Raw genomic sequence first — 55,855 nt, 5'->3', positions numbered from 1 at the left:
CCTTCCGCGCCTTGACGTTGCGCATGGGTGCGTCGCCCTAGGGGTGCGGGTCCAGGCTCGGAAGCGGAAGCACCCGCATAGGGTGCCGTTCCGTTGTGCCCACCCGTTCCGCCCTAGCGGAACGTATGCCCACAACGAAACGGCGGCGCGGAACGAGCGCCCACAACGAAACACCGGCGCGGCACGAGCGCGCGCAGCGAAGCGGCGGCACCGGCTCGACGCGCGGCCGCCCGCTCAAGGGCTACGCGAAGACGACCGTGCGCCGGCCGTTCAGCAGGATGCGACGCTCCGCGTGCCACTTGACCGCGCGCGCCAGCGCCTGGCACTCCACGTCACGCCCGACCGCGACCAGCTGGTCCGGCGTCACCTCGTGGCCGACGCGCTCGACCTCCTGCTCGATGATCGGCCCCTCGTCGAGGTCCGCCGTCACGTAGTGCGCCGTCGCCCCGATGAGCTTCACGCCGCGCGCGTGCGCCTGGTGGTACGGCTTGGCGCCCTTGAAGCTCGGCAGGAAGGAGTGGTGGATGTTGATGATCCGCCCGGAGAGCCGCTTGCAGAGGTCGTCGGAGAGGACCTGCATGTAGCGGGCGAGGACGACCAGCTCGACGTTCTCCTCCTCGACGAGCGCCAGCAGCTCCGCCTCCGCCTCCGGCTTGGTCTCCTTCGTCACCGGGATGTGCCGGAAGGGCAGGTCGTAGGAGGCGACCAGCTCGGCGAAGTCCGTGTGGTTGGAGACGACGGCGACGATCTCGACCGGCAGCGCCCCGATGGACGACCGGAAGAGCAGGTCGTTCAGGCAATGGCCGAATTTCGAGACCATCAGCACGACCCGCATGCGCTCCTCGGCGAGGTGGATCTGCCAGTCCATCTGGAAGGAGTCGCCCACCGCCGCGAAGCTCGCCCGCAGCTTCTCCACGGTCACCGGCGCCTCGGCCGAGAAGTGGACCCGCATGAAGAAGAGACCCGTGTCCCGGTCTCCGAACTGCTGACTGTCCTCGATGTTGCATCCGGTGATGAAGAGGTAGCTCGACACGGCGTGCACGATGCCCTGCTTGTCCGGGCACGAGATGGTGAGGACGTACTGGTCGGTCATCCGGACAGCGTGCCACACCCCGCCGCCCGGTCCGTACCGCCGTCCGTCCACCGGACCCGCCCCGCGCCCGGGCTCACGCGCGCGTGAGGATCCTCAGCACGTCGAGCGAGCGCGGCGGCACGTCCGGGTCGTCCCCGTCGGCGATCGCGAGCCGCACGTGCGCCTCACGGGCCGCCTGGACCGCCTCGGGCCAGCCCGGGTGCTCCTGGTACGCGGAGAAGGGTGCGTCGGGCCCGACCTGGTGCAGGATCCTCAGGACCCGCAGGACGGCGGCGTCGACGAGCTGGGCCTCGCCCGAGTCCCGGAAGATCGCGCCGACGTAGCGTTCGGCGGACCAGTTGTCGAGCCAGGTGTCCTCGACGAGCCGGTAGACGGCGTCGGTGACGTCCCCGTACCCCTCCTGGCCGGCGAGCCAGACGGACCGGTGGAACCCCGGGTCGGAAAGCATGTGCAGCGCCGAGCGCGCGTTCGCGCGCCAGCGCCACCACGGCATGTCGTTGAGCGGCATGCCGCCCATGGTGGAGGAGCGACGGCCGCGACGGGAAGAGTTAACCGGACCGGGGACGGAACCGGGGGCGGAACTGGACATCGCTCGATCGTACGGTTCCCCACCGACAAGCGGATTCCACCCCTCCCCTTAGGGCCCCCGACCCCCGCAATTCACCTTCATGTCACCCACCGTTGAACGGTGCACACTCCCGCGTTACCCCGGGAGCGGAATGGTGCATGCCCATGACCGGTAGGCGACTGACCTCACTTCTCGCGTCCGTCACCGCTGCGGCGGCCGGCGCGTCGCTCCTCACCGGGTGTGGCGTGCTCCCTGGTGCCACGGGGGGCTCCAGGGAGCCCGTCACGGTGATGACCTGGGCCCCCGACCAGACCCGCGCGACCAACATGCCCGGAATGCCCGCCATGGCCCAGACGTTCGCGCGCTGGGTCAACTCCCAGGGCGGCATCGACGGGCACGAACTGCGCGTCCTCACCTGCAACGAACAGAACACCCCGGCCGGCGCCGCCGCGTGCGCCCGCCGTGCGGTCCGCGAGGGCGCGGTCGCCGTCGTGGGCTCGTACAGCCAGAACGGCCGCGCCTTCATGGCCCCCCTCGAAGCGGCCGGCATCCCGTACATCGGCGGCTACGGCCTCACCGAGGACGAGTTCTCCAGCCACCTCTCGTACCCCGTCAACGGCGGGCTCGCCTCGCTCATCGCCGGCCACGGCATGCAGCTCGCCGAGGACTGCCGCCGGGTCTCCCTGGTGCGCCCGGACACCCTCGCCGGCGACCGGCTGCCCCGGCTCCTCGACGCCGGACTGAAGAAGCAGAGCAAGCGCGGCGCCTTCGACATCCCGGCCGTCGAGGACGCCACCGAGTACACCGCCCAGGCCACCCGCGCCCGGGAGAAGGCCGGTACGGAGGACGGCTGCGTCGCCGCCGTCCTCGGCGAGCGGACCCAGACCTTCTTCGACTCCTTCCGCCGCCTGCCCGAGCCCGTGGACGGGTCCGGGCCGAACGACGGCGAGAGCAAGAGCGAGGGCAAGGGCGAGGGCAACGGCGAGAGCGAGGGCTCCGTCCGGATCTCGTCCGTCCTCGGCAGCGTCGGCCAGCCCGTCATCGACCGCACCGGCGGCGCCCGCAGCCCCTTCGAGGGCGCCTACGTCACCGGCTGGTACCCGGACGCGGACGACAAGAGCTGGGAGCCGATGCGGAAGGTCATCCGGGAGCACGCCTTCGCCGACAACCGGGTCGACCCGTCCGACACGGGCGTGCAGACCACCTGGATCGCCTACACCGTCCTCAAGGAGGTCGTCGAGTCCCTCGACAAGGACGTCGTCACCGCCCGGCGCATCGCCGAGGCCCTCGACCGGGGCGCCCAGGTGGACACCGGCGGCCTCACCCCGAAACTGCGCTGGATGTACGAGGACCTGCTCGGCGCCCCGGACTTCCCCCGGATCGTCAACCACGAGGTGACGTTCCAGGTGGTGCGCAAGGGCCGGCTCGTCGCACAGAAGCCCGGCTTCGTCGACGTCGGCCCCACCGTCACCAACCGCGGCTGATCCCGCCCCGGTCCGCCGCCCCGGCTACAGCTGGCTGGCGGACCGCTTCGACAGTCCGAACTTCTCGGCGGTCGGGTTCCACAGCCCGGCCGCCTCCTTCTTGGCCTTGGTCGCCTCGCCGCTCTGGTCGTTCGCCGCCTTGAGCCGGTTGGTGCTCTTGGCCTTGCCGCCCTTGCAGGCGCCCTTGGCCTTCATCTGGTCCGCCCAGCCCGCGTAGTGATCGTCGGCCGCGGCGGACGCCTGCCACGCGCGCGTGAGCGCCGACGCCAGCCTCTGGTGGTCCGGCAGCTTGTCCATGCCGATCGTCCGGAGCTTGGTCACCAGGCTCCGGCGCTGCTCGGCCGCGCCGCGCAGGTCGGCGGCCGCCTTGTCGAGGTTCTTGCACTGCTTGACCGCCTCGACCGAGCTGATCACCGCGTCCCGGCTGTCGTTGCTCGTCGCGAGGAGCTTGTCCAGCTCCTTCGCCTGCGGCTCCGCCGGGTCCGCCTGCTTCTCCGGCGCCTCGGAGGCACCGCCGCTCGGCGCGGGGGCCTGCGAGCTCGGGGCGGCGCTCTGCCCGGCCGTGGGCTGCTTCTCCTCGTCGCCGCCGCTGAGCAGTGCGCCCACACCCAGACCGACGACCGCGCAGCCCACCACCACGGCGGCGATCAGCGCGACCGGCGACTTCCGCCGCGGCGGCTCCGGCTCGTCGTCGTAGTAGTACGCCTCCTGCTGCTGCGGTGGCGCCTGGTAGCCGCCGCCCCCGCCCTGGAAGCCGTACTGCTGCTGCGGCGGCGCCTGGTGGTGCTGCTGGGGGTGCTGCTGGTACGGCGCCGGTGCCGGGGCCTGCTGCTGGTACGCCGGGGGCGCGGGCTGCGCCGGAGCCGAGTCCCGGAAGAGGCTGTCGAACTCCGCGGGCGGCTGCGACGGCCCCGGCCCGCCGGGCACGGGACCACCGGGCAGGTGACCGCCCGGCACGGGCCCCGCGGCCACCGGCGCGATGAACTGGGTGGCGTCCGAGGCCCCCGGGGCGGGGGGCTGCTGCGGCAGCGGCCCGGTCCCCAGGAACTGGGTGTGCCCACCGCCGCCCGGCCCGCCCTGCGGCGGCACGGGCGCGATGTGCTGGGTCGCCTGCATGTCGGCGCCATGGGCCGCGACCGGCGGCGGATAGCCGTACCCCGCCGGCGGACCCACCGGCGGCACACCGCCCGGCACGGGCGCGATGTGCTGCGTCGCCTGCATGTCGGCGCCATGGGCGGCCACCGGCGGCGGGTAGCCGTACCCGGCCGGCGGCATCGTCCCCGGAGCGCCCTGCGGCTGCGGCGGCACCGGGGCTATGTACTGCGTGGCCTGGAGATCACCGGCGGCCGGCGCCTCGGGCGGCAGCGGCTGCGCGGGAGGCAGCGGCTGCCCGCCCGGCTGGGGAGGCCAGGCACCGCCCCACGCCTGCGCGCCCCCCTGCTCCGGACCCTGTCCGTTCTGCGTCACCGGGACTCCTACTGATGGACCTACGGAATCGTCGGGCCACGCTACCGGGTGCGCCCATGCCTCCGCACACACGTGTGAGCCCGGTAACACCCTTCGTACGGAACGCCTCCGGCCCGCGCCCCGTCCGCCCCCCGGGGCTCGTCGTCGCCCTCGCGACACCTGTGCACGCGCTCGCGCCGCACCGGGCGCCGGCCCAAGTGCGCCCGGCACGAGGGCTTTCGCCCGCCGCTCCGGGAGCACGCGCACGGCGTCGCGAGGCAGACGGGACTGTCCCCGCACGCCCTAAGCCGCGTGCACCTCCACGCGGGCCTCGAACTCGCGGACCACCGGCTCGGCCGCGAAGGGCTCCAGGCGGTCCCTCAGGTCCTCCAGGTACTCCGCGCCGCGGGACGACCGCAGGGTGCCGAGGAGTTCGAGCGCGCGCGTGCCCGTACGGCACGCCTCCTCGACCTCCCGCTGCTGCACCCGCGCCGACGCCAGCAGCGCCAGCCCGATCGCCCGCCGCCGTACGCGCCCCTCCGGATGCCCGGCCAGCGACTCCTCCGCCGCCCGGACCGCCGCGTCCGGCCGGAGCAGGTCCCGGTAGCAGTGGGCCAGTTCGTCCGCGAGGTACGCCTGGTCGAAGTGGGCGATCCACACCGGGTCGTCGCCCGCCTCCGGATCGGCCGCCTCCAGCGCGCGTGCGGCCCGGCCCGCCGCCGATTCGAAGGCCCGCACGTCCCCCATCAGCGCGTGCCCGCGCGCCTCCGCCGCCAGGAACATCGCCTCCGCGCGCGGCGGCACCCGCCCCCGGGTCCCCTCCTGCGCGGCGCGCGCCAACTGGGCGATCTCCCGCGGGTTCCCGAGCTCCGCCGCCAGGTGGCTCATCGACGCGGCCAGCACGTAGCCGCCGTAGCCCCGGTCCCCGGCCGCCTGCGTGAGCCGCAGCGCCTGGATGTAGTACCGCTGGGCCAGGCCGGGTTCGCCCGTGTCCACGGCCATGTAGCCGGCCAGCTCGGTCAGCCGGGCGACCGCGCCGAACAGCTCCCGGCCGACCGTCTCCCGGTACGAGCCGGCCAGCATCCCGGAGACCACGCTGTCGAGGTAGTGGACCACCACCGGGCGGACGTGCCCGCTGCCGAAGCGCCGGTCCAGATCGACGAGCGCCGCCGTCATCTCCCGTACCGCCGCCACGTCCGCGCGGCCCACCCGCGCCCCGGCCGCGCGCGCCACCTGCGCGTCCGCGCCGGTGATCAGCCAGTCCCTGCTGGGCTCCACGAGCGCCGAGGCGGCGACCGAGGAGCCGGTCAGGAAGTCGCGGCGGCCCACGTCGCTCCGGTACAGCTCGCAGACCTGCTCGATCGCGCCGAGCACCGTCGGCGCGAACTGGAGGCCGACGCCCGCCGCGAGGTTCCGGCCGTTGGCCATCCCCACCTCGTCGATCGTCACCGTGCGCCCCAGCTTGCGGCCGATGGCCTCGGCGATGACGCCGGGCGCCCGGCCGCGCGGCTGCTGCCCGCGCAGCCACCGCGCCACCGAGGTCTTGTCGTACCGCAGGTCGAGGCCGCGCTCCGCGCCGACCATGTTGACCCTGCGGGCGAGGCCGGCGTTGGAACACGCGGCCTCCTGGATGAGCGCCTGGAGCCGTTCGTTGGGCTGTCGCGGCACGAGTGGCCTGGCTGCCATTGGTGAACCCCCAGACGGGACAGGTACGGACACGAAGTGATCACTGCCCTGCGGATATCCGGTCAATGCCGATGTGAACACGCGAAACCGGACACGTCGGTCGGCGGTCCGCGGGACCCCGTCCCGCCCCCGTCCCGTGTCCGCCCCCGCCCTCTTCCGTACCCTCCCCCGCTCCCCGGTCCCCCGCGCGCCCCCGCGCGTGCACCCATGCGCCCCGCATGCAGGATCGATGCCTCACCCCCGGCGCCGCCGTGCCCGTAACCCCAGGTGACGGGCGCAGTTGTCTTCACCGTGGATGAGACCATCGGAGTCACGACGGAAGCCGCACAGATCCCCCAGCAGCGAGGCGAGCAGCTGCTCGACAGCGCCGTGCGGTATGCGGAAGAGCGGCACTGGGACGTGTTTCCCGGGACCTGGCTGGAAGCCGTCGAGGGCCGGGAGCACTGCTCCTGCGGCACGGCCGACTGCCCCCTGCCGGGCGCGCACGCCGTGAGGCCCGACTGGGCGACGCTGGCGACCGGGAGCGCGGTCGGCGCCCGCCGCATGTGGTCGAAGCAGCCGAAGTCCTCGATCCTCCTCCCCACCGGCCGCACCTTCGACGCGATCGAGGTTCCGGAGGCGGCCGGTTTCCTGGCGCTCGCGCGCATGGAGCGCATGGAGCTGACGCTGGGTCCCGTGACCTGCACCCCGGACCGCCGGATGTTCTTCTTCGTGCTGCCCGGCGCCTCCGCGAAGGTGCCCGACCTGATCCGCAAGCTCGGCTGGGCCCCGGCCTCGCTCGACCTCGCCACGCGCGGGGAGGGCCACTACGTGGCGGCCCCGCCCACCCGGATCGGCGGCCGGGGCGCGGTGCAGTGGGCCCGGCGGCCCACCCCGGCCAACCGCTGGCTGCCGGACGCGGAGGAGCTGGTCAGCGCGCTCGCCTACGCGTGCGGGCGCGAGGCGGCCGAATCGCGCGCACGCCGCCAGTGACCTGGGGTTTCCCCCGGTTCGCCCCTTAGGCTGGCCGAAACGGCGCGAACAGCGCCTCACGGGGACAACCGAAGGGTTGGCGGAACATGCCTGACCAGGCATCTGACGGGACGTTCGAACCGACGGGCGCCGTACCGGAATCATCCGGTGCGGCGCCCGCGGTGCAGGTGGAGGGGGTGTGGAAGCGGTTCGACCAGCAGATCGCGGTGCACGGGATCGATCTGGTGCTGCCGGCGGGGAAGTTCATCGGACTCGTCGGCCCGAACGGCGCCGGCAAGACCACCACCCTCTCCATGATCACCGGCCTGCTGCGGCCGGACTCCGGCCGGATCCGGGTGGCCGGCCACGACGTGTGGGACGACCCCGAGTCGGTGGCGCGGGTGAAGGCGCGGATCGGGATCCTGCCGGAGGGGCTGCGGCTCTTCGAGCGGCTCTCCGGCCGTGAACTCCTGGCGTTCAGCGGGCGGCTGCGGGGGCTGCCCGGCGCGGAGGTCGACAAGCGGGCCACCCAGCTCCTCGACGTGCTGGACCTGGCCGGTTCGCAGCACAAGCTGGTGGTCGACTACTCGACCGGCATGCGGAAGAAGATCGGGCTCGCGGCGGCGCTGCTCCACAACCCGGACGTGCTCTTCCTCGACGAGCCCTTCGAGGGCGTCGACCCGGTGTCGGCGCAGACCATCCGGGGCGTCCTGGAGCGGTACACGAGCTCCGGCGCGACCGTCGTCTTCTCCAGCCATGTGATGGAGCTGGTGGAGTCGCTGTGCGACTGGGTCGCGGTGATGGCCGGCGGCCGGATCAGGGCGCAGGGTCCGCTGGCCGAGGTGAAGGGGGAAGCGGCCACCCTCCAGGAGGCGTTCCTGGAGCTGGTGGGCGCCAACGGGCGGGCCGCCGCGGGCGATTCGCTGGACTGGCTGGGCGGCAAGGGCGAGACGCGATGACGGCGCCGACGACGGCACCGGTGGCGGGGGCGGGGGCCGCCGCGGCCCCCGTGTCGCTCACCCCGGTCTTCGTCCGCCTCAAGCTGGCGCTGATGCGGAACGGGCTGCGGCAGTCGAGCGGGCGCACGGTCGCGTTCGTGGCCTCCCTGGTGATCGTGCTGCTCTTCGCCGCCTTCATGGTGCTCGGTTTCCTGCTGCTGCGGGGGAACGCGGCGGCCGGGGCGGTCTCGGTGCTGACGGTCGCGGTCTTCGCGCTGGGCTGGGCGGTGATGCCGCTGTTCCTGCCGAGCGGGGACGAGACGCTGGACCCCTCGCGGCTCGTGATGTTGCCGCTGCAGCCGGAGCCGCTGGTGCGGGCGCTGCTCGTGTCCTCCCTGGTGGGCACCGGCCCGCTCTTCACGCTCTGTCTGGCGTTCGGGGCGGCCGTCGCCGTGGCGCACGGCGTCGCGGCGACGGTGACCGCGGTGCTCGCGGTACCGCTGGTGCTGCTGGTGTGCGTGGCGCTGTCGCGGGCGATCGCCACGGCGAACGTGCGGCTGCTGACCTCCCGCAAGGGGCGGGACATGGCGCTGCTGTCCGGTCTGGTGATCGCGCTGGGCATCCAGGCGGTCAACTTCGGCCTGCAGGCGCTGGGCCGCGCGAAGGACCTGTCGGTGCTCGACAGCGTCGCCTCGGTGGTGGGCTGGCTTCCGGCGGCCTCCGCGGTGGCTGCGGTGCGGTCGGCGTCCGACGGGGACCTCGTGCTCGCCGCGGCGCGGCTCGCGGTCTCGGTGGCGGCGGTCGGGGTGCTGCTGTGGTGGTGGCGACGGAGCCTGGTACGGCTGATGGTCGAGCCGGACGGTTCGACGATCGGCGCGGCCCCGGACACGGTCAAGGACCCGGCGGCGGGGCGCGGGCTGCTCGTCAGGATGCTGCCCGGAGGCCGTACCGGCGCGGTGATGGAACGGTGCTTCCGCTACATCTGGCGGGACCCCAAGACGAAGGCCTCGTGGGTGACGGTGCTGGCGATCGGCGTGCTCGTGCCGGTCTTCAACGCCTTCCAGGACGCCGGCTCGGTCTACTGGGCCTGCTTCGCCTCGGGCATGCTGGGCATGCAGATGTTCAACCAGTTCGGGCAGGACTCGTCGGCGTTCTGGATGGTGGCGCAGACGATCTCGTCGCCGGCGGACGCGTTCGCGGAGCTGCGTGACCGGGCGTACGTGATGAGCGCGATCACCGTGCCGTACACGGTGGTCGTCGCCGTGGTGACGGCCCTGATCGGCGGCGGCTGGTCACAGCTCCCCGAGGTGTTCGGCCTGGCCTTCGCGCTGCTGGGCGCGATGCTGGCGCTGGGCGTGGTCGTCTCGGTCACGTACCCGTACGGGATCCCCCAGGACTCGCACCGCAACATCGCGCCCGGCCAGGGCGGCATGGCGGTCGCCGCGATCTTCGGCGGCATGTTCGCGGGCCCGCTGCTGTGCGCCCCGCTGGTCGGCCTGCTGATCTGGCTGCGAGTGAGCGACCAGCACGCGCTGCTGTGGCTCCTGCTCCCGCTGGGCGTGACCTACGGCGTCCTGCTGACCTGGGGCGCTCTCAAGATCATGTCGGTGCGGATGGTGAAGCGCCTGCCGGAGATCCTGACGGCGGTCAGCAAGAGCTGACGGGACGCCGACGGGAAGGGGCCGTCCGGCGCGGGGTCGCGCCGGACGGCCCTTTCGCGTCTCCGCCGCCGGATCGGGTCTCGTCCCGGCCGTCTCCGCTCAGCGGAAGGTGTGGGTGACGGTGATCGGGCCGACGATGTGGGCGTTGAAGTCGTCCAGCTCCTCGGCGGGGACCCACAGCTCCAGGATGGTGCGGCCGCCGGCCTGCTGGACGGGGTAGCGGGCGAGGAAGGCGGTGTCGACCTCGAAGCGGGTGACGTGGCCGACGCCGCTGTGCTTCACGTTCCAGTCGCGGGCGATGCGGATCGCGTAGTCCTCGTCGAGCACCGGGTAGAAGATCGGCTGCTCGGGCAGGCGGGGCGGCCAGGCGCGCCAGTCGAGCGCGCGGACCAGGGCGAGCTCCTCGGGGCCGGTGGGGCGCCAGAGGGTCGTCGTCGGTCGCGGGTCGCGTGGGGGCCGGGGGCTGGTCATGGCCGGGACGGTAGCGGGGCGGGGATCGCGGAAGCCAAGGGTTTTCCACAGGAGTTGTCCACAGGGGTGTCGGGGGCGGGGGGTGGCGGTCATGATGCTGAGGAGGGGTTCGGGTGGCGATGGGGGAGGTTCGCGTGGGGTTCTTCGGGCGGCGCAGGCGGAAGGGCACGGAGGGGGCGGAGGGCGCGGAGGGCGGTTCCGCGGGGCGGGGCTCGGTCGGCGAGGACGTCGGCGCGGGCTCGGGCTCGGGCTCGGGACTGACCGAGGCGGAGCGGGAGCGGCTGACGCGGCTGACGCAGGAGGCGTACGAGCAGGGGGTCGGGCATCAGGTGCTGCCGAGCCGGGCGGGGGCGGCGCTGGAGGCCTTCGACCGGTCGGCGAGGTATCTGGACGAGCTGTGCCGGGCGGCGCCCGACGACCCGCGCCTGTGGCACATGCGGGGCGCTCTGCTGTACTCGCGGGCCTCGACGCGGCTGGCGCTGGGGCAGGCCGAGGAGGCGGTGGCGGACCTCGGGGCGTGCGTGGACGCGTACGGGCGGAGCGGTGTGCCGAACGCTGAGCTGCTGGCGGCGGACGCGCTGATACGCCGGGCGCGGGCGTACGGGGAGGCGGGGCGTCCGCTGGCCGCGCTGACGGACGTGGACCGGGCGATCGGTGCCTATGTGGCGGCGGGCGCCTACGAGTCGCCGCATCCGCTGCTGCCGGACTTCGCGCGGGTCCTGGCGCTGGCGTCGGTGGTGCAGCTGAAGGTCGGGGACGTGGACCAGGCGCTGGCGTGCGCCCGGCAGTCGCTGGCCCGGTACAAGGACCTGACCGGGCAGCGGGGCGGACTCGGCCGGGAGGAGGCCGGGTACATGGCGGACGCGGCCGGCGACACCGCCTCGCGGCTGGAGGCGGCCCGGGGCAACTGGGACACGGCGCTCGGGGTGGATCTGGTGGTGCGGGAGGCGGCCGAGGCGGGTGTCGGCGGGCTCGGGCGGGCACTGGCCCGGGAAGGGCTGCATCTGCGGCTGGCCGGCCGGGTGCGGCAGGCCGCGCCGCTGCTGGCCCGGGCGGACGAGCTGGAGCCGGGGGCGGTGGACCGGGAGGAGGAGGTGGCCGCGCTGCCGCTGCCGCCGTCGCTGGCGGACGCGCTCCTGACGGGCGAGGGGCTGCTGCGGGAGCGGCGGGACGGTCCGGTGTCGCACGGCGAACTGGCTCGACTGCGGGAGGAGTTGACGGCTCACGAGTCGTACTCGTCGTCGGTGCGGGTACGGATGGGCGCGACGTTCGCACCGAAGGCGGCCGTGCTGGTGCGGGCGGCGGATCTGCTGCTGCGGGAGGGACAGGTCGCCGAGGCGTGGCGGATCGCGCTGGAGACCCACCTCATATGCGACTCGATCGTCCGCCGCGCGGGGGACGAGGCGCGGCGCCTGCTGCCGGAGCTCGCCGGGCCATGGGGCGACGCCCTGGAGGTGGCCTCCCGGGCGGCGGTGGCGGCGGGCCGGGACTCGTTCGCGGCGGACGTGTCGGCGGCCGCGACGGCACTGCGCGCCAGACTCGCGGAGATCCCGGCCGGAGCGGACGACACCACCGCCGACGCGGAGCGCTGAGGGGCGCCGGGCAGCCGGGGCGCCTGACAGCCGGGTAGCCGGGTGGCTGGGACGCCGGGGAGCCTGGCAGCCGGGTAGCTGGGACACCGGGGAGCCGAGGTCCTGAGGTGCCGGGTGCTGTGGCGCCGGAGATCCGAGGTACCGGGACCGGGCCGACCGGTCGGGCAGGACGGTCGAGCGGGCCGGGCGGGCCGGTCGGGCGGGCGGGCCGGGCGGGCGCGCCGGTCGGGCGGGCGCGCCGGTCGACCAGTCGGCCCGGGCGGCTGGCGGGGTGTCCGGGGTGCCCGCCCCGGCGTCCGGCAGGCCGCCGGGGCGGGCTGCCAGGGCCGGGCCGGCGGTCGGGGTGGGCCGGGTCCTGGGGATCCGGGGGGCTCAGGAGGCCAGGGTCGCGGCCTCCGCCTGCCGGTTGTCGTAGTCGGCGCGGGCGCGGGCGATCTCCTGCTGGTGGGCCTCCGTCCAGCCGACGAGGGCCTGGATGGTGGTGTGGAGGGTCGCGCCGAGCGGGGTGAGGGCGTACTCGACGCAGGGCGGGACGACGGGGTAGACGGTTCGGCTGACCAGGCCGTCCCGTTCGAGCTGGCGGAGGGTCACGGTCAGCATGCGCTGACTGACGCCCTCGATGCGGCGGCGGAGTTCGGAGAAGCGGAGCGGCTGCCGGTCGAGGTGGGCGATGGTCAGCAGCGACCACTTGTCCGCGACGCGGTCGAGGATCTGCCGCACCTCGCACCCCTCGCGGGCGTCCCACTGGAGAACGTCGTAGTGCTGCTCGGTTCCCTCGCAGTAACCAGGTGACGTGAAAGTGCCTTCTTCCATGCTTCCCCAGGCTGCCGGATGATTTCGGTGACGACAAGCGGGAACCGGACTCCCTTTCCGTGACCTGCCGTCAGTCGCCGCGTCCGCGCCCGGACTTCAGGGGATTCCAGGCGCGCGGACCGAGACGCGGAGCGTTCCGCGCCACCCTTCCTTCGCCGACAGGAGCTTCGCCATGCCCTCATCACCGACCCTTCCGAGCAGCGGCACCGACCGCATGAGCGGGCGCGCGTGGGGCGTGCTCCTCGTGCTGTGCGGCGCGATCTTCCTGGAGGGCATCGACGTCGCCATGCTGAACGTGGCGCTGCCCTCGATCCGCGAGGACCTGGACCTGTCCACCGGCATGCTCCAGTGGGTGATGAGCGCCTACGTCCTCGGCTACGGCGGCTTCATGCTGCTGGGCGGCCGGGCGGCCGATCTCTTCGGGCGCCGGCGGATGTTCGTCTTCTGGCTCGTGGTCTTCCTGCTCTTCTCCGGACTCGGCGGCTTCGCCACCGAGGGGTGGATGCTGATCGTCGCCCGGTTCGTGACCGGTGTCGCCGCGGCCTTCATGACCCCGGCGGGCCTGTCGATCATCACCACCGGTTTCGAGGAGGGCCCGCAGCGCAACAAGGCCCTGCTCTTCTACTCCGGCACCGCGGCCGGCGGCTTCTCCGTCGGCCTGGTCGTGGGCGGTCTGCTGGCGGCCGTCGACTGGCGCTGGGTGTTCTTCGCGCCCGTCGTCCTCTCCCTGGTCATCCTGATCGCCGCGGTCGCGCTCATCCCGAAGTCCCCGCGCCCGGAGCGGACGGGCCAGGGCGTCGACCTGGCCGGCGCGCTCAGCGTGACCGCCGCCATCCTGCTGCTCGTCTTCGGAGTCGAGCGCGCCTCGCACGTCTCCGCCGCCTGGACCGCCGGCACGATCGGCGCGAGCCTGGCCCTCTTCCTCGTCTTCGTCGCCGTCGAGCGCCGGTCGGCCTCTCCTCTGGTCCGCCTGGGCATCTTCCGCTCGGGCGCCCTCGTCCGCGCCAACCTGGCCGGCATGCTCTTCGCCGCGGGCTTCTTCGGCTTCCAGTTCATCGCGGTGCTCTACCTCCAGGAGCTGCGCGGCTGGTCGACCCTCCAGACGAGCTTCGCGCTGATCGTCATCGGCGTGGACGCGATCCTCTCCCCGACCCTCACCCCCCGCCTGGTGGAGCGGTTCGGCAACGCCCGGGTCATCTTCGGCGGGCTGCTGCTGGCCTCCCTCGCGTACGCGCTCTTCCTGCCGGTCGGTGCGGACTGGACGTACCTGGCGATGTTCCCCAGCCTGATCATCCTGGGCCTGGCCTTCTCGCTCGCGTACGGCCCGCTGACGATCGTCGCGACGGAGGGGATCGCCGAGGAGGAGCAGGGCGTCGCCGGCGGACTGCTCTACACGTCCTTCCAGTTCGGTGCCGCGCTCGGCCTGTCCGCCGTGACCGCCGCCAACATCGCCGCCACCGACCCCGGCTCGCCCACGGGTCTGCTCGACGGCTACCGGGCCGCCCTCGTCGTGCCGCTGGTCGCCGCCCTGGTCGCCACCGTCGTCAGCGCCTTCGGACTGCGGAGCCGGCCGGGCGGGACGGCCGTCGCCTCGGGCACGCCGGAGTCCCCGGTGCCGGCGGAGGCCGCGCGGTAACGACGGGCAGGGAGCGGGAAGTCCCGGACACCACAGAAGGAGAGACGACATGGCCGCCACCCAGGTGAAGACCTTCGCGGAGATCGAGCAGCAGTTCTTCGAGTACGTCCGGACCATCGCCTACGCCACGATGGTCACCGTCGACAGCAGGTCACGCCCCCGGGCCCGCGTCCTGATGCCCGTGTGGGAGCTGGTCGACGGCAGACCCGTCGGCTGGCTCGCCGTCCACCGGACACCGGTCAAGGCCGCGCACCTCGCCCGCAACCCGCACACCACCTACGCCTACTGGAGCCCCCGGCAGAACGCCGTCTTCGTCGACGGCGTCACCACCTGGGCCGAGGACCCCGAGGTGAAGCGGTACGCCTGGGAGCTGTACCGCGAGGGCAGCCCGGAGGGGGTCGGCTACGACCCGGTCCGCTACTGGCCCGGCGGGCCCGAGGACCCCGGGTTCCACGTGCTGCGGATCGATCCCTGGCGGGTGCAGGTGGTGCGCGGGACGGACCTCCGCAGCCACATCTGGACCGACGAACCGGAGCGGAGCGCGGAGCGGGGCGCGGGTCGGGGCGCGGGTCGGGGCACGGCCGGGGCAGGGGCCGGGGATGCGGGACCGTGACGCCGGGCCGGCGGCGCCGTTCGGCGTCAGCGTGCCGGGCCGGCGTCGGAGTCGGGGTCGGGGTCGGGGTCGTCGATCCGGGCGCGGAGCCAGGCCGGGTCGGGGTTGGTGTGGTGGCGGCCCGCCAGGAGGACGGTGGGGACGGTCTCGTTGCCGTCGTTCACGGCGCGTACGGCCGCCGCCGCCTCCGGGTCGCGCCAGATGTTCACCCAGTGGACACGGCGGGCCCGGCGGCCGAGGCGGAAGCGCAGGCGCAGGCAGAAGGCGCAGCCGGGGCGCCAGTAGACGACCGGCCGCCCGTCGGCCTCGGCCCGGCGCAGGGCCTCCGCCGAGGTGACCGACCTCGGGAAGACCAGCGGGGAGGCGACGGCGGCGAGGAGCAGGAAGACCACCAGGAAGCCCAGGCCGGCCACCGGGCTGCCGTCCGCCACCCGGCTCCCGGCGGCGAGCAGCCCCACGAGGGCCAGGAGGATCGACGTCAGCCAGGCGCGTATCACCGGGCCAGGCTAGCCGCCCCGGCGCGGGGGTGACGGGCGCGGACGGCGTCGACACACGTGTCCCTGGACGTCGGACCGCCGAAGCGGAGCCGGTCGTAGGCGGTGAAGTCAGGCTCCAGCGCGTCGAGTTCGTCGACGAGCGCGTGCAGTCGCGCGGCCCAGTCCGCCGAGCCGGCGTCCGGTGCGTTCTCCGCCGCACCGATCGCGCCCGTCAGGTACTCCTTGCGCCGGATCGTCTCCGGTGTGACCGTGCGCAGGCAGACGTACTGACCGCTGAGGTACGCGTCCCACTCCGCCCGCCCGGCGCGCGCGTCCTCCCAGTGCCCGGTGAACCAGGCTTCGAGGCGGTCGATCCCGCCGGCCCGCTCCGCGAGGTCGAACAGGTCGCGCGGCACCATCTCGGCGCCGTCGGAGCGCAGGTACGAGGGGAGCGGCAGCCGCCGGGCCAGCATCAGCCGCCGGACCTCGGCGGCCTCGCGCCCCCGGGCGGCGCACAGGTCGTCCAGCGGTACGAACTGCGCGCTGACGTAGGCGTCGTCGGCGGCGGACATCGGGTGGTCCCCGTTCACCTCGCGGAACCGTTCCGCGACGCGCCGCCTCAGCGCCGTCTCCGGTGGGTTGTCGGGCAGGGTGTGGGGCATCGATGCCTCCCGTTGTCGGGCGTGCGGGCCGGTCCCGCGCGGGGTTCCCGACGCTAGCCGCGGGACGGTTCGGCCCCCGCCGAACCGTCCGGCGCGCCCGGCAGGAGGCTCGTGCGGTCGAGGGCGTCCCAGGCGCGACCGGGGTGTTCGGCGAAGGCTTCGGCGACGCGGGTGCGCCAGTCGCCGCGGACGGGGGGCGCGTCCGGGCGCTGGGCCTGCGGGTTGGCCCGCCTGGCCGCCTCGCTGCGGCAGGGCCCGCAGAGCGTCTCGTCCGCGACCGGCCGGAACGCGTGGGGCTTGCCGCCCGGGCCCTGGCAGTTCACGAGCGGATTCGGCGCCGGGCGCGGGGCCTCCCCGAACGGGGCTTCGCCGAAGGGGCCTTCCCAGAACGGGGCCTGGCCCAACGGGGCTTCCCAGGCCGGGGCTTCCGTCAGCTCCGGCGGCAGCTTCTCGGTCAGCCGGTGCCGGAGGAACCCGACCGCCGAATGGACGCCGGTACGCGGCAGATGCGCCGTCAGTGCGTGCCGCAGGTCCGCCGTCGAGACGCCCCGCCGCAGCCACTCCGCCGCGAGGGCGGCGAGCCCCCGCGCCTCCCGGACGCCGAGCCGCAGGTCGCGGTCGGCGTGGTGGAGCGTCAGGAGGAGACGTTCGGCGTGGACGAGCGGGGCGTCGGGCGGGGACGGCCGCCCGTCGTCGCGGGGGTCCGCCGGGCCTCCCGGCCCCCTCGGCTCGTCCGGGCCCCTCGGCTCGTCCCGGCCCCCGGGGTCCCCGGCTCGTCTGAGTCCCCCGGCTCGTCCGGGCCTCCCGGCCTCCCAGGCTCGTCCGGGTCGTCCGAGGCGTCCGTCGGTGCCGGGGCTTCGGTGGGTGGGTGGGGGTGGTGAACTGCTGCGGGTTGAGTGATGAGGAGTGCGTGCAAGCGTGTATGAGTGCGTCCTTTGTCGGTGGTGTCGGGGGCTGTCCGGGGCGGTTGTCGGTGGGTGCCGGTAGGTTCGGAGTGTTGGCCAGGAGGGGGTGAGCGGTGCGGGAGACCGCGAATCGGCAGCTGCGTGTGATCGACGCACCGTTCGTCGCGCTCGGTCCGTCCGGTGTGGCGATCCGGACGCGCCTCAAGCGGCTCACCCCGGCCGACGAGGGGGTTCTCCGGCAGACCGGTGAGCACCTGGGCCGTCTCGCGTCCCGGGATCTGGCGGTGCGCTGCGCCCAGGGCCTGGGCCACAGTGCCGGGTCGTGGGCGGCCCGGAAGCAGGGCCTGACCGCAGCGTCCTCGTCCCGCTGGGCCGGGAGCATCACGAAGGCCAGCCATGATCAGTGGGCGCTGTCGCGGCGCGGCCAGCTCGCGTACATCCAGGGTCTGGAGGCCGGGGTGCGGATGCTGATGCACCGGCTGTCGCTCCCGGTCGGGGAGAAGGGCACCAAGCGCACCCCGGGCGGATACCGGTCCAGGCACGAGTGGTTCGTGAAGTCCCGGCGCCTGGCCGTGCTGGAGCACCGCCTGGACGTGGCGCGCGCCGAGCGTGAGGCGGGTGTCGTGCACGTCGTCCGGGGTGGCCGGCGGCTGCTGAACACCCGCCACAACCTGGACGCGGCCCAGCTGACCGAGGAGCAGTGGCGGGAACGGTGGGAGGCCGGGCGGTGGTTCCTCGCCGCTGACGGTGAGTCCGGGAAGCGGTACGGCAACGAGACGATCCGTGTCACCCCGGACGGTGAGGTGTCCATCAAGCTGCCCGCCCCGCTCGCGCACCTGGCCAACGCCCCGCGTGGCCGGTACGTCCTGGCCTCTCAGGTGGCGTTCGCGCACCGGGGCGCCGAGTGGGCCGACCGGATCGCAGGCAACCGGGCGGTCGCCTACCGCATCCACTACGACGCCGGACGCGGCCGCTGGTATCTGACCGCGTCATGGCAGAAGCCGGTCGTCCGGACGGTCCCGCTGGAGACGGCCCGCGCAGCCGGGATGGTCGGGGTGGACACGAACGCCGACCACTTCGCCGCCTACCTGCTCGACCGGCACGGCAACCCGGTCGGTGACCCGCGACGCTTCCCCTACGACCTGTCCGGCACCGCCGGACACCGTGACGCCCAGGTCCGCCACGCCATCACCCGCCTGCTGCACTGGACCAAGCGGTCCGGCGTCACGGCGATCGGCCTGGAGAACCTGGACTTCACCGCCGAGAAGACCCGGGAGAAGCACGGCCGCCGCAAGCGGTTCCGTCAGCTGATCTCCGGCATCCCCACCGGAAAGCTCAAAGCCCGTCTGGTGTCGATGGCCGCCGAGCAGGACATGACGATCGTCGCGGTCGACCCGGCCTACACCTCCATGTGGGGCGATCAGCACTGGCGCAAGCCGCTGACCAGCAACAAGCGAAAGATGTCCCGTCACGACGCCGCGAGCGTCGCGATCGGGCGACGCGCCCTCGGACACCCGATCCGGCGACGGACGACACCGCCCCACGACGACCAGAGCGATCGCCGTGGGCATCGGACCGCCCAGGCCGAACCGGAAACCCCAGGACGTGAGGAAACCCGCCCCCGCGTACCCGGACCACGGACACGATCCGTGCATCCGGACGCGGAGCGAACGCGGGCAACCAGGACACCCAAAACCGTTCGGGATGTCCGCAGTGCACAGGAATGGGTCCAAGGCTCACTCCTGCTCACTGACTAGGAACGGTTGTTCTTCTTCTCTCCGTCTTCGCCTTTGGAGGAGCCCCCGGCCCTCCGACCCGTTGGCTCACCGACCGTCGGATCGGGCACAGTCGGTGACCGGTCGCCGTCCCGTACCGCCCTCGCCTCTTCACGCGTGAGGCTGACGTTCGTGACGAGCTGGGTGGTCTTCCAGAGCCCCTGACCGTCCTGCCATCGCCACTCGTGCAGATGTCCGCACGTGGTGAGCGATTCCTTCGCCTTCTGGTAAGTCCTCGGCTTCATGCCCAGGTCAACGGCGTGTTCGCCGAGCGGCTTCGTGGTGGCCGCGCTCTCCGGGAGCCCCTGGAGGTAGACGAGGAGGACTTTCGCGTCGCTGGTCAGTCGCGGATTCCGGACGACACTGTGCGAGACCTTCGTGTACGCCGACAAGGGCGCGATAGCATGCCGAAGCATTTCTGGTGGACCTCATATCCACTAGCGGTGAAGGCCCTCGGATGGTGTTGGCGCACCCCCGGGGGCCGCTCCATTAACGGAGCGTGATGATGGCGTCACCGTAGCGCAGACTCCACCGCTCGGCGCAACAACTCTCCCTCTACGAACGGATCTTCGAGCGTCGGGAGCGACCTCCAGCCCAGCGGCCACGTCGTCCCGCCGAACGCGGGAATCCCGACGTACGACTCGCTCCGGCCCCCGCCGTACAGCGCCCGAGTCGGCGCGGGCCACGAGTGGCCGGCGGCCGTCCCCGGCGCGAGCAGGAAGTAGACGTTCCGCTCCCGCGTCGCCTCCCGCACGATCGGCCCCGCCCGGAACCCCGTGAACGCCATGAGGTCGTACGCGACCTCCTCCCCCAGATACCCGCCGATCCGCACGGCGTCGAAGTGCACACCGGCGAGGCGGAGGGCGTGGCCGGCGTCGGGGACCCAGGTGGGCTTGGCGTCAAGCGACTTGCGCAGATTCATGACGCCAGCTTTGCGAGCGTGGTCTGCTCTCACCAGGGAGAAAGTGATGTTGTGCAGGACTGTGCACTCGGGGAGGCGGGGTGTGAACGAACAGCGCGGACTGGGATCGGGGCCTGCGAGGACGTTCGGGAGGATGCTGCGGTTCTACCGTGAGCGGGCGGGCATTTCGCAGGAGAAGCTGGCAGCGGCGACCGGATACTCCAAGTCCCAGGTGGCGATGATCGAGCGGGGCGAGCGCCGCGCCCTGGAGCACTTCGTCGCCGTCGCGGACGTGGAACTGGGTGCACAAGGTGCACTGCTGGAACTCGCGAAGGAGGTTCCGCCCGGGTCCGCTCCCGGTGGATTCGAGGAGTACATGCGGGAGGAGAAGAGGGCCGTCTCGATCGCCGGCTACGAATGCCGGGTCATCCCGGGACTCCTTCAGACGCCGGAGTACGCGCGAGCCGTGTTCAACTGCGCGACGCCCCCTTGGTCGGACGAGGAGCGCGAGTCCATGCTCGACGGTCGCATGGCGCGGCAGGCCGTGCTCCATCGGCAGCCTCCGCCGCTCGTCAGCTTCGTCGTGGAGATGGCCACGCTCACCCGCCCCATCGGCGGCCGGCGCGTCCTCAAGGACAACCTGATCCGCATGCTCGACCTCGGCCGCCTGCGGCACGTGGAGATCCAGGTGATGCCCGGCGATGTGGAAGCGCACGCGGGCATCAGCGGGCCCTTCGTACTCCTGGAGACGGAGAAGCGAAAGAACCAGCTCGTCTACGTCGAGGCGCAGAGCAACAGATACCTGCTCACCGAGCAGCCTGACTTGGGTGATGCGTTCGCACGCTACGGAATCCTGCGCTCGCAGGCGCTCTCGTCGGATGCGTCAGCGCGATGGATCGAGCAGGTGGTCCGGGAGCTGTGATCACCGCCCTCCCCGCCGTGCACGTCCGTGACTCAAAGGACACCGACCTCCCCTCCCTCTCCGTCTCCCCCACCGCGTGGGACGCCTTCCTGCGCCGCGTGCGGTAAGGCGGCGGCAACGCACAGGGCCTCCGCCCCTCTCCGGGGCGGAGGCCCTTCCGCGTGCGGTGTCGGATCAGAACGCGCCGTTCAGGCCCCACCAGCCGCTGTCGGCCCGGTTCCAGGCCGCGAGGGCGCCGGTGCCGAGGCCACGGTAGGTGCGGAGCTCGTCCGCGTGCTCCGGCTCCAGGCCGGGGCGCCGGGCGATCGCCGCGAGGTCGGGCTTGCCGTCGCCGGTGAAGTCACCGATCGAGAGGAAGGAGCCCATCGCGTTCCAGCCGCCCGTACCGACCAGCTTGCGGGCGCCGAGCGAGCCGGAGGACGTACCGGGGTACAGCCACAGCTTGCCCGTGGACGCCTCGCGGGCGTAGACGTCGACGCGGCCGTCGCCGTTCGTGTCGCCGGGGCCGGTCAGCGCGTTCATGCTGTTCCAGCCGCCGGTGCCGACCAGCTTGCGGGCGCCGAGCGCGCCGGAGGACGTACCGGGGTACAGGTACAGCTTGCCCGTGGACTTCTCCACCGCGAGGAGGTCGGCCCGGCCGTCGCGGGAGAGGTCACCGACGGCGGTGATCCGGGTCATGGCGTTCCAGCCGCCGGTGCCGACCAGCTTCCGGGCGCCGAACACACCCGTGCCCGTGCCCGGGTACAGCCACAGCTTGCCGGTGGACGCCTCGCGGGCGATCACGTCCTCCTTGCCGTCACCGGTGAAGTCGCCGTGGCGGGTCAGAGCGCTCATCGCGTTCCAGCCGCCACCGACCAGCTTGGCGGTGAAGGCACCGGACAGGGACCAGAGGCGGCCGACCTTGTCGCGGACGAGGACGTCCGCCTTGCGGTCGCCGTTCAGGTCGCCGAAGCCGGCCGCCTTCGGGGAGGTCTCCGCGTACCACGTGGGGTGCGCCTCGCCGCCGCACTCGCGCTCCGTGGGAGCGAGCTCCACCGAGCCGGCGTGCGGGTCCACGACGATGTCGTAGCGGTCGTGGAGGTCCTCGTTCGGGTCCAGGGTCCACAGGGTGCCGAGCTCGTAGTTCGGCAGGTCGTAGACGCAGGCGAACTTCGAGGTGCGGTTGACCTGGGACCGGAACGTGTTGTTCCACGCGCCCAGCGTCGGCAGGGACTTGTTCGTCTTGAACATCGGTCCTGTGGCATTGCCCGTCTTCCAGGCGCAGAAGTAGCCCTTCGGGCAGTCGCTCGCCGCCGCCTGCGCGGGGGCGGCCGTCGCCGTGCCCAGGGCCCCCAGGGCCGCCAGGCCCAGCAAGGACGCCAGGCCCCGCTTCATCGCCTTACGCACATGTCCCCCTCTTGTATATGGCCGAGTCACAGGTCAGAAAGCGCCGTTGAGGTCGTTCCAGTCGGCGTACGGAGCAGCGGCACCCGGCTGGAAGCCGGGCGCGGCCTTGCCCAGGTACGCGGTCTCGACGCCGGCGCGGGTGAGCGCGACGAGGTCGTGGTGCCCGTCCGCGCTGTAGTCGCCGACCGCGAGGAAGGAGGCCATGCCGTTCCAGCCGGTGCCGATCTGCTCGCGGGACCCGAGGGCGGACGCCTTGCCCGGGTACAGCCACAGCTTGCCCGTGGACGCCTCGCGGGCGAGGAGGTCGGCCTTGCCGTCCTTGGTCATGTCGCCGAAGCCGATGAGGGCGTTCATGCTGTTCCAGCCGCCGGTGCCGATCAGCTTGCGGGCGCCGAGCGAGCCGGAGGACGTACCGGGGTACAGGTACAGCTTGCCCGTGGACTTCTCGACGGCGAGGAGGTCGGAGCGCTTGTCGCCGGTGAGGTCGCCGAAGGCGGTGATCTGGGTCATGGCGTTCCAGCCGCCCGTCCCGATCAGCTTCCGCGCGCCGAACACGCCCGTGCCCGTGCCCGGGTAGAGCCACAGCTTGCCGGTGGACGCCTCGCGGGCGATCACGTCCTCCTTGCCGTCACCGGTGAAGTCGCCGTGGCGGGTGAGGGCGTTCATCGCGTTCCAGCCGCCGCCGACGAGCTTGCCGGTGCCGTTGCCGGGGAGGGACCAGAGGCGGCCCGACTTGTCGCGGACGAGGACGTCGGGGACACGGTCGGCGTTCAGGTCGCCGAAGCCTGCGGCGGCCGGCGACTTCACCGCGTACCACTCCGGGTAGGCGGCGAGGCCGGTGCACTCGCGCTCGGTGGCGACGAGGCGGAGCGAGCTGACGCTCCTGCTGCCCGGGCCGCCCCACTCGGTGCCGGAGGGGTTCGGGTCGATCTGCCAGACGTCGCCGTCGTAGCCGTGGTTCGGGTCGTCGTGGATGCAGGCGAACTTGGTGGTGCGGTTGGAGACCGACCGGAACTTGTTGTCCCAGCTGCCGAGGGTGGGGGCGTCGGCCTTGGTCTTGAACATCTCGCCGGTGGCGTTGTCCGTCTTCCAGGCGCAGAAGTAGCCCGCCGGGCAGTCGGCGGGGGCCGCCTGTGCGGGGCCGGCGCCGGCGCCGAGGACGGTGGCGACGGCGAGTCCGAGCGTCGCGGCCGTGGTGGCCAGGCGTCGACGCGAGGTGATGCGCATGCGGTTCCTTCGTGTGGTGCGGGGCTGTGGGTACTGCGGGACTTGCCGGATCGGCTCGGGCACGCGTACGGGATTCTCCGGCAGGGCGGGCAGGGCGCGGACGCTCGCCCTCCGCCCTGCCCTACCCGGCCCCCGATCCGCGCCCCCGGGCTCTCGCCCGGGAGGACCGGCGGCGCCGGGCGTTCGCGGCCGGGCGGGCTCGCTGCCCGGTACGCCGCCCGGTCGCGGGGTCAGAAGAGGTTGTCGAGCGTGGGGCGGTTCCTCACGTGGTCGAGCTGACCGTACGCGAAGGGGGTCCGCCACTGGCCGGTACCCCGGTAGAGGCGCAGGAGGGTCCTGCCGTCGGAGTCCCGGCTCGAGGCGAGGAGGTCCCGGCGGCCGTCCGCGTCGACGTCTCCGATGGCGACGAGGTGGCTGAAGGAACCCCAGCCGCTGCCGATCCGGGTCCGGGCGGTGAAGGTGCCGTCGCCCTTGCCGAGGTGGAGCCACAGGACTCCGGCCTTGTCACGGGCGACGAGATCACCCGCGCCCGCACCGCCGAGGTTACCGGTGGCGATGATCTGGTTGTAGACCCCCCAGCCGCCGCTGATCTTCTTCCGCACCGCGAACGGGGCCTTGGGGTTGCCGGTGCCGCGGTAGAGCCACAGCACGCCGGCCTTGTCCGAGGCCACCAGGTCGGCGCGGCCGTCGCCGGTCAGGTCGGAGCCGGCCGTGATCTGGTTGTAGATCCCCCAGCCGCCGCCGATCCGCGTGCGCGTGGCGAACGGGGTCTTGTGGCCGCTCTTGCCCTCGTAGAACCAGAGGACGCCGGTCCTGTCCCGGGCGACGAGGTCGTCCTGACGGGCCCCGCCGAGGTCGCCGGCGGCGAGGACCTTGTCGTACACGCCCCATCCGCCACCGATCAGGCGCCTGTACGGGGTCTGGCTGTGGTACTCGCTCGGCGGAATGCTGTCGAGGCGCCACATCTTCCTGACGTCGTACGAGGCCAGTTCGCCTCGGCGGTCGACCGAGAGGACGTCCGGGGCGCCGTTGTCGTCGAAGTCGTGCGCCTTGGGCGCGCGGGTGAGGGTGAAGGACCCCTGCCGCTCGACGGCCGGACCGAGGCCGTTGACGGGCTCGGCCCTCATCTTCCACGTGTAGGCGCCGTTGTAGGCCTGGAGACGGCTCTTGAACGCCCCGTTCCAGGTGAAGAATTGGGGGAACCCGGGTACGTGCGTGACGTACGGCCCCTGGTCCATCTCGGCGGTCTGGCCGGACGCCGTGTGGGTGAGGGTGAGTCTCGTCCTGGCGTTGTAGCGGTTGAGCGTCCAGCTGGCGATCGGCTTCCCGCCCAAGCGGTCGAGGTCGATCGTGCCCGTCGGCAGCAGGTTCTCCTTCGTCACGGTGAGGGCGGTCGGACGGTTGAAGGTGCGCAGGAGGGTGACGGTGGGGCTGCCGGTGTCGGGGTCCTGGGCGATGCGGTACAGGCCTTCGCCTTGGGCGAGGGTGCCGCCGAGGGCGAGGAGGCCGCCGTCCGGGGCGTGCGCCACGGAACCGGCGTGGTCCAGCAGCCGCACGTCCGGCGCCCCGCCCTTCAGTGGGCGCGCGGTGAGCGGGAAGTACGGGCTGAGGTATTCCGCGGTGGCGCCGCCCGGGTTGACCAGCATCACCCAGTCGCCCACGTGGTGCACCGTCAGTCCGCCGGTTTCCCAGGTGATCAGCGGCGTGGTGGACACCGGGGTGTCCGTGGCGCGGGAGATCACCTGAAGCTCCGGGTCGGGGTCGTACGGGCGGAGTACCCAGGTCAGGTGGTCCGGGGTCACGGCGATCGCGTCGCTGTTGTGGTCCGAGGGGAGGACGCGGGACGAGGTGATCGCGCCGGTGGCCACGTCCACCGTGCTGAGACGGTAGTGGAAGGAGGGCTCCCGCAGCGTGTAGGTGACGGCGAGGCTGTCCGGGCCGGAGGAGTAGCTGTGCCCCGGACGCGAACCGGCGGGCAGGTCGAGCTTCTGGTTCCTCACCTGGCCCTTCTCGTCCAGGGAGACGAGACGGTACTCAGGCTTCTCGTTCACGTCGGCCACCATCAGCAGTGACTCGCCCACGACACGACTCACCCCGTACGAGTTGGGGCCGGTGTCGAACGTCGAGGTGTCGAACACCACCGGCGCCTTCGTCCCGCTCATGTCGGTGAGCGTGAACACATCCCCCTTCTGGGACACGACGAAATCGGTGCCGGCGCTTCCCCAGTAGAAACGGGCGGGCGGCAGCACCGTGGTGACGCCGTCCGAGAACCGCGTCCACCGGAAGGGGGTGTCGTGCCCGATGCCGGTATGGGTGAGCATGCCGGTCTTCCCCACACTGACCAGCTCGGAATCGAAGGGTATGGACAGCGGCGGGACCGCGTCCGCGGTCGACCCCTGCCCTGACTCGGCGGCGGGGGCCGCGAACGCCGGAGTGCTCAGGGCGCCCGCGCTCAGGGTGCCCGCGCTCAGGGCGAGGGCGAGGGCGAGGGTGGTACTGAGGTGTCTCATGCGAGGACCTTCCGTGCTGAGGCTCGGGGCGACGTCTCCGTCACCCGCGTCAGACTTGCCACAGCGCTTCAAGGTTGTACGGAGTCGTACCCGAGTTCCGCCCCGGCCTCGGTGGGGCAGGACGGGGCGTCAGGGGGTCAGCACGCCCGACGGAGCATCAGGGGGTCAGGACGCCCGTCAGGAACGGGTTCACCGATTCCGCCCACGCCCGGGGGTGGGAGTAGTGGAGGAGGTGGCCGGCGTCGGGGATCTCGGCGTAGGCGCCGTGCGGCAGGACGCGGACCATCTCCTGGGCCTCGGCGCGGCCCAGTTCGCCGTCCAGGCCGCGGAGCACGAGGGTGGGGCAGCGGACCTGGGCGAGGGAGTCCCAGTGGGCGTCGTGGACCCAGGTCTCGCGGGAGGTGAGCATCTGCTCCGGGTCGAAGACGGGGTGCCAGCCGTCCGCGCGCCCGGTCATCACCTCGGCGAAGAACGCGCCCCGCGCCGGGTTCGGCGTCTCCACCCACGGGTCGTCCGCGCCGAACCAGCGGTGCACGGCGTCCAGCGTCGGGAAGGGCGCCGGCCAGCCCCGGAACCAGTCCTGCCAGGCGCGCTGCGAGGCCGCGCCGAGCGCGGAGGCCCGCATGTCGCAGATGACCAGGGCGCGGACCAGGTCCGGGCGCTCGGCGGCGAGCTGCCAGGCCGTCAGCGCGCCCATGGAGTGGCCGACGAGGGTGACGGGGGCGAGTCCGAGCCGCTCGATGACGGCCGCCGCGTCCGCCACGTACGCCTCGCGCGTGAAGGGGCCGCCGGGCGGCTTCTCGCTCGCGCCGTGGCCGCGCTGGTCGAGCGCGATCGTGCGGTGCCCGCCGGCGAGGAGGCCGGCGGCGCGGGCCCAGTGGGCCGCGTGGCCCATGAGGCCGTGGAGCAGTAAGACCGGGGCGCCGGACGGGCGGGGAGGCGCGGCGCGGTCCTCGGGGCCCGAGGGCTGGCGGGCGATGCTCACGGCGGTGGCGCGCGGCAGGGCCGGGCGCGGGGCCGTACGGGCCTCGGGGCCGGAGGCCGTACCGCCCTCGGCCGTGAACTCCCAGGCCGCCAGCCGGATGCCGTCGGCCCCGGTGACGTCGAGTCGTCGCGCCATGATCTGGCACCCCCTCTCTTCCCGTCGAACCCCGCCAGACTATCGAACCCACATTCGAAAATGCGCCTCTGCCGCGCAACACCCCTCGTTCGAGTGACAGGGCTCAAGGATTGGCGCGCGCGGCCGAGGGGAGATCTTCAACGGGAGGCGGACCGCTCGGGGAAAACGGTCCGAGGGGACCGACCTTGAGAGCTCGGGGCTCCAGGTCGGAACAGGGGAGGACAGGCCCCGGCGCCGCGAGGCGCCGGGGCCCTCTGTCGCTCCGGGCACCCCGTCGGACGCGGCGACCGCGGCGCGCGGCACTCGGCGTACGGCCCCCGTCGCTCCCATGGCCCCACCCTTCCGCGCATCACACAGCGCACGCACTTCGCTCCAGCCTGGCACGCCGAGGGCACGCGCGGGGCCATTCCGGCGTAAACGGGGCGCGCGGTGCGGCGCCCGCGCGCGGACGACGGCCACCGGGCCCGCCTGAACGGCGATCGGGGGGCGATCGAGGCCGGTTCCTGACTGACGGGCCCACGGCCGAGATCCACGTCGTGTACGACCCCGAGGCTCCCTCGGACGCGACCGTCGTGACGCACACCCTCGGCCCGGCCGGCTGGTCACCGGCGGCACCCTCGCGCTGGGGCTGTGGGCGCGCTCGCCCCCTACGTGTGACGGGGCCGGGCGCGCTCCCGCGCACCCGGCCCCGCACATGCCCTGCTCCCGCGCTCCCGCGCTTCCGCGCCTCAGCGCTTCGCGACGAAGACGTGTGCCGCGACCTCCGTGTCCAGCTCCGCCGCCTCGCCGCTGGAGCCCACGAGCACGCCGCCCGCCGACTCCGAGACCGACACGACCGAACCGGGCTGCACACCCGCGCGCCGCAGCGTGTACATCAGCTGGGCGTCCGTCTGGATCGGCTCGCCGATCCGGCGGACGACCACCGTCTTGGGCTCGCTCGCGTCCAGGTCCGCCAGCGACACCATCGAGTCGTCGAGGAAGGACTCGGCCTCGGCCTTCTCGCCCAGCTCCTCCAGACCCGGGATCGGGTTGCCGTACGGCGACTCCGTCGGGTGGCGCAGCAGCTCCAGGACGCGGCGCTCCACCGCCTCGCTCATCACGTGCTCCCAGCGGCACGCCTCGGCGTGGACCTGCTCCCACTCCAGGCCGATCACGTCGACGAGCAGGCACTCGGCGAGGCGGTGCTTGCGCATCACGCGCGTCGCGAGCTTGCGGCCCTCGTCGGTCAGCTCCAGGTGGCGGTCGCTCGCCACGGCGACCAGTCCGTCCCGCTCCATGCGGGCGACCGTCTGGCTCACCGTGGGGCCGCTCTGGTCGAGCCGCTCGGCGATCCGGGCACGCATCGGGACCACACCTTCCTCTTCGAGCTCCAGGATGGTGCGGAGATACATCTCCGTGGTGTCGATCAGTCCGGACATTCGTGCCCCTCGATGAGTCGTGCGCTGGCCCTGCACCAATTCTTGCGCATCCGGCCGACAAGCGGGCGGCCCCCGCCCCGGAGCGGGAGAACTGGGGACACCGGGGCGGTGGAGGCAGTATTGACAGAGCAATGGTCCAGACCGCACCGTGATCGGCGACCTCGACGAGAAGGAGCCTCCTCACATGGGCGAGAGCAAGCTGGCCGGACAGTTCTTCGACGCCGCGATCGGTCTGCTTCAGGAGGTGCGCGACGGGGACTCCGCGGAGATCGCCGCCGCGGGCGCCGCCGTCGCCGAGGCCGTCGCGAACGGCAACCGGCTCTTCACCTTCGGCGCCGGACACTCCTCGCTGCCCGCGCAGGACGTCGTCTACCGTGCGGGCGGCTTCGCCCTGATGAACCTGCTCGCCGTCCCCGGCGTGGTCGGCGTCGACGTCATGCCGGCGACGCTCGGCTCCGCCCTGGAGCGGGTCGACGGGCTGGCCGGGGCCGTCCTCGACTCCTCCCCCGCCGGCGCCGGCGACGTGCTCTTCATCATCTCCCTGTCCGGGCGCAACGCCCTGCCCGTCGAGATGGCCATGAACGCCCGCGCGCTCGGCCTCACCGTCGTCGGCGTCACCTCGGTGGCGTACGCGACGGAGACGAAGTCCCGGCACGTCTCGGGGACGTACCTCAAGGACCACTGCGACATCGTGCTCGACTCGCGGATCGCCGTCGGCGACGCCGAGCTGACCCACGAGGGCATCGAGGCGCCGTTCGCCCCCGCCTCCACGGTCGTCACCAGCGCCCTGATGCAGGCCACCATGGCCGCCGCCGCCGAGGAACTGGTCCGGCGCGGCATCGAGCCGCCGCTGCTGCGCTCCGGGAACGTCGACGGCGGGCACGAGTGGAACGGACGTGTCATGACCGAGTACGCGGACCGGATCTTCTACCGCCACTGACGGGCGGGTAGGGGGCCGGAGGCGCCGCCGTACGGGACCGGTGTGCAGGGCCGTACCGGGCCGTACGAGGCCGGTGCAGGGCCCTACGGGGCCGGTGTCGGGCCCCGTACGAGCCGGTGCAGGGCCGTACGGGCCGTGCCCAGGGGCCGTACGGGCCGTGCCCAGGGGCCGTACCGGGCCGGGAGCGCGTCAGGGCAGCGGCGGTACGTCCAGTGCCGCCGCCACCCGGGCCGCGACCGTCTCGGCGTAGAGCGCGTCCTGGCGGTCGAAGGCGCCCCGGGCCGCCGTCCGCAGGAAGGTGAGGACGCCGACCGTACGGCCCCGGGACCGCAACGCCGTGCACAGCGCGTGCGCGGTGTCCGAAGGCCAGTGCCGGTCCGCCGCCCACGCCGCCGCGTCCCGGCCCGCGTCCACCCGCACCGAACCCGCCCGGTCCCACGCCTGGAGCGCCGGATGCTCGGGGCCGTAACGCTGCGGGAAACCGCCGCCGAGGCCGTCCGCGTCCGGGGCGCCCGCCGGGGACGCCACCGCGCGGGTCAGCCGCCGGGCGCCGGCCACCCGGTCCACCAGGCCGTGGTCGGCGAACCCGGCCAGCGCGAAGTCCAGCAGCACCGCCACCGCCTCCGCCGGATCCGCGTACTCGGCCGCCGCCACGCCCGCCCGGTGCAGCTGGCTCCAGCGGAACCGGGTCCGGTCCGCCTCCCGCGCCGCCAGCCGTTCCTCCGTCACGTCCTGGAACAGCCACGCCACTCCCAGCGGCACCGGCTCCTCCGTCAGCGGCGAGGACAGCCGCACGAACCCGCTGCGCCAGCACCGGCGCCGTTCCACGGCACCGGGAGCCGCCGCGAGCGTCACCCACAGGTCCGCCGGGGCCGGCGGGCCGCCCTCCGCGAGCACGTGCTGGAGCGCGCCCTCCAGCTCCTCCACCCCCTGCGCCACGACATCGCCGAGCGGGCGGCCCAGCAGCGTCGTCCGGCCCGTGCCGATCGCGCGGGCCGCATGCCCGTTGACGACCGCCGGGCGCAGGTCGGCGTCGATCAGGACGACGCCCCAGGGCGCGTCGTCGAAGAGCGCCTCGCTCAGCGCGATCGACCGCTCCAGGTCGATCTGCACATGCACCTCGCTGAAGGCGCAGTACACCCCCGCGGGCCGCCCGTCGGCGCCCCGCACGCCCGCCGACTGGCTGCGCACCAGCACCCGGCCGCCGTCCTTGCGGAGCAGCGCCAGCTCGTGCACCTGCCGTCCGGGCGTCCGCATCGCGCCCATCAGCCGCGCCAGCGTCTCCTCCGCGTCGGCACTGCGCGCCGCCCAGCCGTCGAACCCCCGCCGCCCGACGGCCTCCGCCGCCGGCCAGCCGAGGATCCGCTCGGCCTCGCGGTTCCAGTGCGTGACCGTCCCGCCCGCGTCCAGCGCGCAGAGCGCCGCGTCCATCCCGTCGAGCAGCGCGGCCAGCAGATCGCCGCCCGCCCCCGGCACGGAAGCGGTGTCCGGCGCGGACCCCGTGAAAGCACTCACCCGGAACTCCCCCCGGTAACCCCCCTGATGCAGGCCATTCAACTGGAACGTGACCCAGAACACATCAGGTTCGGCGAAACGGATTCGAGGGAAGCGGCCGAGGGGGTCGGGGGTGGGGTTCGGGGGTGGGGTCAGGTCGGGGACACGAAGCCCGATTCGTAGGCGGCGATGACGGCCTGGGTGCGGTCGCGGGCGCCGAGTTTGGCGAGGACGGCGCTGACGTGCGACTTGACGGTCTCGGTGCCCACGACGAGGCGGGCGGCTATCTCCGCGTTGGACAGACCGCGGGCCATGAGGCGCAGGACGTCCTCCTCACGCTCGGTCAGACGGGCGCGGACCAGGGCCTCGTGGGCCTCGTTGGCGGGGCGGTCCCGGGCGTAGGAGGCGGCCAGGTCGCGTACGGCGGCGGGGAAGAGGAGGGAGTCGCCCTCCGCGACGAGACGGACCGCGTGGACGATCTCGGCGGGGCGGGCGCGCTTGAGGAGGAACCCGTCGGCGCCGGCGCGGAGGGCGCCGTAGACGTACTCGTCGTTCTCGAAGGTGGTGACGACGAGGATCTTCGGCGGGGCGTCGACCGTGCGGAGTACGGCCCGGGTGGCCTCGATGCCGTCCATGAGGGGCATCCGGACGTCCATGGCCACGACGTCGGGGCGCAGGCTCCGGACGAGCGGGATGACGGCGGCGCCGTCCGCCGCCTCGCCCACCACCTCGATGTCGGGCTGCGCCGCCAGGACGGCGCGCAGACCGGCCCGGACGAGGGGTTCGTCGTCGACGAGGAGGACCTTGATCACCATGCGGCCAGCCTAGCCAGCACGGCGGGAGGGCCGGGGCGGGGCGCCGGGGGCGGAGCCGGCCGACGTGGCCCGAGGTCCGGGTCGGCGGTCCACGCGACGGAAGTCGGGTCCTGGTCCCGTCAGCGCAGCGGGAGTCGGGTTCGGTCGGCTCGGGGATCCGGGTTCGGGCGGCTCGGGGAGCCAGGGCCGGTCGGCTCGGCCGGAGCGGGGGGGCGGCGCGGCCGGAAGCCGGTCGGAGCGGCCGGGGCCGGGGGCCGGGCGGTCAGCGGAGGGGGAGGGTGACGGTGACCTGCCAGGTGTCGTTCGCCGTGCCCGCCTTCGCCTCGCCGCCCAGGAGCGCCGCCCGTTCGCGGATGCCGCGCAGGCCGCTGCCGGAGCCGGGGACGGCGGGGGGACGGCCTTCGGGCAGGGGGTTGGTGACCAGGAGGCTGAGGCGGGAGTCGTCCGCCGCCACCTGGACCGCGACCGGGACCGGTCCCGCGTGGCGCAGGGCGTTCGTCAGGGCCTCCTGGAGCATGCGGTACGCCTCCCGGGAGACCGGGCCCGGAAGCTCCTCCACGGGGCCGGTGATCACGGCCTCCACCACCGCGCCCGAGGAGCGGGCCGAGTCCAGGAGGCGGGCGGCCTCGTCGAGACCGGGGCCCGCGCCGGGCGGGCGGCGGCCGGTCTCGCGCAGGAGCAGCAGGACGCGTTCCAGGTCCTCCAGGGCCGCCCGGCCGGTCTCCTCGATGGTGGCGAGCGCCCGGTCGGTGAACTCGGGGTCGCCGGCCGCCCGCGCGGCCCCCGCCTGCACCACGGCGAGGGTCAGGGCGTGGCCGAGGGAGTCGTGCAGTTCGCGGGCGATCCTGTTGCGTTCGAGGAGCCGTTCCGTCCGGTCCTCCAGGGCGGCCATCCGTTCCCTCACCGAAGGGCCGAGGAGCCGGCGGGCCACCCGCGTGTCCAGCCGGCCTCCGGCGACGACCAGCGCGAGCAGGGCCAGGAAGGGCAACGGGGCCAGCGGCGCGGCCCCCGCGAGCGGGGTCACGGAGCCCAGCACCGGCTCCTCCACCGACACCCCCGACAACACCAGCGTGACCTGGAGCAGCCAGATCGTCAGCAGCCAGGCCGCGAGCCCCGCCCCCATCCGGAACACCAGCCACAGCGCCGTCCTGCCCCGGTCCGTCCAGGACGCCGACGGGGTCGCCGAGATTCCGGTGGCGGCCTCGCCGACGCCCGCCTCGCCGACGCCCGCCTCACCCGCGCCCGCCTCACCCGTGGCCCGCACGCGCGCGTGCTTCCCGGGAAAGAGCATCAGGCGCGCCTGGAGGCCCTCGGCGCGGCGCGCCGACGGCAGCAGGGCGGCCGCCGCGACCAGCGGGACCGGCAGCGCCGCCGCGATCAGCCAGTCCACGACGCCCGGATCGGAGAGGCCCGGGTAGATGAGCCCGCCGGCGAGCGGCACGATCGCGCCGATCAGCAGGTGCAGCCAACGCGTGTACGTGACGGCCCGGACCAGCGGCCGTACAAGGGTCTGTACGAGGGTCTGGAGGAGCGACAGCGGTGCGGGCATTCGGCGATCTTCTCAAGGAGGCGGCCCGGGCGGCTCCCCCGCACGGGGGAGCCGGTCCCCTCCGGCAGGGGATGGCCCGGGCCCCCCGGATCGCGAGGCTTGAGCCATGACCAGCATCGACGTCAAGAACCTCACCAAGGAGTACGGCGGCAGGCGCGCGGCGCGGGCCGTGGACGAGCTGACGTTCCGTGTCGAGCCGGGGCGCGTCACCGGGTTCCTGGGCCCGAACGGGGCCGGGAAGTCCACCACCATGCGGCTCGTCCTCGGCCTCGACCGGCCGACCTCCGGCACCGCGACCATCGGCGGACGCCCGTACACGACCCTCGCCGAGCCGCTGCGCACGGTCGGCGCCCTCCTCGACGCGCAGGCCGCGCACCCGTCCAGGACCGGCCGCGACCACCTCCGCTTCCTCGCCGCGAGCAACGGCCTGCCGGCCCGCCGGGTCGACGAGGTGCTGGCCGAGACGGGCCTGGAGGGCGCCGCCCGCCGCCGGATCCGCGGCTACTCGCTGGGCATGCGGCAGCGGCTCGGCATCGCCGCCGCGCTCCTCGGCGACCCGGGCGTCCTGATGCTGGACGAGCCGGCCAACGGCCTGGACCCGGAGGGCATCGTCTGGATCCGCGAACTCCTGCGCCGGCTCGCCGCCGAGGGCCGTACGGTCCTGGTCTCCAGCCACCTGATGAACGAGACGGCGACCTTCGCCGACCACCTGGTGGTCCTGGGCCGCGGCCGGCTCCTCGCGGACGTGCCGATGCGGGAGTTCATCGATTCCCACAGCCACGCGCGCGTGCGGGTGCGGACCGGCGATCCGGTCCGGCTGCGGGCCACGCTCCTCGCGAAGGGGTGGACGGTCGGCGACGCGGCGGACGCGGACAGCCGGTGGGTGGTGGAGGGCGCCTCCGCCGAGGAGATCGGGGCGGTCACCGCCCGCGAGGGCATCCCCGTCTTCGAACTCGCCGACGAGCGCGCCTCGCTGGAGCAGGCGTACCTGGCCCTCACGGCGGACGCCGCCGAGTTCACCGCCCGCACCCCCCAGGAGGTCTGACCGTGTCCCCCACCACCGTGCTGCGCTCCGAGTGGATCAAGATCCGGTCGGTCCGGTCGAGCTTCGGCTCGCTGCTCGCCGTCCTCGTCGCCGCCCTGGGCATCGCCCTGGCGGTCTTCCCCGCCATCGGGCAGCCGGAAGCGGCGACCGGCGAGATGGACCCGCTGTTCTGGCTCTACTACCCGATGAACTTCGTGCAGATCGCCGCCATCTCCTTCGGCGCGACCGCCGCGTCCTCCGAGTACCTGAACGGCGCCCTGCGGAACTCCCTCGCGGCCGTGCCGCGCCGGAGCCTCTTCTACGCGGCGAAGGTGGCGGTCGTGGGGGCGGGCGCGCTCGTCGTCGGCGTCGTGGCCGGATTCGTCATGTTCTTCACGGCCAACGCGTTCCTCGGGAAGTACGCCATCGGCATCGGCGACCCCGGCGCCCTGCGGTCCTGCTTCGGTGCCGGGCTCTACCTGGCGCTGATCACGCTGTTCTCGCTGGGGCTGACCTTCCTGCTGCGCAGCGCGGTGGCGGTGCTGAGCCTGCTGATCCCGTTCATCCTGATCGTGTCCTTCGTCATCGGCGGGGTGTCCGAGGGCGCCGCGACCTGGCTCCCCGACCGCGCCGGCCAGCAGATCCTCTTCCAGGACCCCTCCGGCCCCCTCGGCGCCTGGACCGGGCTCGGGGTGACCGCCCTGTGGACCGCGGCGGCGCTGCTCGCGGGCTGGTGGGCGGTGCGCCGGCGCGACGCCTGAGGCCCGGCGGAAAGCACGCGAATTAAATCGCTTGTGGCGCTCCCGAGGGGTTCGTAGGGTGTGGTCACACGCGAAAGGAGGTGATCCGAAAACATGGTTTCTTTTCGGACTCGTGAGGTGACTGCGGGCTAAGGCCTGCCGTCGCACGATGTGCACCTCGGCAGGCCAGCTGCCGAAACCCAAGCAGTCACCCGACCCGTGGGCCGCCGGTAAGTCCGGCCGGCTCCCGTCCGAACCTAGGCGGACGGGACCAAAGGCCCACGGGTCGTCTGCGTTCCCGGGGCCTTTCCGCAGCTTTCCCGCAGCTTTCCCGCGGCCTTCCCGCGGCCTTCCGCGGCCTTCCCGGGGCCTTTTCGGGCCACCGGGACTCGCGCTCCTCCGAGGGCCGCCTACGGCGCCAGGCGCTCGACGCGCCAGCCGCCGTCCTCGCGGACGTACCGCAGCCGGTCGTGGAGGCGGTTCTCGTGGCCCTGCCAGAACTCGACCGTGTCCGGGACGACCCGGAAGCCCCCCCACTCCGGCGGCACCGGGACCTGCTCGGTCGCCGGGTAGCGGGCGGCCAGCTCCTCGTAGCGCTCCAGCAGCTCCTCCCGCGAGGTGATCACCGACGACTGCTCGCTCGCCCACGCGCCCAGCTGGGAACCATGGGGGCGGGTGCGGAAGTAGGCGGCGGTCTCGTCGCGGCCGGTGCGGACGGCACGGCCGGTGACGATGACCTGGCGGGCCAGCGGGTGCCAGGGGAAGAGCAGCGCGACATGCGGGTTCGCGGTCAGCTCGGTGCCCTTGCGGGAACCGTAGTTGGTGAAGAAGACGAAGCCGGCGGCGTCGAAGTGCTTCAGCAGGACCGTACGGGACGAGGGCCGCCCGTCGGCCGTCGCGGTCGAGACGATCATCGCGTTCGGTTCGTGGATCGCCGGACTCGCGGCGGTCTCCTTGAACCAGGCCCCGAACTGCTGGATCGGATCGGGGGCGAGATCGGCCGCGGCCAGTTCCTTGGTGCGGTACTGCTCACGCATGTCGGCGGGGTCCAGAGCGTCGGTCACGGGGCCATCCTGCCGCAGCACCCCAGTCTGCCCACCACGGCGTAGCACCAACCCTTCGTCGCCGGATCGGCGCAGTGTGCCGGATGTCACGCTTCCCCGCATCATCGGAACCGTACAGACTCGACGGCTGGATGACTGTTCAGTCCCACCAGCGACCGCCGTTAGGTTGATCGATCATCGATAGAGGGAGCCGCCTGATGTCCGACTTCGTACCGGGCCTCGAAGGAGTCGTCGCGTTCGAGACCGAGATCGCCGAACCCGACAAGGAAGGCGGCGCGCTGCGCTACCGCGGGGTCGACATCGAGGACCTCGTCGGACACGTCTCCTTCGGCAACGTGTGGGGTCTGCTCGTCGACGGCGCCTTCAACCCCGGTCTGCCGGCCGCCGAGCCCTTCCCCATCCCGGTGCACTCCGGCGACATCCGCGTCGACGTGCAGTCCGCGCTCGCCATGCTGGCGCCGGTCTGGGGCCTCAAGCCGCTCCTCGACATCTCCGCCGAGCAGGCCCGTGAGGACCTCGCCCGCGCCGCCGTCATGGCCCTCTCCTACGTGGCCCAGTCGGCGCGCGGCCAGGGCCTGCCGATGGTGCCGCAGAGCGAGATCGACAAGGCCGAGTCGGTCGTCGAGCGCTTCATGATCCGCTGGCGCGGCGAGCCGGACCCGAAGCACGTCAAGGCCGTCGACGCGTACTGGACCTCGGCCGCCGAGCACGGCATGAACGCCTCCACGTTCACCGCCCGCGTCATCGCCTCCACCGGCGCCGACGTGGCCGCCTCCCTCTCCGGCGCCGTCGGCGCCATGTCCGGCCCGCTGCACGGAGGCGCGCCCTCCCGCGTCCTCGGCATGATCGAGGAGATCGAGCGGAGCGGCGACGCCGTCGCGTACGTGAAGCAGGCCCTCGACAAGGGCGAGCGCCTGATGGGCTTCGGCCACCGCGTCTACCGCGCCGAGGACCCGCGCGCCCGCGTCCTGCGCCGTACGGCCAAGGAGCTGGACGCCCCGCGCTACGAGGTGGCCGCCGCGCTGGAGAAGGCCGCCCTGGAGGAGCTGCACAGCCGCCGTCCGGACCGGGTCCTGGCGACGAACGTCGAGTTCTGGGCGGCGATCGTGCTGGACTTCGCCGAGGTCCCGGCGCACATGTTCACGTCGATGTTCACCTGTGCCCGTACGGCCGGCTGGTCGGCGCACATCCTGGAGCAGAAGCGCACCGGCCGCCTCGTGCGCCCGTCGGCCCGCTACACGGGCCCCGGCCAGCGCGACCCGCGCGAGATCGAGGGCTTCGCCGACATCGTGGGCTGAGGCCGATGGGCTGACGCCGCTCGGCTGACACCCGTGGGTTGAGGCCGATGGGTGCACACCCGTGGGCTGACGCCGCTCGGCTGACGCCCGTCGGTCGACGCCCGTGAGCCGACGCCTCTCGGTTAGGCCGGAAGGTCCTGTCGGAGGAGGAGGTCCGCGTGGTGGCGCGCGGCGACCAGCGGGTGCGCGCGGACCTTCCCCTTCAGCTCGTTGCGGCCGTACTCGGCGAAGAGCGGGTTCGCCGGGTCGGTCGTCACGCCCGGCGCCCGGTCCGCGTACGGGAAGTCGAGCGGAGCGATCCGGGCGTCGAGCCGCGGGTTGTAGAAGAACGGGACGGAGTAGCGCTCCGTCGCCCCGGGCGGGGAGACCACCCGGTGGTTGGTGGCGATCAGATAGCCGTTCGTCGCGACTTCGAGGAGCTCGCCGAGGTTGACGACGAAGGCGCCGGGCAGCGGCGGCACGTCGTGGAAGATCCCGTCCTCCCGCTGCACCTGGAGCCCGCCGACCTGGTCCTGGAGCAGAAGGGTCAGGAAGCCGTAGTCCTTGTGGGCGCCGACGCCCTGGTCGTCGCCGTCGCCGCTGCTGCCCGGGTAGCGCACCAGCTTGAGGTGCGAATGGGCGCGGGGCCCGAAGATGTCCGCGTAGAAGTCCTCGCGGGCGCCGATCGAGGCGAGCAGTTCGCGCAGCAGCCTCTCGGCGACGCCGCTGAGCCGGTCGATCCAGTGGAGCGCCGCCGTGCGCAGCTCGGGCAGGGCCTCGGGCCACTGGTTGGGGCCCTCCAGCCACCAGTACGGGGGCTCCCAGGGCCCGGGGGCGCGGGCGGGCCGCTCGGCGCCGATGTCGAGCTGGTCGCGCCAGTCGCGGGAGCCTCCGGTGCGCTCGTCACCGACCCGGGTGTAGCCGCGGAAGTGCGGCGAGTTGAGGTTGTCGACCGCGCGCCGGTCCGCCTCGGGGAGGGCGAAGAAGGCGTGCATCGCGTCGGTGAGCGCCCGGACCTCCGCCTCGGTCACGCCGTGCCCGACCAGCTGGAAGAAGCCGACGTCGTGCGCGGCGGAGTGCAGCTGGGCGTGGAGCAGCCGACGGGCACCGGGCCCGCGGTCGGCCGCAGAGAGGTCGACGATCGGGAGCTGCGAGGCGTACGAGACGGCGGGGGTGGAGGCGGTGGAACGGGTGAGTGCGCTGAGGCTCATGGGTGCGTCCGCGGGTGTACGGGTCCCGGGGCGGCCGCCAGGGTGGGGCGGGGGCCGCGGGTGCCGGTCGACAGGGGTCGGTGAAGGGACCCTCGCGGGGCGGAGTGGTGGGCGCCCCTGGGGTCAGACGTCGCGGCGACAGCTCATGCTCGTGACGCGGACGAAGTCCACGTGACGGCGGCGAACGAGCGGAGGCATGCGACCAGCGTACTGCGGGCGCGCCGGATCGCCTGTGGCCCGCGTCACAAGGGGCGGGGGCGGCTGGGCGGCGGGCGTGGGGGCGGCTGCGCGTCCGCGAGGGGTGGGCGGCCCTTCTGCGGACGGTTCGGGGTCGGGGGCCGTCGGGGGGTGTGCCGGGTGGGGTGGGTGGGGCAGAGTGGGGGTGTGTTGATCACCGTCGCGGATGTCGAGGCCGCATCAGAGCGTCTTGCCGGGCACGTGCTGCGGACGCCGACGCTCGCCAGTCCCGGGCTGAGCGCGCTGCTCGGCGCCGACGTCACCGTCAAGCTGGAACTGCTCCAGCGCACCGGCTCGTTCAAGGCGCGCGGGGCCGCCGCCAAGCTGCTCGCGCTCGGGCCCGCCGAGCGGGCCGCCGGGGTCGTCGCCGTCAGCGGCGGCAACCACGGCATCGGGCTCGCCGTCATGGCGGGCGCGCTGGGGGTCCGCGCCACCGTCGTCATGCCCCGCTCCGCACCCGCCCGGGCGGTCGCCCGCGCCGAGGAGGCCGGCGCCGAGGTGCTGCTCGCCGACACCATGAAGGGCGCCTTCGCGCTCATGGAGGAGCTGTGCGACGCGGGCCTCACCCTCGTCCATCCCTTCGACGACCCGCTCGTCGTCGCCGCGCAGGGCACCGTCGGCCTGGAACTCGCCGAGGACGCCGGGGAGCTCACCGACGTCCTGGTCAGCATCGGCGGCGGCGCCCTGATCTCCGGCGTCGCCACCGCGCTGCGCGCCCGCCGCCCCGGCGTCCGGGTCTGGGGCGTGGAGACCGAGGGCGCGCACGCCATGTCGGCCGCGCTCGCCGCGGGCGGCCCGGTGCAGGTCGAGCTCTCCTCCGTGGTGAGCACGCTGAGCGCGCCGACGGTCTCCCCGCTCACCTACGCGCACGTCGTCGCGCTGGTCGAGGACGTCGTCACGGTCACCGACGCGGAGGCCGTCCGCGGCACGCTCGACCTCGCCGAGCACGCCAAGGTCTGGGCCGAACCCGCCGCCGGCTGCCTCCTCCCCGCCGCCCGCACGGTCCTCGACCGCGTCGGCCCCGACGCCCGCCTCGGCCTGGTCGTCTGCGGCGGCAACGCCACCACGGCCGACGTCACCGCCTGGGCGGAACGCTTCGGAGTGCCGGCCTAGGAGGCCAGCGCCTCGTCGATCAGGCGGGACCACTGGGCGACCACACGGTCGCGGCGGGTCGTGTCGTCGGTGAGGAGGGTCGCCAGGCCCAGGCCCCGGGCCATGTCCAGGAGGCCCTGGACGGTCTCCCGGACTCCGGGGCGGGACTCGTCGGCGCCCAGCAGTTCGACGGCGATCCGGTGCGACTCGCGGCCCACCCGGGCCTCCAGCTCGGTCACCCGGGCCCGGAGCTGCTCCTCGTTCGACGCGGCCACCCACAGCTGGAGGGCCGCCCGGAACAGCGGGCCGGTGAAGAGGCCGACGAGCGCGGCGACGGTCTGCTCCCGGTCGTCGGTGGGCAGCGCCCGCAGCGCCTGCGAGCGCTCCTCCGCGACGTACTCGACCGCCGCCGTGAACAGGTCCTCCCGGGTCGGGAAGTGGTGCTGGGCGGCACCCCGGGAGACCCCGGCCCGCTCGGCGACCACCGCCACCGTGGAGCCCGCCCAGCCGTGCTCGGCCAGGCACGCCACGGCGGCCTCCAGAAGCCGCTGCCGGGTCGCCCGGCTCCGGTCCTGCTTGGGGCTGCGGTCGGCAGCCGGGGTCCGGTCGGCACCCTGGCTCCGGTCGGAAGCTCCGCTCCGGTCGGTGGCAGGACTCCGGTCGGCGGCCGGGCCTCGGTCCGGGGCCGGGCCGCGGTCGGAAGCCCCGCCCCGGCCGGCGGCCGGCCCACGGTCGGAGCCCGGCTGTCCGTCCTGCTGCCGGTGCGCGGTCACAGCCGCCATTCGGGGTCCCGTCGTTCGAGGAAGGCCGTCATGCCCTCGCGCGCCTCGGCGGAGGCGAAGAGCGTGGCCGATCTCTGCACGAGCTCCTCCGCGTCGCGCTCGAAGGTCTCCAGGACTCTAGCGGTGAGCAGCCGCTTCGACTCGCGCAGGCCCTGCGGCGAGCCCGCCCGCAGGCCGTCGAGGATCGCGTCGAGCTCGTCGTCGCCGGCCGTGACGAGGCCCATCGTCCGCGCCTCGGGGACGCCGAAGCGCTCGCCGGTGAGGTAGTGGCGGGCGGCCGCGCGCGGCTCCAGCCTCGGCAGCAGGGTCAGCGAGATCACCGCGGGCGCCACCCCGATCCGTACCTCCGTCAGGGCGAAGTCCGCCCCCTCCCCCGCCACCACGACGTCGCAGGCGCCCAGCAGGCCGAGGCCGCCCGCGCGGGCCCGGCCGCCGGCCCTGACGTGACCGACGACCGGTTTCGGCAGCTCGACGACCTGCCGGAGCAGGTCGACGAAGGTGTACGGGCTCGGCGGCGCCTTCAGGTCCGCGCCCGCGCTGAACGTGGAGCCGGTGTGCGTGAGCACCACCGCCCGTACCGACGGGTCCTTCCCGGCCGCCGCCAGCGCCTCGCCGAGTTCGGTGACGAGCGCCGCCGAGAGGGCGTTGCGGGTGTCCGGTGAGTCGAGGGCGAGGGTGGTGATCCCCCGCTCCTCGGTGACGGCGACCAGGGTCATGTGCGGTTCCTCAGCTTTCTCGCAGCTCGCGACGGAGGATCTTTCCGGAGGCGGCCCGGGGCACCGCGTCGATGAACTCGACGGCCCGGACCTTCTTGTACGGGGAGACCCGGGCGGCCACATGGGCCATGACGTCCTCGGCGGTCAGCCCGGGCGCGGCCGGCTGGCGCACGACGAACGCCTTCGGGATCTCCGTGCCGTCGGCGTCGGTCACCCCGATGACGGCGGCGTCGGCGACGCCCTCGTGGGTGAGGAGCAGGGCCTCCAGCTCGGCCGGGGCGACCTGGAAGCCCTTGTACTTGATGAGTTCCTTCACCCGGTCCACGACGTACAGCCAGCCGTCGGCGTCGACGCGGCCGATGTCGCCGGTGTGCACCCAGCCGTCCTCGTCGATCATCGCGGCGGTGGCGTCCGGCCGCCCCAGGTACCCCTTCATGACCTGCGGGCCCCGGATGGCGATCTCGCCCTCCTCGCCGGGGGCGGCGTCCTTCGAGGGGTCGTCGAGGGAGAGGATCCGCAGCTCGGTGGAGGGCAGCAGTCTGCCGACGGTGCCGGGCGGCGGGTTCTCGGCGGAGAGCGGGGTGACGTGGGTGCCCGGGGACAGCTCGGTCATGCCGTACGCCTGCCGCACCGGCGGCAGCCCGAGCCTGGCCGAGCACGCCTCGGCGAGCGCCGCGTCGAGCGGGGCGGCGGCGGAGACGATGTACTCCAGCGAGGACAGGTCGTAGTCGGCGACGGCCGGGTGCTTGGCGAGCGCGAGGACGATCGGCGGAGCCACGTACAGGCCGTTGATGCGGTGCTTCTGGATGGCGCCGAGGAAGGTGTCGAGCTCGAAGCGCGGGAGGACGACGACGGTGGCGCCCTTGCGGAGCGGCGCGTTCATCAGGGCCGTGAGCCCGTAGATGTGGAAGAAGGGGAGGACCGCGAGGATGTGGTCGCCCGGGCCCATCGGGATGAACGGCTCCAGCTGCGCCAGGTTGGTCGCGATGGAGGCGTGGGTGAGCATCACGCCCTTGGGGACGCCGGTGGTGCCGGAGGAGTACGGGAGGGCGGCGACGTCCTCGGCGGGGTCGACGGCGATCACCGGCTCGGGCGCCGTGGAGGCGAGGAACGCCTGGAGCGAGCGGACGCCCTCGCCCTCCGGCGCCGTGTCGCAGACGAAGATCTCCTCGATGCCGCCCGCGAGTTCGGCGGCGGCCCGGGCGGCCGGCAGCAGCGGCGAGACGGTGACGATCCAGCGCGCGGCCGAGTCCCGCAGCTGCTTGGCGAACTCCTCGGGCGTCGCGAGCGGATGGACGGTGGTGACGGAGGCGCCGGCGCGGGTGGCGGCGTAGAACGCGACCGGGAAGAGCACGGTGTTGGGGCTGTGCAGCGCGAGCACGTCCCCCTTCCGCACCCCGGCCTCCGCGAGACCGGCGGCGACCCGCCGGTGGAAGGCGTCCACCTGCGCGTACGAGAGGGACATTTCTCCGGCCCCGTCGACCAGCGCGGGCGCGTCCCCGAAGGCGGCGGCCCCGCCGAGGACGGCGTCGTGGATGGGGAGGGACAGGGTGGAGACCGGCTCGTACTCGCTGTGGAACACCATGCGTTGCCCCCTGGAGAGGTGGAAGGTGGCCGCCAGGATCGCTGCTGCGGGTACCGCTTGGGGAGACCCTGTCAGCCACCCGTAAAACAATCAAGCACGCCTGCATGGTTCGGGGCGGGCGGGGTCAGGGGCGCCGTGCCCCTGACCCCGGACCGGTTCCAGGACCAGTTTCAGGCCCGGTGGCCTCGGACCGGTTCACGGACCGGTTCCAGGCCCGGTGGCCTCACTCGCAGGCGACGCCGTCGCCGTCGCGGTCCAGCTTGCGGCTGTAGCCGGGATCGCCGGCGTAGATGGGGTCGGCGCCGGCCGCGCGGACGGCGGCGCAGTTCGCGTAGTAGACCTCCTGGGCGGGGGCCTCGGTGGTCGGCTCCGGCTCCGGCTCGGCCGTCTCCGGCGGCCGGGTCGCCTGCGTCGGCTTCGGCTTCGCCGGCTTCGGGGCCTGGGTGGTGGGCGCCTGGGTGGTGGGCTCGGGGGCCTCGGTGGTCGGGGGCGTCGTGGTCGGGGCCTGGGTGGTCGGGGCCTGGGTGGTCGGCTCCGGCGTGGGCGTCGGGGCCTCGGTGGTGGGCGCCTCGGTCGTCGGCTCGGGCGCCTGGGTGGTCGGCTCGGGCGTCGGGGTCGCCGTGGCCGTCGCCGTCACCGCCGGCTTCGGGTCCCCGTCCGTGCCCTTCTTCTCCTTCTCCGGGTCGGTGACCAGGAACAGGAGGAACCAGAGCGCGGACAGCACCGTCGCCACGATCTTCGTGCGGTTCGTCCACCGGCCGAGCCACGCCAGGGCTATGCCCACCGGCGGGAGGAGGACGAGCAGCGCGATGATCAGGGCGGGGTGCTGCCACCACCGGCGCGGCGGCTGCCACGCCGGGGCGGGCTGATAGGGGTTCGGCTGCGGGTACACGCGCGACTCCAGAGGCGTGAAGGGACGACGGGCACCGAGCGGAGTACCGTGGCCGTGGATCGTACACAGGACCTTCACAACTGGTGGGCGCTATTCGAGGATCGGGATCCGGGATCCGGGAATCGGGATCCCGGAATCGGGATCCGGCGGGCGGAACCCGGAGGTCCGTGGCCGGAAGTCCCTCCCCCGGGCTCAGTACGACTTGGGCAGCCCCAGGGTGTGCGTCGAGACGAAGTTCAGGATCATCTCCCGGCTGACCGGGGCGATCCTGGCCACCCGGGACGCGGTGACCAGGCGGGCGAGGCCGAACTCCTTCGTCAGGCCGTTGCCGCCGAGGGTGTGGACGGCGGTGTCGACGGCCTTCACGCACGCCTCCGCCGCCGCGTACTTCGCCATGTTGGCCGCCTCGCCCGCGCCCAGGTCGTCACCCGCGTCGTACAGCTTCGCCGCCTTCTGCATCATCAGGCGGGCGAGTTCGAGCTCGATGTGGGCCTGGGCGAGGGGGTGCGCGATGGCCTGGTGGGCGCCGATGGGGGCCTTCCAGACCTGCCGCTCCTTGGCGTAGGCGACCGCCCGGTCGAGGGCGTACCGGCCCATGCCGATCGCGAAGGCGGCCGTCATGATCCGCTCCGGGTTGAGGCCGGCGAAGAGCTGGAGCAGCCCCGCGTCCTCGTCGCCGACCAGCGCGTCGGCCGGCAGGTGCACGTCGTCGAGGGTCAGCTCGAACTGCTTCTCGTCCGCGTCGAGTTCCATCTCGATGTGACGGCGGCCGAAGCCGGGGGTGTCGCGCGGGACGATGAAGAGGCACGCCTTGAGGTTGCCGGTGCGGGCGTCGGAGGTGCGGCCGACGACGAGGGTCGCGTCGGCGATGTCGACGCCCGAGACGAAGACCTTCCGGCCGTCGAGGACCCAGCCGTCCTCGGTGCGGGTGGCGGTGGTGGTGATCCGGTGCGAGTTCGAGCCCGCGTCCGGCTCGGTGATGCCGAAGGCCATCGTGCGCGACCCGTCGGCGAGGCCCGGGAGCCAGGCCGCCTTCTGCGCGTCGGTGCCGAAGCGGGAGATGACCGTGCCGCAGATCGCCGGCGACACCACCATCATCAGGAGCGGGGCGCCGGCGGCCCCGGCCTCCTCCAGGACGATGGACAGCTCGGCCATGCCGCCGCCCCCGCCGCCGTACTCCTCCGGCAGGTTCACGCCCAGGTAGCCGAGCTTGCCGGCCTCCGCCCACAGGGCCGCCCGGTCGAAGCCGGGGCCGTGGCGGCGGCCGAGCGCGGAGACGGCGGCGCGGAGCTCGGTGTGCTCCCTGGGCTCTATGTCGGTGCTGCTCATCGGTGCTGGTCCTCCCGGTCTTCGGCCGGTACGTCTCCGGCCGGGACGTCTTCGGTCTGTACGACGGCGAGCAGGGCGCCGACCTCGACCTGGCGGCCGGGGGCGGCGTGGAGCGCGGTGAGCGTGCCGGAGGCGGGAGCGGTGACGCGGTGCTCCATCTTCATCGCCTCCAGCCAGAGCAGGGGCTGCCCGGCCTCGACCCGGTCGCCGACGGCGAGGCCGTCCGCGAGCCGGACGACGGTGCCGGGCATGGGGGCGAGCAGGGAGCCGGGGAGCGTCCGCTCGCGCGGGTCGGTGAAGCGGGGGCGGGCGGCGAGCCGGTGCGGTCCGACGTGGACGGTGCCGTCGCCGTACCCTGCCGGCTCGAAGTCCGTGACGACCCCGCCGACTTCGAGGCGTACGCGATCGGGGGCGGCGCTCACGACCCGGACGCCCTCGGGGGCGATGACCTCGTACCCGCCGTCCCGGGTGGGCCGGTAGCGGACCTCGTGCTCCCCGAAGGTCTTGGCCTGCTCCCCGGAGCGCACGTTCCGCCACCCTCCCCCGAAACGGCCGGAGTTGCGGGCCGCGTCGGCGAGCGCGGCGGCGACGGCCGCGTGCTCCGCGCCGTCCGGCGGGGCGGCGAGCGCGTCGAGGTGCCGGTCGTAGAAGCCGGTGTCGAGGCTCCGGTGGTCCTGGAAGCCGGGGTGCCGCAGCGAGGCGACGAGGAGGTCCCGGTTGGTGGCCGGGCCGTGGATCACGGCCCGCTCCAGGGCGCGGGCGAGCTTGCGGACGGCCTCCGCGCGGGTCGGCGCGTGGGCGACGACCTTGGCGAGCATGGCGTCGTAGTGCACCGGCACGGTGTCCCCGGAGGCGTATCCGGTGTCGAGGCGGACGCCGGGCACGTCGAAGGCGTGCAGACGGCCCGTCTGCGGGGCCCACCGCGCCGCCGGGTCCTCGGCGTAGAGCCGGGCCTCCACCGCGTGGCCCCGGGGGGCGGGCGGCTCCGGCGGGAGCGGGGACCCCTCGGCGACGGCCAGCTGGAGGGCGACGAGGTCGACGCCGTACACCTCCTCGGTCACCGGGTGCTCGACCTGGAGGCGGGTGTTCATCTCCAGGAAGTGCGCCTGGGGGATCCCCTCGGCCTCGGGGATCCCCCCCGCCTCGGGGATCCCCCCCGCCTCGGGGATCCCCCCCGCCCGGGCGGAGCCGACGACCCGGGCGGAGCCGACAGCCCGGGCGGAGCCGACAGCCCGGGGGGAGCCGACAGCCCGGGGGGAGCCGTCAGCCCTGGGGGCGTCCGCGACCAGGAACTCCACCGTGCCCGCGCCGACGTAGCCGACCGCCTTCGCCGCCGCCGCCGACCGCTCGTACAGCTCCTCCGTGAGCGCGGGCGGCAGGCCCGGCGCCGGGGCCTCCTCGATGACCTTCTGGTGCCGGCGCTGGAGGGAGCAGTCGCGGGTGCCGAGCGTCCAGACCGTGCCGTACGCGTCGGCGAGCACCTGCACCTCGACGTGCCGGCCGTTCTCCACGTACGGCTCGACGAACACCTCGCCGTCCCCGAAGGCACTCGCCGCCTCGGCCGAGGCGGCCGCCAACGCGTCCTCCAGCTCCGCGAGTTCGCGGACGATCCGCATGCCCCGGCCGCCGCCGCCCGCCGCCGCCTTCACCAGGACCGGCAGGTCGCCGGCGGTGACGTCGGTGAGCGGCGCGATGCCGAGGAGCTCCTTGGCGCGGGTCTTCGACGCCATCGCCTCGATGGCCTCCGGCGGCGGCCCGATCCAGGTCAGCCCGGCGCCGGTCACCGCCCGCGCGAAATCCGCGTTCTCGGAGAGGAAGCCGTACCCGGGGTGGACCGCGTCCGCGCCCGCGGCGAGCGCCGCCGCCACGACGAGATCCCCGCGCAGGTACGTCTCCGAGGACGCGGCCCCCGGCAGCCGTACCGCCGTGTCCGCCTCCCGCACGTGCAGCGCGTCCGCGTCGGCGTCCGAGAAGACGGCGACGGTCCTGATGCCCAGCTCGCGGCAGGTGCGGAAGACGCGGCAGGCGATCTCGCCGCGGTTGGCGACGAGCAGCGTGGAAATCAACTGGTGCCTCACATTCGGAAGACGCCGAAGCCGCCGCGCGCGCCCTCGACCGGTGCCGTGTGGATCGCGGACAGGCACAGCCCGAGGACCGTGCGGGTGTCGCGGGGGTCGATGACGCCGTCGTCGTAGAGCAGCCCGGAGAGGAACGCCGGCAGCGACTCGGACTCGATCTGGGCCTCGACCAGGGCCCGCAGACCGGCGTCCGCCTCCTCGTCGTACGGCTGCCCCTTCGCCGCCGCCGACGCCCGCGCCACGATCGACAGCACGCCCGCGAGCTGCTGCGGGCCCATGACGGCGGACTTGGCGCTCGGCCAGGCGAAGAGGAACCGGGGGTCGTACGCCCGGCCGCACATGCCGTAGTGCCCGGCGCCGTAGCTCGCCCCCATGAGGACGGACAGGTGCGGCACCTTCGAGTTCGACACCGCGTTGATCATCATCGCGCCGTGCTTGATGATGCCGCCCTGCTCGTACTCCTTGCCCACCATGTAGCCGGTGGTGTTGTGGAGGAAGAGCAGCGGGATGTCCCGCTGGTTCGCCAGCTGGATGAACTGCGCGGCCTTCTGCGACTCGGCGGAGAACAGCACGCCCTGCGCGTTGGCGAGGACGCCGACCGGGTAGCCGTGCAGCCGCGCCCAGCCCGTGGCGAGCGAAGGGCCGTACAGCGGCTTGAACTCGTCGAAGTCGGAGCCGTCGACGATCCGGGCGATCACCTCGCGCGGGTCGAACGGCGTCTTGAGGTCGCCGGGCACGATCCCGAGCAGTTCCTCGGCGTCGTACTTCGGCGGCTCGACGGCCAGCGCGTCCGGATCCCGGTGCGCCTTGCGGTGGTTGAGCCGGGCGACGATCCGGCGGGCCTGCCGGATCGCGTCGGGCTCGTCGACGGCGTAGTGGTCGGCGAGGCCGGACACGCGCGCGTGCATCGCCGCGCCGCCCAGGGACTCGTCGTCGCTCTCCTCGCCGGTCGCCATCTTCACCAGCGGCGGCCCGCCGAGGAAGACCTTCGACCGCTCCTCGATCATCACCGTGTGGTCGGACATGCCGGGCACGTACGCCCCGCCGGCCGTCGAGTTGCCGAAGACGACCGCGACCGTCGGGATGCCGGCGGCGGAGAGCCGGGTCAGGTCGCGGAAGAGCGCCCCGCCCGGGATGAAGATCTCCTTCTGGGAGGGCAGGTCGGCGCCGCCGGACTCCACGAGGGAGATCACCGGGAGCCGGTTGGCGAACGCGATCTCGTTCGCCCGCAGCGCCTTCTTCAGGGTCCACGGGTTGGAGGCGCCGCCGCGCACGGTCGGGTCGTTGGCGGTGATCAGGCACTCGACGCCCTCGACGACCCCGATGCCGGTGACCAGGGACGCGCCCACGGGGTACGAGCTGCCCCAGGCGGCGAGCGGGGACAGCTCCAGGAACGGCGAGTCCTGGTCGAGCAGGAGCTCGATCCGCTCGCGGGCCAGCAGCTTGCCGCGCCCCCGGTGCCGGGCGGTGTACTTCTCGCCGCCGCCCGCGAGGGCCTTGGCGTGCTCGGCGTCGAGGGCGGCGAGCTTGTCGAGCATCGCGGCCCGGTGGGCGGCGTGGTCGGGTCCGCCGGTGTCGAGGGCGGAGGCGAGGACGGTCACGGAAGTTCCTCCGGAGGGACGGGGCGGGCGGTCGCGCGGCACACGGCGGCGGGCGTCGGGCGGGCGGTCACAGCAGGTCCTCGGGGACGTCGACGTGCCGGGAGCGGAGCCATTCGCCGAGCGCCTTGGCCTGGGGGTCGAAGCGGGCCTGCGAGGCGACGCCCTCGCCGAGGATCCCGGTGACGGTGAAGTTCAGCGCCCGCAGGTTCGGCAGCACGTGCCGGGTGACGTCCAGCTCCGCCGTCTCCGGGAGGAGCGCGCGGAACCGGTCGGTGGTCAGCGTGTGGACGAGCCACCGCCACTCCGCCTCCGTCCGCACCCACACCCCCACATTGGCGTCCCCGCCCTTGTCGCCGCTGCGGGCGCCCGCGATCCGCCCGAGCGGCGCCCGCACGGTCGGCCCCGGCGTCGGCGGCGCGGGCAGGGCCGGCTCGGGTACGGCTTCCAGGACGCGGGCCGCCGGCGGTACGGGGATCGCGGCGCGGGTCCCCTCGGGCAGCACGGCCGTGTGCGGGACGTCGCCGACGGGCACGTACGCCGTCTCGAAGACCCCGTAGGGGGCGCCCCTGCCGGGCGGCGCGGTGACGTGGAAGCCGGGGTAGCTCGCGAGGGCCAGCTCGATCGCCGCCCCCGTCAGGGCCCGCCCCACCTTCTCCGGGTCCTGGTCGCGGACGACGAGCCGGAGCAGCGCGCTCGCCGTCTCCTCGGTGTCCGCGTCCGCCCGGTCGGTGCGGGCCAGCTCCCAGCGGACGTCGGCGGGCGGGTTCTTCGCCAGGGTCTCGTGGACCTGCTCCCGGACGAGCGCGGCCTTGGCCTCGACGTCGAGTCCGGTGAGGACGAAGACGACCTCGTTGCGGTGGCCGCCGAGCCGGCAGCGGCCGGCCTTCAGGGTGGGCGGCGGGGCCTCGCCCCGCACCCCGTCGATCCGCACCCGGTCCGGGCCGTCCTGGGTGAGCCGCACGGTGTCGAGCCGGGCGGTCGCGTCGGGCCCGGCGTACCGGGCGCCGCCCGTCTCGTACAGCAACTGGGCGGTGACGGTGCCGACATCGACGACACCACCGGTGCCGGGGTGCTTGGTGACGACCGCCGAGCCGTCCTCGTACAGCTCGGCGAGCGGGAAGCCGGGGCGCAGCAGGGTCTTCGGGTCCAGCTCCCGGAAGAAGGCGTAGTTGCCGCCGGTGGCCTGGGTGCCGCACTCCAGGACGTGCCCGGCGACGACCGCCCCGGCGAGCCGGTCGTACTCCTCCGGCCCCCAGCCGAAGTGCCACTGCGCGGGCCCGGTGACGAGCGCCGCGTCGGTCACCCGGCCGGTGACGACGACGTCGGCGCCGGCCGCGAGACAGGCGGCGATGCCCGCCCCGCCCAGGTAGGCGTTGGCGGTCAGGACGCCGGGCTCGGACGGCAGCAGGTCGCCCTCGACGTGCGCCACCCGGGTCGGCAGGCCGAGCTTCGCGGCCAGCTCCCGCAGGGCGTCGGCGAGCCCCGCCGGGTTGAGGCCGCCCGCGTTCGCGACGATCCGCGTGCCGCGCTCGTGGGCGAGCCCGAGCCCTTCCTCCATCTGCCGCAGGAAGGTCCTGGCGTATCCGGCGGACGGGTCCTTCAGCAGGTCGCGGCCGAGGATGAGCATGGTCAGCTCGGCGAGGTAGTCCCCAGTCAGCACGTCGAGCCGGCCACCCGTCAGCATCTCGCGGACGGCGGTGAAGCGGTCGCCGTAGAAGCCCGAGGCGTTCCCGATCCGGAGCGGGTTCATCGCGTCTCACCCTTCGGCGCGCGCCCGGCGCCGGCCGGTCCGGCGAAGGCCTGCGCGATGCGGAGCCAGTGCTCGGCGTCGTCGCCCTCGGCGCGCAGGGCGGTGTCGTCGCGGTGCACCCGCTGGGTGACGAGGAGGCAGAAGTCGAGGGCGGTCCCGGTGACCCGCTGGGCGGCCCCTTCGGGCCCGAAGACCCACGACTCCCCGTCCGGGGCGACCAGTTCCACCCGCACCGGCTCGGCGGGCGGCCGCTCGCCCCGCACCAGATAGGCGTAGTCACGGGCCCGGTGCCCGATCCAGGCGACGTGCCGCAGCCGCGCGGTGGGCGCCCGTACGACCCCGAGCGCGTCGGCCACGTCCTGCCCATGCGCCCAGGTCTCCATGAGCCGCGCGGTCGCCATCGCCGGCGCGCTCATCGGCGGCCCGTACCAGGGGAATCGCCCGCCCGGCTCCACGCCGAGCAGCGCCTCCCGAAGGAGCTCCCGCCCCTCCCGCCAGCGCCCCAGCAGCTCGGCGGGCGGCAGCGCGGCGCCCTCCTCCGCCCCGTCGGCGACGAACCGCTCGGGCGCGACCATCGCCTTCCCGACCTCCACGGCGAACGCGTCGGGGTCGGTGACGGCCAGCAGCGCGGCCCGGTCGGTCCAGGCGAGGTGCGCGATCTGATGGGCGACCGTCCAGCCGGCGGCGGGCGTCGCCACCGCCCACCGCTCCTCGCCCAACCCCCCGACGATCAGGTCGAGTTCATCACCCTCGGCACGCAGATCGGCGAGAACCGTACGGACGGCTCCGGGGTCGGACACGGTGCGCTCCCCTCGGGAGGACGGGCCTGAGGAGTGGGAGCATGGCAGCGATCCGAGAAACAATCAAGCATGCTTGCTTGAAAATATGGCCGCCCTGGACGGCGGCGCGGAGAACCGGCCGGAAGGGCAGCCGGATCCGGACAGTTTCGGCCACGGCGGCCACCGGCCGTGGATCTTCGGCGTGGAAGACCAGGGACACCCGAAGGCCGCGGGCCCCTCGCCACCGGCCCCGACCCGACCACCGGCCCTCCCCGCCGCGCCGCGACCACCGGCCCGCCCCGCTCCGCCCCGACCACCGGCCCCCGAGGAACACACCCCGTGCTGACCGCGATATTCCAGGACCATCTCACCTATCTCGCCGGCTCCGTGCTGGCCGCCCTCGTCCTCGGGGGCGCGGCCTGGTGGGCCGCCCGCCGGCGCGGGAGCCCGCACGGCCCGTGGTGGGCGGGGCTCGTCGCCACCCTCACCGGCGTCCTCGGCGTCACCTTCATGGGGAGCGGCCCCGCTGCCGGGACCTGCGTGGTCAACCACGACGTCCTCGAACCCTTCGGCACGACCCAGGGGTTGTGGAACCTGGCGATGACCGTGCCGCTCGGCTTCTTCGCGCTCGGAGCGGTCCGCCGCCCGCTTCCGGTCCTCGTCGGAGTCGTCGCGCTGCCGCCGGCGATCGAGTTCGTCCAGGGCTCCGTGGACGGACTGGGCCGGATCTGCGACAGCTCGGACGCCCTGATGAACGTCCTCGGCGGGCTCGCGGGCGCCGCTCTGGCCGCTCTGCTCCTGCGGAGGGCCCCGGGCTTCGCGCCGCGGGGCGGGGCACGCGGGGCGGGCGTCGCCGCCGCCGTGCTCCTGGTGGCCGGCATGGCCCTGGCGCGGACCGCGATCACCTTCACGCATCTGGACGGCACGGGCCTCTCCCCCGCCGACCCCGCCCAGCGCAGGGCGGCGGAGGCCGCGGTGCGGGAGGCGTTCGGCGACGGGTACGGCGTCAGGAAGGTCTACCACCAGCCCTGCTTGGACGTCCCCTGCTCGCACCTCGTCTTCGGCGTCCAGCCGCCCGGCGCGGGCCCGGAGGACCCGGGCGGCATTGGCTCGTTGTCGTGGCCGGACGGCAAGCGCCTGACCGTCGAGCCGGGGACCGCCGGCTTCACCGGACCGGGTTCGGCTCCGGGCTTCACGGTGCCGGGCGCCGGAGCCGCGCCGGACACGGAGGCGGAGGCGTACGACACCGCCCGCCGCTACATGCGCGCCCACTACCCGTGGGCACAGAGCGCCGCCGACACGACAACGTATCCGTCCGGGCCCGGGGCGGCCCAGGGCTGGGTCACCGCCTGGCGGTGGGTGGACGGCGGCATCGTCATGCCCCGCACCCTGAACGTCCACGTGGACAGGACCGGCCGCGTCGCCCGCGTCGACGTGACCCTCGGCCCCATCCGCCTGGACCTCCCGGACCCGAAGCAGAGCACGGACCAGGCGGCCGGGGCCGTACGCCGGCACCTGGAGGCCGGAGCCGGGGACGCGGCGCTGCCGCCGGGCCTGCGCGTCGAGGCGTACACCCTCCAGGCGGTCGAGCGGGGCGGCGCCTGGCGACCGGAATGGCTCGTGAGCGTGGTCTACGACGAGACCGCGCCCGAGCTCGACCCGCACGTGTCGGACGCGACGGAACGCCTGTACGTGGACGCGGTGACGGGCGAGGTGTACCGCGACGCCTTCGGCACGACGCCCGTCGAGTAGAAGCACCCGGGGAGGTGCGGCGCGGAAAGCCGGCGGAGAAACAACCGGGCGGGACCGATGAGTTTCGCCGGGGCCCCCGGTCCTACAGCATGAGAACGAACAAGAACACCGCGGCGGACGGCAACGGACGCACCGAGAAACGAGGAACACGCCATGCGCACTCTGATCACCTCCGCCTTCGTCTCCCTCGACGGCGTCGTCGAGGGCCCCGGCGGCGAGGAGGGCTACCGGAACTCCGGCTGGACCTTCAAGGACATCGACTTCCTGCCGGAGGCGTACGAGATCAAGGGACGCGAGCAGGGCGAGGCGACGGCGATCCTGCTCGGCCGGGTCAGCTACGAGGCGTTCAGCCCCGTGTGGCCGGCGATGGCGGACTTCGCCGAGTACAAGGAGATGCCGAAGTACGTCGTGTCCACCACGCTCACCGAGGACGACCTGGTCTCGGACTGGGGCCCGACGACCATCCTCCGCACCCTCGACGAGGTCGCCGCCCTCAAGGAGACCGAGGGCGGCCCGATCATCGTCCACGGCAGCGCGTCGCTGAACCGCGCGCTCGCCGACGCCGGCCTGGTCGACCGCTACCACCTGCTGGTCTTCCCGTTCCTCCTCGGCGCCGGCAAGCGGCTCTTCAGCACCACGGACAAGGACGCCCAGAAGCTGAAGCTGGTCGAGCACGAGGCGTACGCCAACGGCATCCAGAAGCAGGTCTTCGACGTCGTCCGCTGAGCGTCCGGGCCCCCGGGGAGGTCAGCCGGCGCGGATGTAGCGCTCCTCCGACCCCTCGCCCGAGTCGTTGGTGAGGATCAGCAACTCCTTGCCGCCCTCCTCGCCGAGCTTCAGCGGGGCCAGCTGCCGGCCGGCCCAGCCGCAGTCCGCGTCCGCCAGGAAGTGGCGCCAGGTCTTGTCCGCCTCGGAGGGCACGGCCTTGACCGTGCCCTCGCAGGTGTCGCTCCCGTCGGTGGTCCGGAACGCGCCGTCCTCGGAGACGCGGATCGTCCAGGGAGTGTCACCGGCTTCGGTGACCTCCTTCCACTCCCCGACGACCGGCGCCAGATCCGTCCCGGCGGCTGCGGCGTCCAGCGGTGTCGTACCGTTCGGGCCCGCCGAGACGTCGGAGGTCCCACAGCCCGTCAGGAGAAGCACCGCGCACACGGCGGCCCCCGCGGCTCCTCGTGTCCATATGTTCATGGGCCCTACCGTACCGATCTCAAATCGGCGGTCTGACCAGGGCATTGGCGTCAGGAGGCGCGGCGGGGGCGTGGGACGAGCTCGCCGCCGCAGTTGGGACAGACGCCGGCCATCGCCTCCGTGCAGGGCACGCAGAAGGTGCACTCGTACGAGCAGATCCGGGCGGGTCCGTCGGCCGGCAGGGCCGTCGTCTCGCAGCGTTCGCAGCGGTCGCGCATCTCCAGGGCCATCTCGGGGTTCCCCTCGCTCGGTCGGTGGATCCATGATCGGCGGGGGCGGCGCGGGGCGAAACAGGGGAACGGCCAGAGTTCGACAGGATCGGGTCCGCGCCCGGGACCGGACGCCGATCCGACGCGGACCCGGGCTCGGACCCGACGCGGACCCGGACTCGGACCCGACGCGGACCCGGGCTCGGACCCGACGCGGACCGCCCCGCCGGCGTGTGGGCCGGCGGGGCGGAGGGGCTTCGGGGCTGCGCGTGTCCTACTTGGGGTCCTTGTTGAAGGTCTTCGTCGACCAGACGTAGCCGAGGACGGCGAGGCCGGCGCACCAGGCCACCGCGAGCCAGCCGTTGTGGCCGATCTCGGTGCCGAGGAGGAGGCCGCGGAGGGTCTCGATGGCGGGGGTGAAGGGCTGGTACTCGGCGATGGGCTGGAACCAGCCGGGCATCTGGTGGACCGGGACGAAGGCGCTGGAGATGAGCGGGAGGAAGATCAGCGGGAGGGCGTTGTTGGAGGCGGCCTCCGCGTTGGGGGAGACCAGGCCCATGCCGACGGCGATCCAGGTCATCGCGAAGGCGAAGAGGACGAGGAGGCCGAAGGCCGCCAGCCACTCCAGGGCGGTGGCGCCGCTGGAGCGGAAGCCGATGGCGACGCCGACCGCGCCGACGAGGACCACGCTGGCGACCGACTGGAGGACGCTGCCGACGACGTGTCCGACGAGGACGGAGGGGCGGTGGATCGCCATCGTCCGGAAGCGGGCGATGATCCCTTCGCTCATGTCGTTGGAGACGGAGACCGCGGTGCCGATGACGGTGGAGCCGATGGTCATCAGGAGCAGGCCCGGGACGAGATAGGCGACGTACGCGTCGCGGTCCGCGCCGCCCATGCCGGCGCTCATCGTGTCACCGAAGATGTAGACGAAGAGCAGGAGCAGCATCACCGGGGTGAGCAGCAGGTTCAGCGTCAGGGACGGGTAGCGCCGGGCGTGCAGGAGGTTCCGGCGGAGCATGGTGGTCGAGTCACGGACGGCGAGGGTGAGGGTGCTCATCGGACAGCCTCCTTCGGCTGGGCGGGGACGGTGGCGGCGGCGGCGGTGGCGGTGAGGGCGAAGAAGACGTCGTCGAGGTCGGGGGTGTGGACGGTGAGTTCGTCGGCCTCGATGCCGGCGGTGTCGAGGCGGTCGAGCAGTCCGCGCAGGGCGCGCTGGGTGCCGTCGTTGGCGATCTGGAGCGTCAGCGCCTCGTCGTCGCGGGCCGCCTCGGTGAGGGTGCCGGCGGCGGTGCGGTAGGCCGTCGGGTCGGTGAAGCGGAGGCGGACGTGGCCGCCGGGGATCTGGCGCTTGAGCTGTTCGGCGGTGCCTTCGGCGACGATGCGGCCGCCGTTGAGGACCGCGATGCGGTCGGCGAGTTCGTCGGCTTCTTCGAGGTACTGGGTGGTGAGCAGGACGGTGACGCCGTCGGCGACGAGTTCGCGGATGATCTGCCA

The 55,855-nt window shown here is 73.6% G+C and carries 51 protein-coding genes; 17 read left to right on the top strand and 34 right to left on the bottom strand.

Annotated features, from left to right (window positions below):
• Positions 1–241: 241 nt before the first annotated feature.
• A complete protein-coding gene (gene purU / locus ACFYT9_RS08055; protein ID WP_387271584.1) occupies positions 242–1,093 on the bottom strand; it encodes a formyltetrahydrofolate deformylase in 852 nt (283 codons plus the stop codon).
• A gap of 73 nt (positions 1,094–1,166) precedes the next feature.
• A complete protein-coding gene (locus ACFYT9_RS08050) occupies positions 1,167–1,682 on the bottom strand; it encodes a hypothetical protein (RefSeq protein ID WP_387271582.1) in 516 nt (171 codons plus the stop codon).
• Positions 1,683–1,825: 143 nt separating this feature from the next.
• On the opposite strand from ACFYT9_RS08050, the gene ACFYT9_RS08045 reads away from it, so the two are divergent.
• Positions 1,826–3,145, top strand: a complete 1,320-nt coding sequence (locus ACFYT9_RS08045; protein WP_389161735.1) for an ABC transporter substrate-binding protein — start codon at positions 1,826–1,828, stop codon at positions 3,143–3,145.
• Positions 3,146–3,169: 24 nt separating this feature from the next.
• Here the strand turns inward: ACFYT9_RS08045 and ACFYT9_RS08040 are convergent, their stop codons facing one another.
• The gene (locus tag ACFYT9_RS08040) at positions 3,170–4,612 is read right to left on the bottom strand and encodes a hypothetical protein (protein WP_389161733.1); all 1,443 of its coding nucleotides are present in this window, start codon (positions 4,610–4,612) and stop codon (positions 3,170–3,172) included.
• 282 nt (positions 4,613–4,894) lie between these two features.
• The gene (locus ACFYT9_RS08035) at positions 4,895–6,277 is read right to left on the bottom strand and encodes a transcriptional regulator (RefSeq protein WP_389161731.1); all 1,383 of its coding nucleotides are present in this window, start codon (positions 6,275–6,277) and stop codon (positions 4,895–4,897) included.
• 291 nt (positions 6,278–6,568) lie between these two features.
• Between ACFYT9_RS08035 and ACFYT9_RS08030 the strand changes: the two genes are divergently transcribed.
• From ACFYT9_RS08030 to ACFYT9_RS08020, 3 genes are all read left to right on the top strand, one after another.
• On the top strand, positions 6,569–7,249 hold the full coding sequence (locus ACFYT9_RS08030) for a bifunctional DNA primase/polymerase (protein ID WP_376595595.1): 681 nt from the start codon (positions 6,569–6,571) through the stop codon (positions 7,247–7,249).
• Between the two features lie 86 nt (positions 7,250–7,335).
• Complete coding sequence (locus ACFYT9_RS08025) at positions 7,336–8,187, top strand: ABC transporter ATP-binding protein (RefSeq protein ID WP_387271576.1); 852 nt, start codon at positions 7,336–7,338, stop codon at positions 8,185–8,187.
• Complete coding sequence (locus tag ACFYT9_RS08020) at positions 8,184–9,827, top strand: transporter (protein ID WP_389161729.1); 1,644 nt, start codon at positions 8,184–8,186, stop codon at positions 9,825–9,827. Before ACFYT9_RS08025 ends, ACFYT9_RS08020 begins: the two co-directional genes overlap by 4 nt.
• Before the next feature lie 99 nt (positions 9,828–9,926).
• Here the strand turns inward: ACFYT9_RS08020 and ACFYT9_RS08015 are convergent, their stop codons facing one another.
• Positions 9,927–10,298: a hypothetical protein gene (locus ACFYT9_RS08015; RefSeq protein ID WP_376605812.1), complete on the bottom strand. Its 372-nt coding sequence runs from the start codon at positions 10,296–10,298 to the stop codon at positions 9,927–9,929.
• A gap of 134 nt (positions 10,299–10,432) precedes the next feature.
• Here ACFYT9_RS08015 and ACFYT9_RS08010 point away from each other — a divergent pair, with 134 nt between their 5' ends.
• Complete coding sequence (locus ACFYT9_RS08010) at positions 10,433–11,890, top strand: hypothetical protein (RefSeq protein WP_389161727.1); 1,458 nt, start codon at positions 10,433–10,435, stop codon at positions 11,888–11,890.
• A gap of 372 nt (positions 11,891–12,262) precedes the next feature.
• Here ACFYT9_RS08010 and ACFYT9_RS08005 read toward each other — a convergent pair whose 3' ends face one another.
• Positions 12,263–12,703, bottom strand: a complete 441-nt coding sequence (locus ACFYT9_RS08005) for a winged helix-turn-helix transcriptional regulator (protein ID WP_376605626.1) — start codon at positions 12,701–12,703, stop codon at positions 12,263–12,265.
• Between the two features lie 214 nt (positions 12,704–12,917).
• Here ACFYT9_RS08005 and ACFYT9_RS08000 point away from each other — a divergent pair, with 214 nt between their 5' ends.
• Positions 12,918–14,339, top strand: a complete 1,422-nt coding sequence (locus ACFYT9_RS08000) for an MFS transporter (protein WP_389162104.1) — start codon at positions 12,918–12,920, stop codon at positions 14,337–14,339.
• Positions 14,340–14,388: 49 nt separating this feature from the next.
• Positions 14,389–14,952, top strand: a complete 564-nt coding sequence (locus tag ACFYT9_RS07995) for a pyridoxamine 5'-phosphate oxidase family protein (RefSeq protein ID WP_389161725.1) — start codon at positions 14,389–14,391, stop codon at positions 14,950–14,952.
• Positions 14,953–14,978: 26 nt separating this feature from the next.
• On the opposite strand, the gene ACFYT9_RS07990 is transcribed toward ACFYT9_RS07995, so the two are convergent.
• Genes ACFYT9_RS07990 through ACFYT9_RS07980 form a run of 3 tightly spaced genes read right to left on the bottom strand, consistent with a single transcriptional unit; the run spans position 14,979 to position 16,413 of the window.
• Entirely contained in the window at positions 14,979–15,449 is a 471-nt protein-coding gene (locus ACFYT9_RS07990; protein WP_389161724.1) for a glutaredoxin domain-containing protein, read from the bottom strand.
• Complete coding sequence (locus tag ACFYT9_RS07985) at positions 15,446–16,090, bottom strand: DUF6058 family natural product biosynthesis protein (protein ID WP_389161722.1); 645 nt, start codon at positions 16,088–16,090, stop codon at positions 15,446–15,448. Before ACFYT9_RS07985 ends, ACFYT9_RS07990 begins: the two co-directional genes overlap by 4 nt.
• 53 nt (positions 16,091–16,143) lie before the next feature.
• On the bottom strand, positions 16,144–16,413 hold the full coding sequence (locus tag ACFYT9_RS07980) for a hypothetical protein (RefSeq protein ID WP_389161721.1): 270 nt from the start codon (positions 16,411–16,413) through the stop codon (positions 16,144–16,146).
• 719 nt (positions 16,414–17,132) lie between these two features.
• Between ACFYT9_RS07980 and ACFYT9_RS07975 the strand changes: the two genes are divergently transcribed.
• On the top strand, positions 17,133–18,752 hold the full coding sequence (locus ACFYT9_RS07975; protein ID WP_389162102.1) for an IS200/IS605 family accessory protein TnpB-related protein: 1,620 nt from the start codon (positions 17,133–17,135) through the stop codon (positions 18,750–18,752).
• On the opposite strand, the gene ACFYT9_RS07970 is transcribed toward ACFYT9_RS07975, so the two are convergent.
• Together ACFYT9_RS07970 and ACFYT9_RS07965 are read right to left on the bottom strand one after the other, a co-directional pair.
• The gene (locus ACFYT9_RS07970; protein ID WP_389161719.1) at positions 18,749–19,162 is read right to left on the bottom strand and encodes a hypothetical protein; all 414 of its coding nucleotides are present in this window, start codon (positions 19,160–19,162) and stop codon (positions 18,749–18,751) included. The genes ACFYT9_RS07975 and ACFYT9_RS07970 overlap by 4 nt on opposite strands.
• Positions 19,163–19,281: 119 nt before the next feature.
• Positions 19,282–19,692, bottom strand: a complete 411-nt coding sequence (locus ACFYT9_RS07965; RefSeq protein WP_389161717.1) for a hypothetical protein — start codon at positions 19,690–19,692, stop codon at positions 19,282–19,284.
• A gap of 133 nt (positions 19,693–19,825) precedes the next feature.
• On the opposite strand from ACFYT9_RS07965, the gene ACFYT9_RS07960 reads away from it, so the two are divergent.
• Both ACFYT9_RS07960 and ACFYT9_RS07955 read left to right on the top strand, forming a co-directional pair.
• Positions 19,826–20,593, top strand: coding sequence for a helix-turn-helix transcriptional regulator (locus ACFYT9_RS07960; RefSeq protein WP_389161715.1), 768 nt, complete (start codon positions 19,826–19,828; stop codon positions 20,591–20,593).
• Entirely contained in the window at positions 20,590–20,700 is a 111-nt protein-coding gene (locus ACFYT9_RS07955) for a DUF397 domain-containing protein (RefSeq protein WP_387271557.1), read from the top strand. Before ACFYT9_RS07960 ends, ACFYT9_RS07955 begins: the two co-directional genes overlap by 4 nt.
• Before the next feature lie 67 nt (positions 20,701–20,767).
• On the opposite strand, the gene ACFYT9_RS07950 is transcribed toward ACFYT9_RS07955, so the two are convergent.
• From ACFYT9_RS07950 to ACFYT9_RS07930, 5 genes are all read right to left on the bottom strand, one after another.
• The gene (locus ACFYT9_RS07950; protein WP_389161713.1) at positions 20,768–21,979 is read right to left on the bottom strand and encodes an FG-GAP-like repeat-containing protein; all 1,212 of its coding nucleotides are present in this window, start codon (positions 21,977–21,979) and stop codon (positions 20,768–20,770) included.
• 33 nt (positions 21,980–22,012) lie between these two features.
• Positions 22,013–23,206 (bottom strand): FG-GAP-like repeat-containing protein, encoded by a 1,194-nt coding sequence (locus tag ACFYT9_RS07945; protein ID WP_389161711.1) that lies wholly within the window; start codon positions 23,204–23,206, stop codon positions 22,013–22,015.
• 230 nt (positions 23,207–23,436) lie between these two features.
• Positions 23,437–25,716, bottom strand: coding sequence for an FG-GAP repeat domain-containing protein (locus tag ACFYT9_RS07940; protein ID WP_389161709.1), 2,280 nt, complete (start codon positions 25,714–25,716; stop codon positions 23,437–23,439).
• A gap of 157 nt (positions 25,717–25,873) precedes the next feature.
• A complete protein-coding gene (locus ACFYT9_RS07935; protein ID WP_389161708.1) occupies positions 25,874–26,836 on the bottom strand; it encodes an alpha/beta fold hydrolase in 963 nt (320 codons plus the stop codon).
• Positions 26,837–27,564: 728 nt separating this feature from the next.
• A complete protein-coding gene (locus tag ACFYT9_RS07930; protein ID WP_376601304.1) occupies positions 27,565–28,254 on the bottom strand; it encodes an iron dependent repressor, metal binding and dimerization domain protein in 690 nt (229 codons plus the stop codon).
• Between the two features lie 184 nt (positions 28,255–28,438).
• Between ACFYT9_RS07930 and ACFYT9_RS07925 the strand changes: the two genes are divergently transcribed.
• The gene (locus tag ACFYT9_RS07925) at positions 28,439–29,194 is read left to right on the top strand and encodes an SIS domain-containing protein (protein ID WP_360314967.1); all 756 of its coding nucleotides are present in this window, start codon (positions 28,439–28,441) and stop codon (positions 29,192–29,194) included.
• A 189-nt stretch (positions 29,195–29,383) separates the two neighbouring features.
• On the opposite strand, the gene ACFYT9_RS07920 is transcribed toward ACFYT9_RS07925, so the two are convergent.
• The 3 genes from ACFYT9_RS07920 to ACFYT9_RS07910 form a co-directional block, all read right to left on the bottom strand.
• Positions 29,384–30,709 carry a PAS domain-containing protein gene (locus ACFYT9_RS07920; protein WP_376601306.1) on the bottom strand — a complete coding sequence of 442 codons (1,326 nt, stop codon included), beginning with the start codon at positions 30,707–30,709 and terminating at the stop codon, positions 29,384–29,386.
• A 131-nt stretch (positions 30,710–30,840) separates the two neighbouring features.
• Entirely contained in the window at positions 30,841–31,503 is a 663-nt protein-coding gene (locus ACFYT9_RS07915; RefSeq protein ID WP_376601308.1) for a response regulator, read from the bottom strand.
• Positions 31,504–31,765: 262 nt separating this feature from the next.
• Positions 31,766–33,052: a sensor histidine kinase gene (locus tag ACFYT9_RS07910; protein ID WP_389161705.1), complete on the bottom strand. Its 1,287-nt coding sequence runs from the start codon at positions 33,050–33,052 to the stop codon at positions 31,766–31,768.
• Between the two features lie 106 nt (positions 33,053–33,158).
• Here ACFYT9_RS07910 and ACFYT9_RS07905 point away from each other — a divergent pair, with 106 nt between their 5' ends.
• Positions 33,159–34,097 carry an ABC transporter ATP-binding protein gene (locus ACFYT9_RS07905; protein WP_389161703.1) on the top strand — a complete coding sequence of 313 codons (939 nt, stop codon included), beginning with the start codon at positions 33,159–33,161 and terminating at the stop codon, positions 34,095–34,097.
• Positions 34,094–34,837, top strand: a complete 744-nt coding sequence (locus ACFYT9_RS07900) for an ABC transporter permease (protein WP_389162101.1) — start codon at positions 34,094–34,096, stop codon at positions 34,835–34,837. Before ACFYT9_RS07905 ends, ACFYT9_RS07900 begins: the two co-directional genes overlap by 4 nt.
• Positions 34,838–35,226: 389 nt before the next feature.
• On the opposite strand, the gene pdxH is transcribed toward ACFYT9_RS07900, so the two are convergent.
• Positions 35,227–35,853 (bottom strand): pyridoxamine 5'-phosphate oxidase, encoded by a 627-nt coding sequence (pdxH, locus tag ACFYT9_RS07895; RefSeq protein WP_389162100.1) that lies wholly within the window; start codon positions 35,851–35,853, stop codon positions 35,227–35,229.
• A 224-nt stretch (positions 35,854–36,077) separates the two neighbouring features.
• Here pdxH and ACFYT9_RS07890 point away from each other — a divergent pair, with 224 nt between their 5' ends.
• The gene (locus tag ACFYT9_RS07890; protein WP_387271542.1) at positions 36,078–37,178 is read left to right on the top strand and encodes a citrate synthase 2; all 1,101 of its coding nucleotides are present in this window, start codon (positions 36,078–36,080) and stop codon (positions 37,176–37,178) included.
• A 122-nt stretch (positions 37,179–37,300) separates the two neighbouring features.
• Here the strand turns inward: ACFYT9_RS07890 and ACFYT9_RS07885 are convergent, their stop codons facing one another.
• Positions 37,301–38,368, bottom strand: coding sequence for an isopenicillin N synthase family dioxygenase (locus tag ACFYT9_RS07885; RefSeq protein WP_389161701.1), 1,068 nt, complete (start codon positions 38,366–38,368; stop codon positions 37,301–37,303).
• Between the two features lie 387 nt (positions 38,369–38,755).
• Here ACFYT9_RS07885 and ACFYT9_RS07880 point away from each other — a divergent pair, with 387 nt between their 5' ends.
• Positions 38,756–39,718 (top strand): threonine/serine dehydratase, encoded by a 963-nt coding sequence (locus tag ACFYT9_RS07880; RefSeq protein ID WP_387271654.1) that lies wholly within the window; start codon positions 38,756–38,758, stop codon positions 39,716–39,718.
• Here the strand turns inward: ACFYT9_RS07880 and ACFYT9_RS07875 are convergent.
• The 9 genes from ACFYT9_RS07875 to ACFYT9_RS07835 form a co-directional block, all read right to left on the bottom strand.
• Positions 39,715–40,479: a TetR/AcrR family transcriptional regulator gene (locus ACFYT9_RS07875; RefSeq protein ID WP_389161699.1), complete on the bottom strand. Its 765-nt coding sequence runs from the start codon at positions 40,477–40,479 to the stop codon at positions 39,715–39,717. The genes ACFYT9_RS07880 and ACFYT9_RS07875 overlap by 4 nt on opposite strands.
• Positions 40,467–41,195: an enoyl-CoA hydratase family protein gene (locus ACFYT9_RS07870; protein WP_376600276.1), complete on the bottom strand. Its 729-nt coding sequence runs from the start codon at positions 41,193–41,195 to the stop codon at positions 40,467–40,469. The genes ACFYT9_RS07875 and ACFYT9_RS07870 overlap by 13 nt, the downstream gene beginning before the upstream one ends.
• A 10-nt stretch (positions 41,196–41,205) precedes the next feature.
• Positions 41,206–42,780: an AMP-binding protein gene (locus tag ACFYT9_RS07865; protein ID WP_389161697.1), complete on the bottom strand. Its 1,575-nt coding sequence runs from the start codon at positions 42,778–42,780 to the stop codon at positions 41,206–41,208.
• A gap of 223 nt (positions 42,781–43,003) precedes the next feature.
• Positions 43,004–43,672 (bottom strand): excalibur calcium-binding domain-containing protein, encoded by a 669-nt coding sequence (locus ACFYT9_RS07860; protein ID WP_389161695.1) that lies wholly within the window; start codon positions 43,670–43,672, stop codon positions 43,004–43,006.
• Positions 43,673–43,864: 192 nt separating this feature from the next.
• The gene (locus tag ACFYT9_RS07855) at positions 43,865–45,001 is read right to left on the bottom strand and encodes an acyl-CoA dehydrogenase family protein (protein ID WP_376600270.1); all 1,137 of its coding nucleotides are present in this window, start codon (positions 44,999–45,001) and stop codon (positions 43,865–43,867) included.
• On the bottom strand, positions 44,998–47,067 hold the full coding sequence (locus ACFYT9_RS07850) for an acetyl/propionyl/methylcrotonyl-CoA carboxylase subunit alpha (protein WP_389161694.1): 2,070 nt from the start codon (positions 47,065–47,067) through the stop codon (positions 44,998–45,000). Before ACFYT9_RS07850 ends, ACFYT9_RS07855 begins: the two co-directional genes overlap by 4 nt.
• Before the next feature lie 8 nt (positions 47,068–47,075).
• A complete protein-coding gene (locus ACFYT9_RS07845; protein WP_389161692.1) occupies positions 47,076–48,680 on the bottom strand; it encodes an acyl-CoA carboxylase subunit beta in 1,605 nt (534 codons plus the stop codon).
• Positions 48,681–48,747: 67 nt separating this feature from the next.
• The gene (locus tag ACFYT9_RS07840; protein WP_389161690.1) at positions 48,748–50,430 is read right to left on the bottom strand and encodes an acyclic terpene utilization AtuA family protein; all 1,683 of its coding nucleotides are present in this window, start codon (positions 50,428–50,430) and stop codon (positions 48,748–48,750) included.
• Entirely contained in the window at positions 50,427–51,230 is an 804-nt protein-coding gene (locus ACFYT9_RS07835) for a TIGR03084 family metal-binding protein (protein ID WP_389161688.1), read from the bottom strand. Before ACFYT9_RS07835 ends, ACFYT9_RS07840 begins: the two co-directional genes overlap by 4 nt.
• Before the next feature lie 318 nt (positions 51,231–51,548).
• Here ACFYT9_RS07835 and ACFYT9_RS07830 point away from each other — a divergent pair, with 318 nt between their 5' ends.
• Together ACFYT9_RS07830 and ACFYT9_RS07825 are read left to right on the top strand one after the other, a co-directional pair.
• On the top strand, positions 51,549–52,961 hold the full coding sequence (locus ACFYT9_RS07830; RefSeq protein WP_389161686.1) for a VanZ family protein: 1,413 nt from the start codon (positions 51,549–51,551) through the stop codon (positions 52,959–52,961).
• 153 nt (positions 52,962–53,114) lie between these two features.
• Positions 53,115–53,687, top strand: coding sequence for a dihydrofolate reductase family protein (locus tag ACFYT9_RS07825; protein ID WP_387271522.1), 573 nt, complete (start codon positions 53,115–53,117; stop codon positions 53,685–53,687).
• A 21-nt stretch (positions 53,688–53,708) separates the two neighbouring features.
• On the opposite strand, the gene ACFYT9_RS07820 is transcribed toward ACFYT9_RS07825, so the two are convergent.
• The 4 genes from ACFYT9_RS07820 to ACFYT9_RS07805 form a co-directional block, all read right to left on the bottom strand.
• The gene (locus ACFYT9_RS07820) at positions 53,709–54,149 is read right to left on the bottom strand and encodes a hypothetical protein (protein ID WP_389161684.1); all 441 of its coding nucleotides are present in this window, start codon (positions 54,147–54,149) and stop codon (positions 53,709–53,711) included.
• Between the two features lie 50 nt (positions 54,150–54,199).
• Positions 54,200–54,379: a DUF1272 domain-containing protein gene (locus ACFYT9_RS07815; RefSeq protein ID WP_389161682.1), complete on the bottom strand. Its 180-nt coding sequence runs from the start codon at positions 54,377–54,379 to the stop codon at positions 54,200–54,202.
• Positions 54,380–54,632: 253 nt separating this feature from the next.
• A complete protein-coding gene (locus ACFYT9_RS07810; RefSeq protein WP_389161680.1) occupies positions 54,633–55,418 on the bottom strand; it encodes an ABC transporter permease in 786 nt (261 codons plus the stop codon).
• A partial coding sequence (locus ACFYT9_RS07805) for a DUF4162 domain-containing protein (RefSeq protein WP_389161679.1) occupies positions 55,415–55,855 on the bottom strand: 441 nt, incomplete at its 5' end. The genes ACFYT9_RS07805 and ACFYT9_RS07810, both read right to left, overlap by 4 nt.

Origin of the sequence: Streptomyces sp. NPDC004435 (assembly GCF_042873895.1) — a bacterium.
GTDB lineage: Bacteria > Actinomycetota > Actinomycetes > Streptomycetales > Streptomycetaceae > Streptomyces.
This window is presented reverse-complemented; position numbering and strand designations above follow the sequence as displayed.

Bases quoted from the DNA above. Each gene is read 5' to 3' on its own strand.
- purU (WP_387271584.1), bottom strand. From the start codon at position 1,093: ATGACCGACCAGTACGTCCTCACCATCTCGTGCCCGGACAAGCAGGGC.
- ACFYT9_RS08050 (WP_387271582.1), bottom strand. From the start codon at position 1,682: ATGTCCAGTTCCGCCCCCGGTTCCGTCCCCGGTCCGGTTAACTCTTCC.
- ACFYT9_RS08045 (WP_389161735.1), top strand. From the start codon at position 1,826: ATGACCGGTAGGCGACTGACCTCACTTCTCGCGTCCGTCACCGCTGCG.
- ACFYT9_RS08035 (WP_389161731.1), bottom strand. From the start codon at position 6,277: ATGGCAGCCAGGCCACTCGTGCCGCGACAGCCCAACGAACGGCTCCAG.
- ACFYT9_RS08025 (WP_387271576.1), top strand. From the start codon at position 7,336: ATGCCTGACCAGGCATCTGACGGGACGTTCGAACCGACGGGCGCCGTA.
- ACFYT9_RS08020 (WP_389161729.1), top strand. From the start codon at position 8,184: ATGACGGCGCCGACGACGGCACCGGTGGCGGGGGCGGGGGCCGCCGCG.
- ACFYT9_RS08015 (WP_376605812.1), bottom strand. From the start codon at position 10,298: ATGACCAGCCCCCGGCCCCCACGCGACCCGCGACCGACGACGACCCTC.
- ACFYT9_RS08005 (WP_376605626.1), bottom strand. From the start codon at position 12,703: ATGGAAGAAGGCACTTTCACGTCACCTGGTTACTGCGAGGGAACCGAG.
- ACFYT9_RS08000 (WP_389162104.1), top strand. From the start codon at position 12,918: ATGAGCGGGCGCGCGTGGGGCGTGCTCCTCGTGCTGTGCGGCGCGATC.
- ACFYT9_RS07995 (WP_389161725.1), top strand. From the start codon at position 14,389: ATGGCCGCCACCCAGGTGAAGACCTTCGCGGAGATCGAGCAGCAGTTC.
- ACFYT9_RS07985 (WP_389161722.1), bottom strand. From the start codon at position 16,090: ATGCCCCACACCCTGCCCGACAACCCACCGGAGACGGCGCTGAGGCGG.
- ACFYT9_RS07965 (WP_389161717.1), bottom strand. From the start codon at position 19,692: ATGAATCTGCGCAAGTCGCTTGACGCCAAGCCCACCTGGGTCCCCGAC.
- ACFYT9_RS07960 (WP_389161715.1), top strand. From the start codon at position 19,826: ATGCTGCGGTTCTACCGTGAGCGGGCGGGCATTTCGCAGGAGAAGCTG.
- ACFYT9_RS07945 (WP_389161711.1), bottom strand. From the start codon at position 23,206: ATGCGCATCACCTCGCGTCGACGCCTGGCCACCACGGCCGCGACGCTC.
- ACFYT9_RS07940 (WP_389161709.1), bottom strand. From the start codon at position 25,716: ATGAGACACCTCAGTACCACCCTCGCCCTCGCCCTCGCCCTGAGCGCG.
- ACFYT9_RS07935 (WP_389161708.1), bottom strand. From the start codon at position 26,836: ATGGCGCGACGACTCGACGTCACCGGGGCCGACGGCATCCGGCTGGCG.
- ACFYT9_RS07930 (WP_376601304.1), bottom strand. From the start codon at position 28,254: ATGTCCGGACTGATCGACACCACGGAGATGTATCTCCGCACCATCCTG.
- ACFYT9_RS07925 (WP_360314967.1), top strand. From the start codon at position 28,439: ATGGGCGAGAGCAAGCTGGCCGGACAGTTCTTCGACGCCGCGATCGGT.
- ACFYT9_RS07915 (WP_376601308.1), bottom strand. From the start codon at position 31,503: ATGGTGATCAAGGTCCTCCTCGTCGACGACGAACCCCTCGTCCGGGCC.
- ACFYT9_RS07910 (WP_389161705.1), bottom strand. From the start codon at position 33,052: ATGCCCGCACCGCTGTCGCTCCTCCAGACCCTCGTACAGACCCTTGTA.
- ACFYT9_RS07905 (WP_389161703.1), top strand. From the start codon at position 33,159: ATGACCAGCATCGACGTCAAGAACCTCACCAAGGAGTACGGCGGCAGG.
- pdxH (WP_389162100.1), bottom strand. From the start codon at position 35,853: ATGCGTGAGCAGTACCGCACCAAGGAACTGGCCGCGGCCGATCTCGCC.
- ACFYT9_RS07890 (WP_387271542.1), top strand. From the start codon at position 36,078: ATGTCCGACTTCGTACCGGGCCTCGAAGGAGTCGTCGCGTTCGAGACC.
- ACFYT9_RS07885 (WP_389161701.1), bottom strand. From the start codon at position 38,368: ATGAGCCTCAGCGCACTCACCCGTTCCACCGCCTCCACCCCCGCCGTC.
- ACFYT9_RS07875 (WP_389161699.1), bottom strand. From the start codon at position 40,479: ATGGCGGCTGTGACCGCGCACCGGCAGCAGGACGGACAGCCGGGCTCC.
- ACFYT9_RS07870 (WP_376600276.1), bottom strand. From the start codon at position 41,195: ATGACCCTGGTCGCCGTCACCGAGGAGCGGGGGATCACCACCCTCGCC.
- ACFYT9_RS07865 (WP_389161697.1), bottom strand. From the start codon at position 42,780: ATGGTGTTCCACAGCGAGTACGAGCCGGTCTCCACCCTGTCCCTCCCC.
- ACFYT9_RS07855 (WP_376600270.1), bottom strand. From the start codon at position 45,001: ATGAGCAGCACCGACATAGAGCCCAGGGAGCACACCGAGCTCCGCGCC.
- ACFYT9_RS07840 (WP_389161690.1), bottom strand. From the start codon at position 50,430: ATGAACCCGCTCCGGATCGGGAACGCCTCGGGCTTCTACGGCGACCGC.
- ACFYT9_RS07825 (WP_387271522.1), top strand. From the start codon at position 53,115: ATGCGCACTCTGATCACCTCCGCCTTCGTCTCCCTCGACGGCGTCGTC.
- ACFYT9_RS07820 (WP_389161684.1), bottom strand. From the start codon at position 54,149: ATGAACATATGGACACGAGGAGCCGCGGGGGCCGCCGTGTGCGCGGTG.
- ACFYT9_RS07815 (WP_389161682.1), bottom strand. From the start codon at position 54,379: ATGGCCCTGGAGATGCGCGACCGCTGCGAACGCTGCGAGACGACGGCC.
- ACFYT9_RS07810 (WP_389161680.1), bottom strand. From the start codon at position 55,418: ATGAGCACCCTCACCCTCGCCGTCCGTGACTCGACCACCATGCTCCGC.